Source organism: Streptomyces sp. NTD91 (assembly GCF_059510455.1).
This window is the reverse complement of the sequence record NZ_JCAJZW010000028.1, coordinates 57,131-108,150: the sequence shown is the minus strand read 5'-3', so window position 1 is coordinate 108,150 and position 51,020 is coordinate 57,131. Positions and strand designations below refer to the sequence as shown.

Genomic DNA, 51,020 nt, shown 5'->3' with positions numbered 1-51,020 from the left:
GACGTCCACCGGACCGTCGTCCGACCTCCGCTCCTTGCCGGAGTGCAGCTGGAGCAGGCCGTTGACGTCACCCCTGGTGCCCTGGCCGCCCTGGCCGTCCTTGTCCTGGCCCAGACCCTGCCGAACCGAGTCGAGGATCGTCAGGCCCTGCGACACCAGGCCGGCGGCGATCTCCCCGAGGCCGTCCGCGCCGTTGAGGACGTTGACGTTGGCCCCGGACAGACCGCCCGCGGCCTCCTTCACGATCTGCGGGAGCTGGTCGATGAGCATCCGGTCCAGCGCGACCCGGTCGTACGAGGCCGCGGCCTCCGCCTGGATCTTCATGCGCTGGGCCTCGGCGGCGGCCAGGATCCGGACCCGCTCGGCCTCGGCCTCGGCCGGCTTGACGACCTCGGCCACCAACTGCTGCTGGCGCAGCTTGGCCTGACGCTGTGCCAGTTCCGTCTGCGCGGCCAGCACCTCCTGCTGCGCGTGTGCCTGCGCCAGCGGACCGGCCTGCGCGGCCTGCGCCTGGGCGCGGTCCACCTCGGCCGAGTACTCGGCCTTGACGATCGCGGTCTGCCGGGCGTACTCGGCCTGCTTGCGGGCCGCCTCCTGCTCCGCCTCGACCGCGGCCTGCGTGGCCTGTGCCTGGGCGATCTGGGCCTGCCGCTGGATGGCCGCCTTGTGCGGGGCGGACATCGCGTCGATGTAGCCGGTGTCGCCGTCGTCGATGGACTGGATCTGCAGCGAGTCGACGATCAGGCCGATCTTCGCCATCTCCGTCTTCGAGGTGTCCAGCACCTCGGCGGCCAGCTTCTGCCGCTCGGTCACGATCTCCTCGACCGTCATCGAGCCTATGATCGCCCGCAGGTGGCCGGCGAAGATCCGCCCGGTGAGCACGGACATCTGCTCCTGGTCGGACAGGAAGCGCTGGCCGGCGTTGATGATGCTCTCGTGGTCGTTGCCGACCTTGAAGGCGATGACCGCGCGGACGTGCAGGGAGATGCCCTGCTTGGTCACACAGGTCTCGGTGACCTCGGCCTCGCACATGGACAGGGTGAGGAACCGGACCTTGCGAAAGACGGGAAGCACGAACTTTCCGTGCCCCGTCACCACTCGGAACGGCGCGCCCCCCAGTCCCCGCCGGCCCCCCGAGATCAACATCGCCTCGTCGGGAGCGGGAACGCGGTATCCGAACATGCTGTACTCCTCAGCCGGCGCCGGCGGTCCCTCCGCCGAGCGCGTCCAATGGATCCACCCACTCGATGACGCCGACCTCGCGGCATCCCCGTGATTCGATCACGAGGACCGTGGCGCCCTCGGGCAGGGGATCCTCGGACCACGCCAGAAACGTCTCGGAGCCGCCCCGGACCCGTACCAGGACCTCGCCGGGACCCGCGGATCCGCGCGTTCCGATGAGCACCTTGCCCGTGCAGCCGACCACGGCCTCGTCCTGCGGCATCACCGGCCGTCCTCCTCGTCCTGGCCCTGAGATTCCGACGATAGACCCAGCACCGCCGGGACCCAACGGGGAGGAGTCCGCGAGGCCGGCGCGCCGCTCGGCGCGCCGGGCGGGTCCCCGCCCGCGCGCACCGCTCGTGACCCACGACCGCACTGTCCTCACTCTCCGTGGCGGCCCGAACGGCACTCCGGGCCGCGTCCGCCGCGTCCGCCGCCGCAAGGGTCGCCCGGCAGTGTGAGGGGCGCGCCAAGTACACCGGGTTGCCCGTACATTGAGCGAAGGGCGTCGGGGGCTACGGAGGGGGCGGCCCAGTGGTCGAGAAGATCGTCGTCAGTGTCGCGGGGGCCTTGCTCACCGCCGTCGGGCGGATGCTGTGGCAGAACAGGCGGCACCTGACGCTGCTGCGGGTGCTGCTCATGCCGCGCACCCGGATGCGGGTGTCCGTCGCCGTCCTGCTCCGGCTGCACGAGGAGGACCACTACGTCCTGTTCGGCTCCGTCAACCGGCCGGGCGCGTTCGGGCCGCCCGGCGGCGTGGTGAAGTACCAGGACTCCGCGAAGCCGCGCCTGGAACGGCTCGGCTTCGCGCCCGAGCACCGCCCCCGCGACGTGATGCGGCACGACCTGCGCGGCTTCCTGCCCGCCTACCGGGTCCTCGGCTTCGCCCGCTGGCTGCAGCGCGGCACGGACCGGGAACCGGCGACCGAGTGCCTGCGCCGCGAGCTGGTGGAGGAGCTGGGCGAGGTCGGCCACGCATCGCTCGTGCCGGCGGCCCGGGAAGCCGGCTTCCACTTCGTGCGCCGGGTCATCGACGGCCCGCTGAAGGTGCCGGGCGAGGACTACCGGCAGATCCGCTTCTTCGAGGTGTACGACCTCGTCCTCGACGGGCCGGACGCGGCAGGGCTGCGCACCGCCCTGCTCGGACTGGCCGCCGACCCGGCCGAGGAACGGGTCATCGGAGCGAGCCGGCGGGAGATCGCCCGTGGCCGGGCCAAGACGTGCGTCGTCCTGCCGCAGTCCGCGTTCCTGATCGACGACCGGCGCCTGCGCGAGGATATCGAACCTGTGTCCTGAAACTCGGCCAGGTGTCCGAACGGACGTGATTCGTAAGGCAGTTGATCGCACCAAGTGTGGTGCTGTGCGGCTCCGCTCTGCTGGAATGGTGTTCTGCAATGCGAACGAAGCGCCGCAAGGCGCCCAAAGGCATGCCTGCTCGGCGGGCGGAGGGGACTGCCGGTGACCCACGAGGAGTTCCAGCGGGCGCTGGACATCACCAGAGCCGCGTACCAGGCCGCCGTTCAGGCCGATCCCGGCCTCGACAGGCGGTTTCCCAGGGCAGGCAGCGGCCTGGAACGGGCCCAGGAAGAGCTCACGCTCGGCAGGCTCGGCGGCCCCGCCTACATGATCGCCAACGCGGCGAAGGACATCGCCGGCGACTTCTTCCTGCGAGCCGACCCCGACCGGGCCCGCGCACTGTTCGAACTGGCCGTGCAGTTATACGAGTTCCGCAACGACGACCGACGCTACGACGAGTCGATCGACTTCTGCCGCAAGAACCTGGAGACGCTCGGTCCCGTCCCCGCCCAGCTCGCCGTCGTCGAGGCGGTGGCCGAGACGCAGATCGAGACGGCACCCCAGTCTCCGCCGCCGCCCGAGGCGTCCGCCACGCCCGCCGCCGTCACGGCCGCCCCCACGCTCCCGCTCGGCCCGTCCCCCGCCGCGCCCCCGCCGGCCCCGGCCGGCCCGCGCGATCTCCGTGGTGCCGACGCCACCGACGTACGGGAGCCGTACTCCGAGACCGCGCCCACCTGGGAGCAACTGCTCAACGACTGGCGGTCCGGGCGGGCCGGTGAGGCCGCCGTCGAGGTGTTGACCGCCGGACTCGGCGAGCTGCTCACCGAGCTGGTCGCCCGCCACGCCCCGGCCTCCGCCGACCGCCTCGCGCCCATCATCGCCGACGACCTGTGCGCGCTCGCCGAGGAACTGGCCGGCGTCACCGTCGACCTCGAGGACCACTCGGCCCTGCACCAGCGCGCGAGGAGCGCCCGTTCGGTGTCCCAGGGCGCGGCCTCCCGGTACGCCAAGGGCGGGAAGCCCGCCGAACTCCGGCAGGTGCGGGCCCAGTGGCTGACCAGCGCCCTGTGGAACCACGCCCTGCGCAGCCACTGGCCCGCCAACGGCTACCAGACCGTCGCCGACATCCTCGGCTACCTCCAGGTCATCCAGATCGAGAACCGCTACCGCCCCGACCAGCGGGAGCTGCTGCTGGCGGTCACCGAGTCGGCCGCGCAGCTCGCCATCGGGGAGCTGAAGGACACCAGGCTGAACCGAGTGCCGCAGGTGTTCGCCTGGCTCCGGCACGCCGTCGGCATCCAGCTGCACGTGGGCGGACCGGACCCGGTGGCCCCGGAGGACAGCAACTCCCACCCCCGCGTCCAGGACCCCTCCGACCCCGGCCGCTACATCTATCCCGAAAACTGGGCGGCGCACCTGCTCAACCAGTGGGTCGAGGAGGAGGAGCACTGGTACAGCGTCGCCTTCATACTGCTCAACCTGGCCGGCTGGAAGGCCGACCGGCTGGAGCGCCTGCTCGACGCGCTGTACCGCACCCCCTGGGGCACGCAGGTGGGCGACGAGGCGCGACGGGTCCGGGACTTCTGGCACGAGCTGGGCATGAAGGCGCTGGCCACCACCCGTACCGTGCGCGTGGTCAAGAACGCCTGGGAGCCCGGCGTCGCGGGCGCCTCCAGTTCGCTGTCGATGCGCGACCAGGACAACTTCGTGCAGCTGTCGAACCGGCTGCTCCAGGGCATGGCCGCCGAGCTGGCGCCCCGCGCGCACGGCACCATGGTGCAGGGCGCCCTGTTCTCCGGGCGGCCGGTGCCGACGTATCTGACCTTCAACAACTTCGGGCCCGTCGGTGTGCTGAAGATCGACGAAGCGGTGAAGGTGCAGCGGGAGAAGGAGAACTTCGACGAGTTCGGCGAACTCCTGCACCCGTTCTACCGCTCCAGCAAGTGCGTCGTCGGCACGACGGCCATCGCCAACAGCACCAACGGCCGTCGCTACCAGGCGATTCTGACCTCGTACGTCTTCCGCGACCGCGACGAGCCGACGACGCTGCGCGGCTGGCTGCGCACGGCCGGCGCGAAGCGGGACGACGCGGGGGACAAGGTGCAGGACGAGCAGGGCCGGGAGGTGGTGGACCGGGCCGCGCTGCAGGACGTCGTCAAGGAACTGTTCCTCGACGCCCTCGGGCCCTGGCTGAGCAACGCCAGCCGCAGCATGGGCGACCTGCGCGGCGAGTACCCGGCGCTGCGCCCGGCCACCTTCGAGCGGACCAGCTACGCCCCCGGCAGGGACGCCGAGTCCGAGCTGGCCCACTTCACCAGTGACGAGGTCGCCCGGACCTTCGGCGTGGACGGCGGCCTTTCCTGGGAGGCGGCCACCCTGGAACTGCTCTTCGAGGGGAGCCAGTTCGATCCCGGCGCCCTGGCCGACGAGGCCCCGGTGACCAACCCGCTGTGGCTGGTGGCGCACATCGCGGACGTCGCCAGGCCGAGCGGGGCCGAGGAGACGGCGCTCTTCGACTGGCTGCTGTACGACCGGCAGCTCGGCCTGACCACGCGCTCCTACCTCACCTGCGTCTCCCACGGCGACCTGCACGGCGAGAACGTCCTGGTCAGCGGGCCCGCCGGCCGGCCGCCCGCCCTCTACATCATCGATTTCGAGACCACGCACCGCGGCCACATCTGCAAGGACTTCGCCCGCCTCGAATCCGCCCTGTGGTCGCGGACGTTCGTCTGGAACCCCGAGCAACTGACCCAGATCCGCAATTGGTTCCGCAGCGCCCTGCACGGTGAGGCGCTGTGGGCGGAGCGCATCCCCGACGACGCCGATCCGGACGTCCAGCGCGTGCTGAGCTGCGTCACCAGGATGCGCACCATCCTCAGGGGCTGCGAACAGCGCAACTGGCCCTTCAACGACCTCGAGTACCAGTGGGCCCTGCTCGCGTCCCTGCTGCCCTTCGCCCGCTACCGCGACCACGAGGACCCGGTCAACCGCCACCTCCCCTTCCTCCTGGCCGCCGATGTCGCCGACGCGCTGGTCGGCCGGGCGAGAAGGGGGATGTGAGCGGCGAGCGGCACGCGTCGTCCGTCACGGACGACGTCACGCCCGGTGCCGGGCGTCGATCTCGGCGATCAGTGTCTCGACACGGGTCCTGATCTCGTCGCGGATCGGGCGGACGGCCTCGACGCCCTTGCCGGCCGGGTCCTCCAGGGCCCAGTCGAGGTACGTCCTGCCCGGGAAGACGGGGCAGGCGTCACCGCAGCCCATGGTGATGACGTAGTCGGACGCCTGGACGGCCTCGGTGGTGAGGATCTTCGGCTCGGCCCCGGAGAGGTCGATGCCGACCTCCCGCATGGCCTCGACCGCGGCGGGGTTGACCTGGTCGCCCGGGACCGAGCCGGCGGAGCGGACCTCGATCCGGTCGCCCGCGAGGTGGCCGAGGAAGCCGGCGGCCATCTGCGAACGGCCGGCGTTGTGGACGCAGACGAACAGCACGGAGGCGAGCGGGCTGGAGGGCATCGGTTCTTCCTTCGTGAGCGGGTCGAGCGGGGTCCGACGGATCAGCCCAGGCTGGTATCAGTCCGGAGTGATGTGACAGTATCAGTCCATGCTGACGTCGGTCGACACTGATCTGTTGCGGGTGCTCGCGGACCCGCTCCGCCTCCGGATCGTCACCCTGCTGGCCCGGGAGACGCTCTGCACCACGCACCTGATCGAGGAGACGGGGGCGAGGCAGACCAACCTCTCCAACCATCTCAAGGTGCTGCGCGAGGCGGGGGTCGTGGAGACGGAGCCCTGCGGCCGGTTCACCTACTACCGGCTCAGGCCCGGCGTCCTCGCCTCTCTCGCCGACCGGTTCGCCGACCTCGCGCAGACCGCACGCGCCACCGCGGAGAACAACGTCAAGCGGTCCTGCCCCTGATCCCCGCCCCATGGCGCCCCGAACCGAGGAGTTCCTGTTGACCGCCACCGAGGCCACCGAAGAAGGCAGAGCCGGCCGGTCCGCGGCCGTCCCCGCCGCCCGGCCGCAGCCCGCCCCGGGCGCCACCCCGCCCCAGGCTCCTCCGCTGATCGCCAAGGCCGCCGCCGAACTGGTCGGCACGGCGGCGCTCGTCGCGGTCGTGGTCGGCTCCGGCATCCAGGCCACCGAGCTGACCAGGGACGTCGGCCTCCAGTTGCTGGCCAACTCCACGGCCACGGTCTTCGGCCTCGGTGTCCTGATCGCCCTGCTCGGTCCGGTCTCCGGTGCGCACTTCAACCCCGTCGTCACGCTGGCCGAGTGGTTCGCCGCCCGCCGTGGAGGCGCGGGGGTGGGTCCGCGCGAGGCCGTCGTGTACGTCCCCGCGCAGATCGTCGGCGCGATCGCGGGCGCGATGCTGGCCGACGCGATGTTCGGCGAGCCGCTGGTGAAGTGGTCCACCCACGACCGGTCGGCGGGACACCTGCTGCTCGGCGAGGTGGTCGCCACCGCCGGTCTGATCCTGCTGATCTTCGGCCTGGCCCGCACCGACCGCCTGCGCCTCGCGCCCGTCGCGGTCGCCTCGTACATCGGTGCCGCCTACTGGTTCACCTCCTCCACGTCCTTCGCCAACCCGGCGGTGACCATCGGCCGCGCCTTCACGGACACGTTCGCGGGCATCGCGCCGCGTTCGGTCGCGGGTTTCGTCGGCATGCAACTCGTCGGCGCCGTAGTCGGGTTGGCGCTGGTGTCGCTCGTCTTCATGCCGGGCCGGCCGGCGGACGAGCGGCCTGCCGCATGACGTACACCGCGCGGTGACCCCATGGGGTCACCGTCCCGTGCGCCACTGACAACGCCCGGCCGCCGGCCCGGGGCCGGGCGTCAGACCGCGGCCGAGGCGCTGGTCAGCAGCCGGCCCATCGCGGCGAGCACGGAGGGCTCCACCCGGTAGTAGACCCAGGTGCCGCGCCGCTCGGAGGTCAGCAGGCCGGCCTCCTTGAGCTTCTTCAGGTGGTGGGAGACCGTCGGCTGGGAGACGCCGACGTCGGAGATGTCGCACACGCACGCCTCACCGCCCTCGTGCGAGGCGACCGCGGAGAACAGCCGCACCCGCACCGGGTCGCCCAGCGCCTTGAACATCCGGGCGGCCGTCCCGGCCTCCTCGGCAGTGAACGGGCGCTCGGTGAGCGGCGGGCAGCAGGGTGCCACGGCGTCGGAGGCGGGCTCGATCAACGGCAGCACCTTAGTGTTCGACATGCATCTATGTTGACACATGTCGAACCAGGCGGGCGAGGGGCCTCGGTCGGCGAGCTAGGGCAGCAGACTAGTTTCGATGAATGTCTATGTTGACGCTTGTCGAATCAGGTGCCATGCTGGCGGCGCAAGCCATCGACAAATGTCGAAGCAAAGGGGAAATCGTGAACGCGCCCGCCACTGGCCAGCTGCCCGTCGTCGTCATCGGCGCGGGCCCCGTCGGCCTCGCTGCCGCCGCCCACCTCGTCGAGCGCGGCCTCGAACCGCTGGTCCTGGAGGCTGGCCCCTCCGCCGGCACCGCCGTGCGCGACTGGGCGCACGTACGGCTGTTCTCCCCGTGGGCCGAGGTCACCGACCCGGCCGCCGAGAAGCTCCTCGCCCCCACCGGCTGGGTCCGCCCGGACGGCGCGACGTACCCCACCGGCGGTGACTGGGCCGAGCAGTATCTGCAGCCGCTCGCCGACGTCCTCGGCGACAAGATCCGCTACGGCGCCACCGTGACGGGTGTCGCGCGCGCCGGCCGCGACCGCATCGTCGACGCCGACCGCGACGAGCAGCCTTTCACCGTGCACATCGAGCTGGTGGGCGGCCGCGAGGAGCGCATCGCCGCCCGCGCCGTGATCGACGCCTCAGGCACCTGGTCCATCCCCAGTCCGATGGGCGCCGACGGGCTCCCCGCCCTCGGCGAGAAGGCGGCGGCTGACCGCATCTCCTACCGCGTCCCCGACCTGCGGGACCCGGCCATTCGCGCCCGGTACGCAAGCAAGCGCACCGCGGTCGTCGGCTCCGGGGCCTCCGCCTTCACCGCGCTGGCCTACCTCGCCGACCTGGCCAAGGAGGAGCCCGGCACACACGCGGCATGGGTCCTGCGGCGCGGCATCGGTGCGAACACCTTCGGCGGTGGCGAGGCCGACCAGCTCCCCGCCCGGGGCGCCCTGGGGCTGCGCGCCAAGGCCGCCGTCGAGGACGGCCACGCGAGCGCGGTGACCGGCTTCCGTACACAGGCCGTGGAACGGGACGGTGACCGGCTGGTCCTGGTCGCCGAGGACGGCCGCCGCCTGGACCCGGTCGACGAGGTCATCGTGCTGACCGGCTTCCGCCCCGACCTGTCCTTCCTCTCCGAGGTCCGCCTCGGCCTCGACGAACGTCTCCAGGCCCCCGTCGCGCTGGCCCCGCTGATCGACCCGAACATCCACTCCTGCGGCACGGTCTACCCTCACGGCGTCAACGAGCTCGCCCACCCCGAGCAGGACCTCTACCTGGTCGGCATGAAGTCCTACGGCCGGGCGCCCACGTTCCTCGCGCTGACCGGCTACGAGCAGGTCCGCTCCGTCGCCGCCGCGCTCGCCGGCGACCGCGAGGCCGCCGAGCGTGTCGAGCTGACCCTGCCGGAGACCGGCGTGTGCGGCGGTGCCGGCCTCTACGACGCCCCCGACACCGCATCCGAGGGCGGCGAAGGCGGTGGCTGCTGCGGCGCCCCGGCCACGCTCCACATCGGCGTCGGCATCCCGACTGCCACCTCCGGCGGCTGCTGAACTCCCCACCCACCCTAGGAGATACGCCATGTCCCGCGTACAGCTCGCCCTCCGCGTCCCCGACCTCGACGCCTCCGTCGCTTTCTACAGCAAGCTGTTCGGCACCGAACCCGCCAAACTCCGCGACGGCTACGCCAACTTCGCCATCACCGAGCCCCCGCTCAAGCTCGTCCTCATCGAAGGCACCGTGGAAGAGGCCACCCGCCTGGACCACCTCGGCGTCGAGGTCGAATCGACCGAGTCCGTTCACGCCGCCACTACCCGCCTGAGCGAGGCGGGCCTGACCACCACCGAGGAGGCTGACACCACCTGCTGTTACGCCCTCCAGGACAAGGTCTGGGTCCACGGCCCTGGCCAGGAGCCCTGGGAGGTGTACGTCGTCAAGGCCGACGCCGACACCCTGACCAAGCAGCAGGGCAGCAGCTGCTGCACCACCCCGGGAGCGTCAGAGGCAGAGGAACCTGCTGCTGCGGGCGGCTGCTGCTGATCGGACCATGATCAATCTCCACGCCAGCGGGGTCGTGACCGGTACGGGGGACCGGTCACGGCCCCGCGCCGCCATGCCGGCCCTCTGTGCCGGTCGCGTGCGATGGGCGGCGGAGCTGTTTGGCGCCGAGACCATCGATCGCCTCGTGCAGGGTCATGTCCAGTGGTGCGCTCAGTCAGTTCCAACCGTCCAGCGACACCTGAGGCCCGCCGGCCAGGTAGCGATGAAGGGCGCTGGCGGTGGTCTCCACGAACTCCTTGGGGATGGCGCCGGTGTCGACCCAGCGGACTTGGGCGTGCTTGCGCGGTTCGCGGTTCTCCGGCTCGCCGGACCATTCGTGGGCGACGAAGACGACCGTGAGGAAGCCGTTGGGGGCTTCCACGCCCCAGGCGCCGTGGATGACGTGGGCGACCTTGAGCGCTTCCGGCTTGACGGTCAGACCGGTCTCCTCGTACAGCTCGCGGACGGCCGTCGCGGTGACCGGCTCGCCGGGCTCGTTTTTGCCGACCGGGAGGTCCCACTTGCCCTTGGCGAATTTGGCCTGCTCGCTGCGCTGGAGGAGGACCACGCGGTTGTTGGCCTCGTCGTGGATGATGACGGCGGCGACCAGCAGGGTCATGGATTCCAGAGCGGGCCGGAGCCCCTCGGGCTGATCATCGGTTGTCGGCTGAGCCACGGGGGTCCCTTCCTCGCCGGGTCGGTGGGCATCTCGGCCGTACCTCTCGATCGGCTCCTCTACTTGAAGGCGAGCTCTCGGAAGCTGTTGCGGATGTCGGTCAGCGGTGCGCGGTCGCGGGTGTAGTAGAGCTTGTTGGTCAGGAGCACCGCCCAGCGGTCCTTGGTGGGGCAGATCCACATGCCCGTGCCGGTGAAGCCGTAGTGGACCCAGACGTCCTCCTCGGTGGTGGTGCCGGGAGCGGGGTGCCAGAACAGGCCGCGAGCGGGCTGGAGCTGCCCCGTCTCGATGGCCAGGGACCTGTTGATCCACTCGATGCCGAAACCAGCCCGGAGCTGCGACGCTGCGGGGGCGAGCATGTACTGGAGGAAGGTGACGAGGTCGTCGAGGACGGTGAAGACGCCGGCAATGCCGCAGACGCCGCCCAGGAGGCGGGCCGAGAAGTCGTGGGCGACTCCCTTGAGGTGGGTGTCGGTGTCCTGGTCGAGTTCGGTGGGGGCGCAGCGGGCGGCGAGGTCGGCGGGCAGGGGGCCGAAGCGGGTGCCGGTCATGCCCAGGGGGTGCCAGGTGCGGGCGGTGGCCAGCTGGTCCAAGGGGCGGCCGGAGAGGTGTTCGGCGAGGTAGCCGAGGATGAGGGCGGCCCGGTCGGTGTACTCGACGGCTTCTCCGGGTGTCCGATGAAGTTGTTCTTGGAGGACGCCTCGGCGAATCTCGTGGGGGTCGGTGCCGTAGAGGTTCTTCAGCTGCGCCCGCAGTGGGACGCCGGCGGTGTGCGTCAGCAGCTGCCGGGCGGTGACGGCTCCGAGTGGGTGCCCGGTGACCTCCCGCCAGAAGCTGCCGAGCGGCTGGTCTAGATCAAGGGTGCCGTCCTCCCACAGGGCCCCGATGGAGGACCAGACGGCCAGGATCTTGGTGAGGCTGGCGGCGTCGAAGACGGTGTCGGTGCGCATCGGCACGTCCGGCTCGTCGGGGTCGAGGACGCCGGTGGTGCCGTGGGCGAGGGTGCCGGTGGCATCGCCGACGGCCCACACGGCGCCCGGGTACACCTTGTCGCGGACTCCCTCGTCGAGGAGGGCTTCGATGCGGTCGCGGTCGTACGTCATGGTCTCCCTCTTCGCCGGGGTGTCCCGTCGGTCAGCGTAGTGACGTTCGTGGAGCGGTTCGGGTAGTGACGTGTCGGGTCGTCTGGCGGTCGGTTTAGGTGAGCTGTCGGCCGAGGTCGGTCAGGGATCGTGCGATCGCCGAGAGGGGATAGCGTGCCGCGTTGGCATAGCCCGCCTGCCGGAGGGCGGTCATTAGCCCGGGTGTCCTTCGCAGCCGGTCAAGGTCGCGCGCGAGTGCGGCGGAGTGAGTGAAGTCGGTGGCCATGCCGGAAGCGGCGAGGGCTTGGTTGAGGCCGGGGACGGGCTGGTAGAGGACGGGGAGCCCGCATGCTTGGGCTTCCAGTGCGACGAGTCCCATGGCTTCCAGGGTGGTGGACGGCACGACTAGTACGTCGTGTTCGGTGAAGGCTCTCCATAGCTGTGGGCGGCGGAGCCAGCCGAGGTAGCGGACTCGTACGCCGGCTCGTTGCAGCAGTGGCGTCAGTGCGTGGAACTGGGCTTTGGGCGCTGCGACGCTCAGCTCGACACCGGGAACGGGAGCCAGGCTCTTGATTAGGGCCTCGACACCCTTTTCGGCGGTCAGGCGTCCTGCGTACAGGATCCGCAGGTGGCTGGAGGACGTGCGTGCCGGCCGGGCGGGCGGGGCGGTAAGCAGGTGGTCGGGGATGCCCCAGGGGATGTGGGTGATCTTGCGGCGTTCGATCTGCGGGGGAGCGTCCACTGGCCGTGGAAGCCGATGTCGCCGATGGGTGCGGTGATCTCGACGAACAGGCCGAGGCGGCCGACGGAGGAGCGGCCGAACAGCAGCGGCACGAAGGTGTCGGAGCCGACCTCTTCGAGGGTGTGGCCGAGGTAGAGCTCGCCTGGCTGGAGGACGTGCCCGTCCGGGCCGATGGTGGTTTCGCGGGTGGGGTTGGGCCGGTGGGCGTCCAGGACCGCGCTCGTGTACGTGATCAAGGTGGGGCCCAGACGCACGTTGTAGCTGTTGGGGTTGACCTGGTCGGCGGCGAAGGGGGTGATGCGGAGGCGGCCGTCGTGAGCGGCTACGGTGATCTCCGGGCCGGTGAGGATCATTAACTGCCTCCTTCCGCGGTGTCGGGGGCGGTGAGGACGTGCTGGACAGCCTGGTCCAGACGCAGGCCGGCCTCGTGCGTGCGCTCGCCGAGGTAGGTGTCGGCGAGGTAGTCGGTGGTCAGCACGGTGGTGACGGCATCCGGCAAGGGATCGGGGGCGGTGACGAGCGGGCCGGTCTGGGTGGTCAGATGTGACAGCCAGCGGGGGAGGTCGCTGCGTGCCAGCTCAGGTACGTGGGCGTGCACCAGCTGGTTGGCGAACGGTTCGATGGAGAGCAGGTGGCCCTGGGTGAGGGTGTCGCCGAGTGGTACGGCGCGTAGTGCCGTCTCGTTGAGGATGACCGCGTCTACCCCGAGTGCCGTACGCAGGGGGGCGGCGAGGTCCAGGAGCAGGTTGCGCCGGTCGAGGGGCTGGTGGCGGTAGGTCGGCCTGATGGGGCCGAGGACGGCGGCCAGCTGCTGTCTGACATCCTCGATGCGTGAGCGCAGGCCCGAAAGCTCCGCGGGGACGAAGCCCGGGACTTGATCCGGGAAGGATGTAGTGCCCGCGCCCCATCCCGCGCCCACGGGCGTGGCGATCGCATAGCCTTCGGCGAGCTCCCGGCCCTTGACGACCAGGGTGCCGTCGACTCGGACCGGCCCATACTGATCGCTGTGGCAGTGCCCGGCGAAGACCACGTCGAGGAACGGACAGGCCGCCGCGAGTTTCCGGTCTTCGTCGAAGCCGGAGTGGCTGAGCAGGACCCAGCTGTCCACGTCATGGTGGTGGGCGAGAATCACCTCGCGCAGGGCCTGGAGGGGATCGGTGACGCAGTGGCCGGCTCGTTGGGCGGCCGGGATCGAGTGGAAGGCTTGTTGACCGATCACGGCGGTTACGCCGACGCGCCGTCCATCGATATCGGCGATGTGCAGGCGGCGGAAGAGAGCGTCGCCAGTGTTGGCATCGACGGCGTTGGCGCAGACAGTGCGCCGGTGAAGGTCGGGTTCGAAGTGGTGGGGCCAGCCGTGGTTGCCAGGGGCCAGCACGTCGTAGAGCCCGAGCAGGATCTCCCGCTCGATCGTGCCGCGACCGAGGCGGTAGTACCCACTGCCTTCGAAGAAGTCGCCGCAGTCCACGATGAGCGAGGTTGGGCGTAGCGCGTGGAGGTGAGGCAGGAACGGCGCGGCGTTGTCGAAAGCGGAATGCACGTCGGTCGTGGCAACGATCTGGCGGAGGACGCGGCCATCGCTGGTCATGGGGTGACCTCACAGATGTCGGCGCCCAGGATGCGCAGCTTGCCGGACAGGTCGGCGTGTCCGCGGCGCAGCTGGGCGAGGCCGCCGATGGTGGTGACGCCTCGGGCTGTGAGGCCGACGACCATGAGGGCGGACCCGGTGCGGATGTCGGTGGCTTCGACGCCCGCGCCCGTCAGCTGCTGGGGACCGGTCAGGCGGCATTCGGTGGGGGAGATCTCCTCGATGTCGGCGCCCAGGCGGGTCAGCTGCGGCAGCAGGTTGCCGTGGCGGCCGGGATTGATGGCGTCGGCGAACAGATGCGTGCCGGGCAGTCCGAGGGCGAGTGCCATGAGCGGTGGTTCGAAGTCGGCGTCGAGGCCCGCCGGGCTCAGGGAGGCGATGGCCCGCAGGGGACGAGCAGTGGGTACTGCCTCCTGGGCGCGGACAGTGAGGCCATCCGATGCTGCGTCTGCGGGGATGCCGAGCTGATGAAGGGCAGCCACGAACGGGCCTACGTCCTTGCCCTGCACGCCGTCGATACGGGCAGTACCGCGCGTCGCGGCGATCGCGCAGGCCAGCGTGGCTGCCTCGATCTTGTCTCCGGGCACGGTCCAGGCAGCGGGGGCAGTCGGCGACGAGGAGGGCGGCGAGAGAGTGAGTACATGTGTGCCGGCCCGTGTCTCCCAGCCCACCGAACTCAGGGCGTCGAGCAGGCTCAGGACTTCGGGCGAGAGATTGGGCTGACCCAGCCGTAAGGGCCGGCCGGTTGTGAGGGCGCGCAGTGTCGCGGCCACGGTCGCACCGCGAGAGCGGAAGGGCAGTGCGATGGAGACGGTGCCGGTGTGAGAGCTGAGGGCCTCGATGCCGTATCCGGAGCTGTCCTGTCGGCTCCGATCGCCGAACGCCTCGTACACCTTGAAGTGCAGCTCCATCCCGCGCGCACCGATCCGGCAGCCGCCCGGCCAGGGCAGCCGCGCCTGGCCGTAACGCTCGAGCAGGGCGGGGACGAGGTAGTACGAAGCGCGGATCTGGGCTGCCTGCGCCAGATCGGGCAATCCCCGAGATGCCTCCGTCGGCAGGATCACATACGTGGTCGGTTCGCCTACGGGCTGCGCGACATGCCACCCTGCCTGTTGCAGCAGAGTGAGCATGATCTGGACGTCCGTGCTGTCCGGGACGTTGCTCAGCCGGACCGGGCGACCGAGGGCCGCCGCGGCGGCCAGGAGCGGCAGAGCGGCGTTCTTGGAGCCGTCGACGCTCACGGTGCCAGCGAGTGGCGGCCCGGGGCGTACGGCGATCACCTCGGCGGCCACGCCGGGGGCGTGGGTGGTCGTCATCATCAACTCCTCTGGAGGGGCAGGAAACAGGCGACTTCCTGGCTGGGTTTGCTGGTCAGGTCGATTTCGGCCCAGCAGCGCTTGCCGGTCACGGTCGGTTCGGCGTGGTACCGGTCGGCGAGAGCGGCGACGAGGAACAGGCCCCGGCCGCCCTCGCTGTCCGCGTCGGGCAGAGTCGGCTGGGGAAGGACCGGGCTCGTGTCGCAGACCTCGATCCGCAGGACGGCCTCGTCGAGACAGACCGCGAGCGAGACCGATCCGGTGCCGGCGTACTGGACCGCGTTGGTGACGAGCTCGCTGACCAGCAGTTCGGCCGTGTGCACCACCTCGGTGCCCAGTCCCGCGTCCCAGCCCGCTATCGCGTCCACGGCCTGGTGCCGGGCCTTGCTTGCTGCGGCGGGCGTCGCGGGTAGGGAGAGAGCGAGCTGATGCGCTTCCATGAGCGGCCTCCCGGTGTAGGTGGGGCCACACCAAGCAACCAGTCCGTCGCCGTGGGTGGTGAGCCCTGACGCGTGCGCTGCATGGCTTATGCAGGAGCTGCATCACGGCCAACTACGGCTGATCTATGCTCGATTGAGCAGGCAGGATCAGCGACGGCGGAAGGAGCCGTGGCAGATGGCCGACGCGCATGGGGAAGCGAGACGGATCGGAGACGGGATCCGTCGGGCGCGGGTGTTACAGCGGCGTTCACAGCACGACGTGGCCGCAGCGCTCGGGTATCACCAGTCCAAGGTGAGCCGTCTGGAGAGCGGTCGCGGCGCGGAGGACATTCGCGTACTACGCGCCATCGCGCAGGAACTGAACATCCCGCCTCATGAGTTGGGCCTCGCCCCATCTCAGGACGTCTCCGCCGCCGATCAAGAAGCTGACGACATGCACCGCCGCACCTTCCTCGCCGCGAGCATCGCAGCGCTCGCGGCCCCGGCCGGCTCTTCGGCCTCGCACACCGCCCTCGTCCAGGCACTCCTGCCCGGGCCCGGCCCCGCGGGCACCGGTGGCCCACAGGACACGGCCGTCCTGTACGAACGCGTCGGATCAGCACTGAGGCTCTTCCACACCTGCCACTACACGGAGTTGGAGCGCACCCTCCCGAGCCTGATCGCCGACCTGCGACTGGCGGCCGGTGATGCGACGGACGGGGACACGGTGTCCCGGCTCCTGGCCACGGCGTACCAGACGACGACGAGCCTGCTGCTCAAGCAGCACGACCAAGGCAACGCATGGCTCGCCGTCGGCCGGGCGATGGCCGAGGCCGAACGCTCGGGCGATCCGGTGGTCCTCGCCTCCAGCGTCCGTGTCCAGGCCCACGTTCTGGTCCGTGAGAAGCACGCCACGGAGGCAGTCACGCTGGTCCGGCACACCGCTGACCAGCTCACCGGCTCCTACGACCGGCGTTCACCGAAGTACCTCGCCGCCGTGGGACTGCTGCTCCTGCGCGGTGTGACCGCGGCCAGCAGTCGTGGTGATCGCGCGGCCACGAAGGAATTCCTAACCGAGGCGAAAGAAGTCTCGCGTTACGTCACTCTCGACCGGCCCGACGCCTGGGCCACCTTCAGCCCGACCAACGTCGCCCTGCACGAGCTGAGCGCCCTGGTGGCCTTCGGCGACGCCGGCCTGGCCCTTCAGGCGGCCCGGCCCCTCATGCGTCGGCACATCCCGGTCCCCGAGCGCCGCGCCGCACTATGGGTCGAGGCGGCCCGCGCCTACAGCCAGCAGGGCCGCCTCGCCGACGGCTACCAGGCCCTGCGCATCGCCGAGACCTGTGCCGCCCAGGACATCCGCCGCCCCGACGTCCGCCACCTGGTCGCCGATATGGCCGCCCGCGACCGCCGACGTACCCTGCCGGAACTGCACCACTTCAGCCGCCAACTGGGAGTCCCCGCGTGACCGAACCGACCGCCCCGGACAAGAAGCCCTTCCTGTACGTCGTCGTGTGCGCGGCGGGCGTTGCCCGAGATGTCGGCAAGCTCATCACCGCCGCCCAGGAGGCCAACTGGGACGTCGGCGTCATCGCCACACCGCAGGGACTCGGCTTCATCGACACCAAGGCGATCGAGGCACAGACCGGCTACCCCATCCGTTCCGCCTGGCGTTCACCGGGAGACCCCCGCCCCCTGCCCCCGGCGGACGCGATCGCCGTGGCTCCCGCCACCTTCAACACGATCAACAAGTGGGCCGCCGGGATCTCCGACACCCTCGCCCTGGGCATCCTCTGCGAGGCGTACGGCATGGACATCCCGACTGTGGTGCTGCCTTACCTGAACTCCGCCCAGGCCGCCCATCCCGCCTACCAGCAGAGCCTGGACCGGCTGCGGGGCATGGGTGTTCTGATCGGCTCATGCGAACCGCACCGGCCGAGGGCTGGCGGCGCGGCGGAACGCTTCCGCTGGGACGAAGCGCTGGAGTTGCTGGAGCCTCTGGTCAGCACGGCGCGGTGACGCCCTCCGTCACTCGAAAGCTGGAAGCGGACGAGAGAGGTGTCTTTCCACCCACTGGCGGCCTCGCGGGCGTGAGGCCGCCAGTGCCGGAATTACCGGTGTCGCGCGGGGGCCGCAGGCCCAGGCTGTGACGGGCTCGGCGGCGTCTGGCCAGGCTGTGCCGGTCGTGGTGTCACATACGTGTCGGCTTGCGCGGTTCGTGCTCGGACGCTGGGGGCCTGTCGGGCGGCGAGGCGTTGGATGCGCCAGGTGAGCGTGCTGGCGGTGGAGTGGGCGTCGTCCAGGGCGCGCTGCCGTGCGGTGTGCTGGAGGAGCTGTTCGGGGTAATGGCCGGCGTGCTCGGCTTCGGTCAGGGCGGCAGCCAGTGCGGGCCAGGCGGGGTCGTCGAGGATCTGCTGGGCGTGATCGGGCAGCATCACGAGGACGCGCTGGGCGTGCCGTTCGATGGTGCGGGCCGGTGGTTGGCGCTGGGCCAGAGCGGCCAGCGGCTCGGCAGCAGCCTGTCGGTAGGCGGCATGCAGGTGGACCAGGGCTTGGTGCGCGGCGGCGACCTGCTGGTCGTGCCGGCGGACCTGGTGCCAGCGCGCTGCGGCAATGACGACGAGGACGGCGATGTCGAGGAACATCGCCAGGCCGGAGCCGTCGCCGGTGACTGGCGTGGTGCGCAGGGCGCGGACGGCGCCCCGGAGAGCGCGTGCCTGGTCCTGCTGGGCGCGGATGCGGGAGCGGGTGGCGCGTTCGAACGCGGTGGCGGCCTGCTGCAGGTGTGGCCGAAGGTGGCTGGGGGCGAGCAGCGGCAGGATGTCGATGGCTTCGCCAAGGGCCGCGATGTGGGCCTGGGCGGTTGCGTCGTCGCCGTGGTCGAGGTGGTGGGGGATACGCCCGGCCGCGGCGGTGGCCTGGTGCCAGGGATTGGGCTTGCGTCGGCAGCCCGGCTCGGTGACGGGCGCGACGTCGATGGCAGTGAGGCGTTCGCGGATCTTAGGGTAGGACAGGTCGGAGGCGAGTTTGGCGCCGGAGAACCAGACGGGTTCACCAGTGGCGTTGATATCGCCCTCCACGGCGACCTTGTACCCGCGCACGTCACCGGAGGGAAAGTGCTGCACGTCCACAAGGACGCCCTCGACGCCGTCGAGCAGAAGGAGGAACTCCTCCGGGCTGGTGGCGATGGACACTAGCTGGCGGACGGTGGTGCGCAGGCGTTCGCGGGAGGTCTGGGTCTTGCCGACGCGGCGGGCCTTCTCCGTCTCGGCGCGGGTGGGGCGCTTGGCGGCGGTGCGGTCGCCGCGCACGACCTGCTTGAGGCCGTATTCCTCCTCGATGGCGGCGAGTTCCTTGTCGGCGGTCAGATAGTCGTTCCAGTGGCGGGCGGTGCGCAGGTCGCCACGGACCTTGGTGGCGGCGATGTGGATGTGGTCGTCGGCGTGGCGGACGGCGACCCACCGGCACCCGTCCGGATCGCCTTGTGGCGCGATGCCAGTGGCCGCCACAACGCGGCGCGCGATGTCCGCCCACTCGGCGTCGGTGAGGTGCCGGTCGCCGGGGGCGGCACGTACGGAGCAGTGCCGCACGTGCCGCTCGGGTACCCGGCCCAGTCGGCGGGCTTGCTTGACGCGCAGGTCGAGGTCGGCCACGAGGCGCTTCTTTGTGGCGTCGAAGTCGTCGGCGCGGCCGGGGTCGGGAGCGAAGCCGTCCCAGGAGGCGACCAGGTGCGGGTCGGTGTGGTCCTTGACCTTCTTCGTGTCGAACAGGTACCGGATCAGGCCGGCGGTGCTCTTGCCGCTGCCGATCTTGGCGATCACCAGGCCGCCTTCACGGAGACGGCGTGGTTCATGGTCTGCGCGATGTCGCTGATGGCGGCGCGGACGGCGTCCAGGGTGCGTTCGGTCTGGGCGAGGACGGTGGCGTCCACAGGGTGTGGATCGCCTCCGGCGTTGAGGCGGTGGGCGATCTGGTTGACGTTGTTGCCGATGCGCGCGACTTCGGCCCGTAGGGCGTCGAGCTTGTCGAGGCAGTCATCGAGCTGGGCGCGCTGCCCGGCCAGGCCCACGGCGAGATCACCGTCGAGGTAGGCCGTGATCACAGCGCCGACGAGGTGGGCGCCGGCGATGCCCATCTTGCGGGCACGGGTAAGGATCCGGGCCTTCTCGTCGCTGCTGTAGCGGACATCGACACGTTGCTTGCGCTGGACGCTCTCGCGGGTACGGCGGCGAGCGATGCGACGCAGGGTGACTTCGTCGGCGGGGGCGGCGGGCGACTGCTCGGCTGCGTCGCCGGGCGTTACCTCCTCGGGCACCCCCTGGTGCCCGAGGTCCTCCGCCACCCCCGGGGCGGAGGTGCCCGCGTTGGACCGGCCCTTGGACGGTCCAACGCCATACCTTGCTGCGCTGGTGGCGGTGATCATCATCTGCGTCCGGTCAGTGGCGAGTTCGGGGTGCTGGTCGTGCATTGAGGGGTTCTCCGTCGGTGTTGGGGGGCGAGGCCGTGTCGCCTAGTGGGCCGCTCGTCCCCGCTCCGGACTGTGCGGGAACGAGCGGAGCGGGTCGATCGGGGTAGGGCGGCGGCCCTCAGCGCGCGCCCACGGGGGTCGTGTCGGGCTCGGCCTGCCGCTGGCGGGCAGCCCGGTCGAGTTCGGCCTGTACTCGGTCCTTGAGCTGGGTGAGACGGTCCTTGCCGATGCGGTACTCAGCGGCTCGGATGGCCGCCTCGATGTTGCGGCGTGAGGCACGGTCCCCGCGTCCCAGCGGTGCGGTGCGGGCGATGGCGAGGAGTTCGTCGAAGGTGACATCCCGTTCGTGGCCCTCGTCTTTGGAGAGCGGCTTCGGGGCCTGCGGCACGTTGGCGGCTGCCTCCGCCAGGTCTGGGCGCTCGGCCACGTCGGGCGAGCTCTGTGCCTCCTTCGGCAGGAGGTCATCGTCTTGCGAACGGGCAGGCCGCATGGCGCTGTGCGTGCCGTTGTGGCTGTGGCCAGAGGTGTTGTGGCCCGGTGTGGCGGCGGCCTCTTGGCGCAGGCTCGTGGTGTGGCGGCGGATGACGAGGTCGAGGTGGACCGCGCCGGCCAGGGCGAGCGGAGCTATCGCGGACAGGGCGCCGACGGTGACATCGTCCAGATGGAGCCCGGCGGTGTGTGCCTGCTGGTTGAGGCGGACGGCGTGCAGAGCGTTCGCCCAGATGCTCGTGACGGTGGCGAGGCCGACCAGTGCCCAGACGTACAGGCGAGAACGCCAGGGGGCGGTACGGAGGATGAGCAGGGCGGCGACGCCGATGGCGATGAACCCGTCGATCACGAGGGGGAAGGCGTAGGTGAGGACTCCGCGGATGTGGATGGCGACGGCCATCTGCCGCAGGGCGTCGTAGGAGAGGGCGAAGCCGATCGTGCCGACCAGGGCGCCTCCGAGGCGGATCGCTGCGGTCAGTACCGGCACGGGGGCCTGAGTGGTGCGTGAGGGCAAGCGTGGTACTCCAGGCAGAGACGGGTGCTAGAGGCACAGGGCGGGATTACCAGTGGGAAGGGCGGCGGACTCGTCGCACCCGTCGCATGCCTGGTCAGGCCAGGTACGGGAGCTCGGCGTGATACGGGAGGACCCGTCACAGTTACCGGACCCGTCGCGGGGATGACCTGCGATGCGACGTGTGCGACGGGTGTTTACGGGTGTACAGCCGACCCGTGACGCGTGGCCTCATCGCCGCCGCCGGGTAGCTGCTCCTCGGGGCAGTAGCGGGCCCAGGCATCGGTGAACTGTGTGCGGGTGAACCCCCGGGCCTGCCGTCCGCCCTCGAAGCGGAGGACGGCTGCCTGGATGCCGAAGTCCTTCAGCAGGATCCCCAGGTATCGCGGGGTCAGACCAGTGTTGCGGTACTCCACCCACGGCGCCTCCTGGTCCTTGAGCAGCTCCTCCAGCAGGTCCCGCGTGCGCACGGTGTCGGGATCGCCGTAGCACGCGAAGACGCGGCGGATGTCCTTCAGCAGGCGCGTCTTCACGTTGGACTCGTCGTCCTGGCCAACCTCGGACGCGCACATCGCCGCGCATGCTGCCCGTGCTTTCTCCGGCCAGGTGCCGCCTGCCAGTTCGGCGACTACCACCAGCGGCTCCCAGGTGTCCGCCGCCCGGTCCTGCACCGGCATCGGCGGCACCGGGTCGGCTGCGGTGTCCATCAGCGGGCGCAGCCAGGCGGTCAGCCGGTCACGCAGGGCGTGCAGGGCGGGAATGTCACGGCGAGAGCGGAACTGATCTACCCGTTCACCTGCCTTGCGCCGCTGCATACGGATCACCACAGCCCGGTCCATGACGGTGTCCGGCAGGTCCCCGATGCCGGCGAGCGCGGCCATGGCGAAGGTGGGAAACGCCTGCGGCTTGTGCTCCGGCCCCGAGATACGCAGGGCGGGCCTGTTGCGCTGGTGGCCGGCGTTGAGGAGGCCACGCAGCTCCTCGTTCTTTTCGGCGGCTTTGATGCTGCCGAAGATGGTGTCGGCCTCGTCCACCAGCAGGGTGGGCGGGTCCTCACCGATGGCGCGGAAGACCACCGCCGGGCTGGTGTTGACCGTGATCAGCGGCTCGCGCACAGTCTCGGTGAGCACGTCCAGCAGGCGGGACTTACCGCACCGCTTCGCAGGCCCGACCACGGCGAGACGAGGTGCGTGCTGGAGGGCGGGCTGGATGTGCGTGGCCGCCACCCACAGTGTGACGGCGGTCAGCGCCTCACTGCTGGGCAGGATCACGTACCGCGCGATGGCTTCCCGTAGCTCGTCCAGTAGCTGTGCGCCTTCTCCGGTCTGCCCTGGCCCGTCGTCCTCGGTGGTGGATGCGGCGGAGGAGGCGGGGGACATAGATTCGTCCATAGGCGTTCCTTCCCGGTGGGCCGGACGGGCAAGGCCCGGCCCACCGATTCGATCGTTCAAGAGCGATGGGGCGGGGACTCTGCGGCTCTCGGCCGTGGCACGCGGTGAGCCGCTTCGCTGTCCCGGCAGGGCGGCTTCAGGCCGTGAGGTCGTACGCGGACTGGGCGTTCACCCAGGCGTCCACCTCGGACCAGCGGTAGCGGAGGTGGCGGCCGACCTTGTGCACGTTGGGGCCGATGCCCCGGTACTTCCACTGGTAGAGCGTTTTCACCGGCACCCCGAGATAGGCAGCGACTTCCGCCGGGGTGGCCAACGGGCCGCGCCGGGCAGCGTCGGCGGAGGAAGGGGCGTTCGCGCTGCGGAGAGAGGTATTCGGCACAGGGCTCCTTTTCGGTCTTGGACAGCGTGCCTGGACAACACAGCCACACCGCCAGCGAAGAAGTCCAGCGTTGGTTCTAAAACTCTCCACTAATTCCCTCGGCGTGGCTGGGAGGGGTAATAACCGTAGAGGTGGATCGGCCGTTGACCAAAAAGTTGGCGACTACCTCCTCATCCCTGATCGCCCGGGGGGGGCACCGACCGGGCCCGTCTCGTCGGTTGGTGCAGGCCGGAGCCTGTCTGGGCAGGTGATCAGGTGAGCTGAAGCAAGCGGTGAGCACATCATCGGTTACCGGCTCAAAACGCCCAAAGTTCACGCGCGACGGCAAGTTAGCACGGCGACTCCTGGAATTACCCGTCCGTGCCTCGTGAATGGGCGAGATAAACGCCACGCCGCCCCATGGTCACCCTGCAACGACTTCTGTAGAGTTTTAGAGCCAACTCTTGCCATAAAGGTCGGCTGCAAGTTACAGCTACCTGTCATGGCAACTCGACCCGTCGAAATAGGCCCCGCCGGCCTCCACACCGCCCGCGCCATAGAGCGAATACGCATCGCGCGCGGCCTGACCCAGCACCAGCTGGCTGCTCGATGCACCAGGCTGGGACGCCCGATGTCCAACACCGCCCTCAGCCGCACCGAGCGTGCCCACCGCCGCTGTGACGTCGACGACCTCGTCGTGATCGCCGCCGCCCTCGGCGTCTCGCACGCAGTCCTGCTGCCTCTGGAGACCTCTCCGCTCCAGACCTGGGAGCGCATCCGGGGGGTCCTTCTTGGCTGACGTGTACGACCGCTGGCACAAGTCCCATCCCAAGCCCACCGAGGACGAGTGCGGTGAACACAAGAGCCGTACGCGGCAGATGGTCCCCACCGCCGATCACGGCGTCGGTAAGCGTTGGCAGGTCCGCTACCGCGATCTGGACGGCCGTCAGCGAAAGGAGAACTTCGACACCAAGGCCGAGGCGGACAACCGGGCCGCCGAGGTCGACGTCGAGATCCGGCGCGGCTCCTACGTCGTACCAGCCGAGACGAAGCAGACGCTCGGCGCCTACGCGCAGAAGTGGTTGGACGCGAACTCCGTCGGTCCGACGACAGCCCTCCGCTACGAGGCGACGGTCCGCAACCACATCGTCGAGCACCTCGGGCGACGCGAGCTGCGTTCCCTCAACCAGCCCTCGGTCATCCAGGGCTGGATCCGCACGCTCCAGGACGCCCGCCTGGAGGTGTCGACGATCGAGGGCATCTTCGACATCCTCTCCAGCATCCTCGGCGCGGCCGTGGAGGATGGGCTGCTGCCGAAGAACCCCTGCAAGGCGAAGTCGGTCAAGCTGCCGACCGCGACCAAGAAGAAGATCATCCCTTGGCCGCTGGCGCGCGTCCGGGCAGTCATCACCAGCCTGCCCAAGCGCTTCCAGGCCGGCGGCAAGCTCGCCTTCGGCTGCGGGCTGCGTCAGGGCGAGGTGTTCGGCTTCGCCGTCGAGGACATCGACTTCAAGGGCGGCTGGATCCACGTCAACCGCCAAGTGCGGCTCGTCGGCACGAAGCCCGTCTTCGCCCTGCCCAAGGGGAACAAGATCCGGTCCGTGCCTCTACCGGCCCAGCTTGCCGCGGCCCTCAAGGCCCACATGAAGGAGTTCCCGCCGGTCGAGGTCACCCTGCCGTGGACCAAGCCGGACGGTGAGCCGAAGACGTTCCGCCTCCTCTTCGTCGACGTGAAGGGGCGGGCCTACAACCGCAGCGTCTTCAACATGGGCGACTGGAAGCGCGCTCTGGCTGCCGCCGGCGTGATCCCTCCCCGCGAGCGCGGGGCGAGGTACCTCCAGGCGGCTCCCGAAGACGGGATGCACGCCCTCCGGCACGCCTACGCCTCCGTGCTCCTGGACGCGGGGGAGAGCATCAAGGCGCTCTCCGAGTACCTCGGCCACTCGGACCCGGGCTTCACGCTCCGGACGTACACGCACCTGCTGCCGTCCAGCGAGACGCGGACCCGCAAGGCGATAGACGACGCCTTCACCGAAGCCCCGGCAGCAGAGGCTCAGGGCACATCAGTGCCCCCAGAGAAACCCGTGTGCCCTCAATGTGCCCTGGCCGCCTGACGGCCCCTCTCCGGCACTGAAAAGGGCGAGGCCCGAAGACCCCGCCCCCTACCTATGAAACCCCAGGTCAGGGCCACACCAAGCAATACGGCTGGTGCCCCGCCTCATGCAACCGATGGCTGAAGTCCTGCCACTCGTGCAGCAGTTGGTACACGTTGAACGCGTCCCGCGGGCCACCGCGGTCCGGGACCGTCGACCAGATGAAGGCCGCCGCGCCGACCGCTTCCTCGCCGACGCCCCGCAGCGGGTCGACGACGGTCGTGGGGAGTTTGACGACCGCGTAGTCGGGGTGCAGGACGACCAGTTCGAGGGGCGGGACCTTGTGCAGGGGGACGCCCTGGATGCCGGTCAGGACCATCGCGGCCATGGTCTCCGGCTTGATCTTGGTGAACATGCCGTTCATCCCCAGCTCGTCGCCGCCGAGTTCCTCGGGGCGCATCGAGATGGGGACCCGGGCCGCCGTCGCGCCGTCCGGCGCGCCGAAGTATTTGTACGTCACCCCCACTCGACCACCATTCCCGCTCCCCGCCCTGAGGCGGTCGGCCCGGTGGTCGCGCCGGCGGTCGCCCGGCCGGTCCAGCTGGCTCTCCAGCTGCCGGTCGGTCCGCCGGTCGTACCGCTCGGGCTCACCCGGTACACCCTGTGCCTGACGCGCGTCGCTCTGCCGTGCCTCGGTCGTTTCCTCCGCCTCGCGCCGGTGCCTTCCCCGCCGGGCACGTCGAGGACCCAGGTCATCAGTCCCCTCGCCCAGTCCGCCACCGCGATGCATATCTCCACCCGACTGCTTTTCTAGGACGCGTGGCCCCCGCCGCGCAACCCGATCATCGTGTCAGTGACCTCCCCCACGGCCGCCCGCCGAAACGTGCGGTGGAACAACAGTCCACGGGTTTTCCCGGCCCCTGATCATTACGTGCGTTAGAGCTGTGTGTATCAGGTCTCAGTCTCGCAGATGGCGGATGACGGCGCTGTGCTCAGTGGCGCGGGGCAGGCCTTCGGCCCGCCGCCCGATCCCGAGGCGCGCCGCGCTCCCGCCGGGCCGCGGCCTACCCTGAGGGGGTCACCCCGCAACCGGAGTCCGAGAAGCCGGAGAAGCCGCACGTCATGAGTGCCCTGAGTGAAACGCCCTATCCCTACGACGCGCCCGTGTCCCAGGCGCTCTTCGACCGTGCCTCCGTCGTCACGCCCGGCGGTGTGAACTCCCCGGTGCGCGCCTTCCGTGCCGTCGGCGGCACGCCCCGGTTCATGGTGTCGGGGAAGGGGGCCTACCTCACCGACGCCGACGGGCGCGAGTACGTCGACCTCGTGTGCTCCTGGGGGCCCGTGATCCTCGGGCACGCGCACCCCGAGGTCATCGCCGCCGTGCAGGAGGCCGTCGCCCGCGGTACGTCCTTCGGCACGCCCGGTGAGGGCGAGGTCGCGCTCGCCGAGGAGATCGTCGACCGGGTCGAGCCCGTGGAGCAGGTGCGGCTCGTCAGCAGCGGGACCGAGGCGACCATGAGCGCCATCAGGCTCGCCCGCGGGTTCACCGGCCGGTCAAAGGTGATCAAGTTCGCCGGGTGCTACCACGGGCACGTGGACGCCCTGCTCGCCTCCGCCGGGTCCGGGGTCGCCACCTTCGCGCTGCCCGACACGCCCGGTGTCACCGGTGCGCAGGCCGGCGACACGCTCGTGCTGCCGTACAACGACCTGGAGGCCGTGCAGGAGGCGTTCCACCGGCACCCCGGCGAGATCGCGTGCGTGATCACCGAGGCGTCGCCCGGCAACATGGGCGTCGTCCCGCCGGACCCCGGGTTCAACCAGGGGCTGAAGGACGCCTGCCAGAAGAACGGCGCGCTGTACATCTCCGACGAGGTGATGACCGGCTTCCGTACCTCCCGGGCCGGCTGGTACGGCGTCGACGGGGTCAGGCCCGACCTGATGACCTTCGGGAAGGTGATGGGCGGCGGGTTCCCGGCCGCCGCGTTCGGCGGGCGGGCCGATGTCATGGCCCACCTCGCCCCTGCCGGGCCCGTGTACCAGGCCGGCACTCTCTCCGGCAACCCCGTCGCCACCGCCGCCGGACTCGCCCAGCTGCGACTGCTGGACGACGCCGCGTACGACACGGTGAACGCCGTGTCCGCGCAGATCCAGGCCCTCGTCACCGAGGCGCTGAACAAGGAGGGTGTCGCGCACCGGCTGCAGGCCGCCTCCAACATGTTCTCGGTCTTCTTCACCGACCGGCAGGTGCGCGACTACGAGGACGCCAAGCGGCAGGAGTCGTTCCGCTTCACCGCGTTCTTCCACTCGCTGCTGTCGAACGGCGTCTATCTGCCGCCGTCGTCCTTCGAGTCCTGGTTCGTGTCCACGGCCCACGACGAGCGGGCCATCCAGAAGATCGCCGACGCCCTTCCGGCGGCGGCCCGGGCGGCTGCGGAGGCCACCGCGTGAGCATCCCCACCCACAGCGAAAAGGACGTCACCGTCGTCCACCTCATGCGGCACGGGGAGGTCGAGAACCCGACCGGGATCCTGTACGGGCGGCTGCCCGGCTACCACCTGTCCGAGCTGGGCCGGCGGATGGCCGACCGGGTCGCCGAGCACCTCGCCCCCCGGGACGTGACGTACGTCTGCGCCTCGCCGCTGGAGCGGGCGCAGGAGACGGCCACCCCGATCGCCAAGGCGCACGGTCTCGACCTGGACACCGACGAACGGCTCATCGAGGCAGGCAACGTCTTCCAGGGCAAGACCTTCGGTGTCGGCGACGGCGCGCTGCAGCGGCCCGGGAACTGGAAGCACCTGGTCAACCCGTTCCGGCCGTCCTGGGGCGAGCCGTACGTCGACCAGGTCGTGCGGATGATGGGCGCGCTGAACGCGGCCAAGGACAAGGCGCGCGGGCACGAGGCCGTGCTGGTCAGTCATCAGCTGCCGATCTGGATCGTGCGTTCGTACGTGGAGCGGCGCCGGCTGTGGCACGATCCGCGCAAGCGGCAGTGCACGCTGGCCTCGCTGACGTCCTTCACGTTCCTGGGCGACCGGATCGTGTCGGTCGGCTACAGCGAGCCGGCCATCGATCTGGTCCCGGCCCATCTGCGGGCCGGTGCGAAGCCGCGCAAGGGCGAGAACACCGCTCAGGGCAAGGCTTTCGGGGCCTGAACAGCCTTTTCTGACGGCCCGTTCGGCCGAGCTTGGATCATTATTGCCGTAACTGTTGCGAAAAGCATAAGAATTATCGGAACCTCTCCGGTCGCTGTGCCCTCTCTGTGGGTGACCACCAGCAGGCGCGACGAATCGGGGATCTTCCATGCGCACCTCCCGCACCCTCTCCCGCAGGGGAATACTCGGCCTCGGCGCGGGCGCGGCGGCCGCCGCGACCCTCGCCGGCTGCGGGAGTCACAAGTCGTCCGACAACGCCGGCGGCTCGGGCGGTTCCGACGGCGGGCAGCCGGGGAAGGGCGGTGGCGCGAGCGACGCGCCGCAGGGCCGTCTCATCGGGGACGGCTCCACGTCCTTCACCGGCAAGCAGCCGCACCAGCCGGCCGCGCCCGAGCCGCTGGAGCCCGGCCAGACCCCGCCACAGTTCGTGGTCTTCTCCTGGGACGGTGCCGGCGAGGTGGGCAACGGTCTCTTCCCGCGCTTCCTGGATCTCGCCAAGGAGCACGGCGCGGGCATGACCTTCTTCCTCTCGGGGCTGTATCTGCTGCCCGAGTCGAAGAAGCGGATGTACCTGCCGCCGAACAACCGGCCCGGCGCCTCCGACATCGGCTACCTCAGCGACAAGCACATCAAGTCCACGCTGGAGAACGTCCGCCGCGCCTGGCTCGAGGGCCACGAGATCGGCACCCACTTCAACGGCCACTTCTGCGGCGACGCCCGCACCTCCGTGAAGTGGTGGACCCCGCAGCAGTGGCGCAGCGAGATCGACCAGGCCAAGTCCTTCGTGAAGAACTGGAAGACCAACACGGGCTTCCACGACATGCCGCCGCTGCCGTTCGACTACGACAAGGAACTGGTCGGCGGCCGCACGCCCTGTCTGCTCAACCAGCAGAACCTGCTGCCCACCGCCCGCGAACTGGGCTGGCGCTACGACGCCTCCTCGTCCGGCGGGGTGCAGATGTGGCCGGAGAAGAAGCAGGGGCTGTGGAACCTGCCGCTGCAGCTGGTCCCCTTCCCCGGCAAGAAGTTCCAGGTCCTGTCGATGGACTACAACATGATGTTCAACCAGTCCCAGTACTCGACCAAGGCGCCGGCCTACCACTACCCGGCCTGGCGCGAGCAGGCGGCCGGGGCGTACATCGCCGGCTTCAAGCGGGCGTACTTCACGAACCGGGCACCCTTCTTCATCGGCAACCACTTCGAGCAGTGGAACGGCGGCATCTACATGGACGCCGTCGAGCAGGCCTTCAAGCACATCGCCCACGCCAAGGAGACCGGCGCCGACGTCCGGCTCGTCTCCTTCCGGCAGTTCGTCGACTGGCTGGACGTGCAGAAGCCCGAGGTGCTGGCCAAGCTGCGCACGCTGGCACCCGGTCAGCCCCCGGCCGGCGGCTGGAAGACCTTCCTGGCCTAGGGATCTGCCCGAAATGCCCCGTGTAAATACGCCCTGAAATGGGCTTTTCCGTCCGGCAGGGGGGCGCCACAGATCGCCGGGAGGGACATGCGAAACTTTTCACATGAGTACCCGTAGCCGCGCCGTCCTGCTCAGCGCCGTGGCCGCCGCCGTAGCCGTGTCCCTGTCCGCGTGCAGCGAGGGCGGCACCTCGGGCGGCGGCGGCAACACCAACTTCGTCACCGGCAACAACGGCATCGCCACCGTGCCGAAGGGCGAGCGTGCCGCGGCCCCGGACCTGTCCGGCAGGACCATCGACGGCAAGACCCTGGACGTCGCCGGCTTCAAGGGCCAGGTCGTCGTCATCAACGTGTGGGGCTCCTGGTGCAGTCCGTGCCGGGAGGAGGCGCAGTACTTCTCCAAGGTCTCCAAGCAGTACCAGGGCAAGGGCGTGCAGTTCGTCGGCATCAACACCCGGGACACCAGCACGACGCCCGCGGTCGCCTTCGAGAAGGAGCACGGGATCACCTACCCGAGCCTGTACGACCCCACGGGCAAGCTGATGCTCCGCTTCAAGAAGGGCACCCTCAACCCGCAGCTGATCCCCTCCACGCTCGTCATCGACAAGGAGGGAAAGGTCGCCGCGCGGGCCCTTGAGGCGGTCGACGACACCACCCTGCTGAAGATGCTCAAGCCGGTCCTCGCGGAGAAGTGACGTGAGCGCGCTGGTGACGCTGGCCGTGACCGGCCAGAACGAGACGGTGCGCAGCGGCGCCCTGCTGATCGCGCTGCCGGTCGCGCTGCTCGGCGGGCTCGTCTCCTTCTTCTCGCCCTGTGTCCTGCCCCTGGTCCCCGGTTACCTCTCCTACGTCACCGGAGTCGCCGGCACCGACCTGGCCGAGGCCCGGCGGGGGCGGATGGTCGGCGGAGCCGCCCTGTTCGTACTCGGCTTCAGCGCCGTGTTCGTCTCCGGCGGAGCGCTGTTCGGCTTCTTCGGCTCCACCCTGCGCGAGTACCAGGGCACGCTGTCCAAGGTTCTCGGCGTGCTCATGATCGTCATGGGTGTCTTCTTCATGGGGCTGATGCCCTGGCTCACCCAGCGCGAGTTCCGGTTCCACAGGCGGCCGGCGGCCGGCCTGATCGGCGCGCCCGTCCTCGGCGCCCTGTTCGGCATAGGCTGGACGCCCTGCATCGGCCCGACCCTCGCGTCCGTGAACCTCCTGTCCATGAACCAGTCGAGCGCCGGACGCGGCGCGGTGCTGATGATCGCCTACTGCGTGGGACTCGGTGTGCCCTTCGTGCTCGCCGCGATCGCCTTCCGCAAGGCGCTCGGTGCCTTCGGCTGGGTCAAACGCCACTACGTCTGGGTCATGCGCATCGGCGGCACGATGATGATCGTGACCGGCGTGCTGCTGCTGACCGGTGCCTGGGACAGTCTGGTGCAGCAGATGCAGACCTGGTCCGACGGCTTCACTGTGGGGATCTGATCGATGAGCACGACCGAAACCGACAAGAGCCGGGACCCCGGCGGCCAGGACCAGGAGGACCTGGCCGCCGCCGGGTCCCAGCTGTCCACCGCCCCGCGCGAGGAACTCGCCGCCGTGCCCGGCCTCGGCGTGATCGGCTGGGTGCGCTGGTTCTGGCGGCAGCTGACCTCCATGCGGGTGGCGCTTCTGCTGCTTCTGCTGCTCTCGCTCGCCGCGATCCCCGGCTCGCTCATCCCGCAGACCGGCGCCGACCTCAACAAGGTCGACGACTTCCGCAAGGCCCACAGGACGCTCGCGCCGATCTACGACAAGCTCGGCCTGTTCCACGTCTACAGCTCGGTGTGGTTCTCCGCGATCTACATCCTGCTGTTCGTCTCCCTCATCGGCTGCATCGTCCCGCGCACCTGGCAGTTCGTCGGCCAGCTGCGCGGCCGGCCGCCGGCCGCGCCCAAACGCCTCACCCGGCTGCCCGCCCACACGACCTGGCGGACGGCCGCCGAGCCCGAGCAGGTCCGCGAGGCCGCGCTCGCCCTGCTGAAGAAGCGCCGCTTCCGCGCCCATGTCGCCGGTGACGCCGTCGCCGCCGAGAAGGGCTATGTACGCGAACTGGGCAACCTGGTCTTCCACGTCGCCCTGATCGTGCTGCTGATCGCCTTCGCCTGGGGCCAGATGTACAAGTCGGACGGCACCAAGCTGGTGGTCGAGGGCGACGGGTTCTCCAACGCCCTGTCGCAGTACGACGACTTCAAGTCCGGCAGCCTGTTCCAGAACGACGACCTGGTGCCGTTCAGCTTCGACCTGAAGAAGTTCACGGGCACCTACGAGGTCAACGGCCCGAACCGGGGCACGCCGCGCACCTACCAGGCGAGGATCGACTACAGCCAGGGCGCGTACGGCAAGGGGAAGACGACCACCATCAAGGTCAACTCCCCGCTGCACATCGGCGACGCCAAGGTCTACCTCGTCAGCCACGGCTACGCGCCGGTCATCACGGTCCGCGACGGCAAGGGCAACGTCGTCTACCACGACGCCGTACCGCTGCTGCCGCTCGACGGAAACGTCACCTCCAACGGTGTGATCAAGGTGATGGACGGCTACAGGAACGCCCAGGGCCGGAAGGAGCAGCTCGGCTTCCAGGCCTTCTTCGTGCCGACCTTCGACCCGAAGAGCGGCACGATGCTCTCCCAGTTCCCCGCGCTGGTGAACCCGCTGCTCGCGGTGAACGCCTACCACGGCGACCTGGGCGTGAACTCGGGCGTCCCGCAGAGCGTGTACCAGCTGGACAAGACGCACATGAAGGCGTTCAAGGACGGCAAGGGCCAGCTGCTGAAGAAGCTGCTGCAGCCGGGCGACACGCTCACCCTGCCGAACGGCGCCGGGTCCCTCACCTTCGAGAAGGACATCAAGCAGTGGGCCGGCTTCGAGATCGTCCAGGAGCCGGGCAGCGGCTGGGCGCTCGGCGGTGCCCTCGCCGCGATCTTCGGCCTGGCCGCGTCCCTGTTCATCCAGCGCCGCCGGGTGTGGGTGCGGGCGGTGCGGGGCGACGACGGCGTGACGATCGTCGAGATGGCCGGCCTCGGCCGCAGCGAGTCCGCCAAGGTGCCCGAGGAACTGGGCGAGCTCGCCGGAATCCTCTACGACCAGGCGCCGGGGTCCCCCGATCCCGACGACGACCCTTCCCCATCCCCCGACACCCCAGTCGCATCTGCCGAAGGGGCTGAGAAGTGACTCTCGCCGCCGCAACCAACGAACACCTGGCGAGCATCAGCAACACGCTGATCTACTCGTCGATGGCCGTCTACACCCTGGCCTTCTTCGCGTACATCGCCGAATGGCTCCTCGGCAGCCGCAGCAAGGTGGCCCGTACGGCCGCCGCGCTGACCGCCGAGAGCGCCGCGAAGGCGAGCGCGCCCGCCGTGACCGTGAAGCAGGCCGGGGGCACCGCGGTGCTGGAGCGGCCCAAGGTCGTCGTGCGCTCGGCCTCCGGCGCCCGTGATGTGCCGGACGGCCCCGGTGCGCACGGCGGGGACGCGCAGGGCGACCTGTACGGCCGTATCGCCGTCTCCCTCACCGTGCTCGCCTTCCTGGTGGAGCTGAGTGGCGTCGTCGCCCGCGCGGCCTCCGTGCAGCGGGCGCCGTGGGGCAACATGTACGAGTTCAACATCACTTTCTCCACCGTCGCCGTCGGTCTGTACCTGACGCTGCTGACGCTCAAGAAGAACGTGCGCTGGCTCGGTCTGTTCCTGATCACCACGGTCCTGCTCGACCTGGGTCTCGCGGTCACCGTCCTGTACACGGCGAGCGACCAGCTGGTCCCGGCGCTGCACTCGTACTGGCTGTACATCCACGTCTCCACCGCGATCTTCTGCGGCGCGGTGTTCTACGTCGGCGCGGTCGCCACGATCCTGTACCTGTTCAAGGACTCGTACGAGACCAAGCTGCAGACCGGCGGCAAGCCGGGTGCCTTCGCCACCTCGGTGCTGGAGCGGCTGCCCGCCTCCGCCTCGCTGGACAAGTTCGCCTACCGGGTCAACGCGGCCGTCTTCCCGCTGTGGACGTTCACGATCATCGCGGGCGCGATCTGGGCCGGTGACGCCTGGGGCCGCTACTGGAACTGGGACCCCAAGGAGACCTGGTCCTTCATCACCTGGGTCGGCTACGCCTGCTACCTGCACGCCCGCGCGACGGCCGGCTGGAAGGGCCGCAAGGCCGCCTACCTGGCGATGCTCGCCTTCGGCTGCTGGCTGTTCAACTACTACGGAGTCAACATCTTCGTCAGCGGCAAGCACTCCTACGCGGGCGTGTGACCGCCGGGTCGGTGACACTGGTGTCATGAGCGGTTCCATCGCACAGGGCACCAGTCAGACCCACGGGAACACGCACATACTCCACTTCCTGGTGCGGCTCCCGGGGCGCATGGAAGACGTCTGGCCGGCGGTGGCCACCCCCGAAGGGCTCGGGGCGTGGTGCACCGCCGTCGACGTTCTCGAGCCGCGCCTCGACGGCGCGGTCACCCTGCGGGACCTGGGCTCCGGGCGGGTCACCGCCTGGGACGTGGACCGGGTCGCGGAGTACACCGTCGGGGGCGGCGGCCGGATCCGGTTCCACCTGGAGCGGGGCGAGGACGCGGACAGCGTCCTCAGGTTCACCCACGAGTTCCAGGGCGAAGGGGCGTCGGAGGCGGACTGGCGCAGGAGATTCGAACATCTGATCGGTGTCCTGGATTCACCGCAGGGTCTTCCGGGACGCCGCCCCCCGAAACCCTCCGGGCCCGTCGAACCCCCGGAACCCGGCGAGCCTCTGGAGCTCCTTCCCGGGCAGTTCACCTAGGGCGTGTCCGCACATTCGCGTCGTTGCCCGAAGGGCGGCCGTGCGTGCATGGCGTCGCGCGGCAGGCGGGAATGGTCGGACGGGCCCTACGGCGGCGGGCACTCAGGACACTGCGCACAGGCTGCCGTGCGCCACCGAGGCGATCCGGTCGCGCAGCCGCTCCACGTACAGGCGCAGGCTCTTCGCCACCACGTCCGTGTCCGGGATGTGCGACTCCTGGATGCAGGCGGGCGGCCGGGCGTCCTGCGGGGGTTCCGTCGCCGTCGCCACGGTCGCCGGGCTCGGCGTCCACTCGACGAGCCGTTCCGGGCGGATCCCGCTGTGCTGGATGTCGGTGAGGCGCGCGCGTCTCCCATCGCACAAGGGGCCCTGGACGCGGGTGCCCCTTCAAGGCAATGCCGTGGGACGCGGCCGGGACATTCCCGTCGGGCCCATTTCCACGGAACGGGTGGTGGCCCGAACGCGGAAGTGAACAAGGACGGTGACCGGAGGGGGTCGGATTCAGTGGACGGTGATCGAGTCGAGTTTCTCGCGCAGGTACACATGGGAGTCGACGGGCGGGTACGCCACCCGGCCCACAGGCGCCGGCACCGACTCCACCCGGGTGCCCGGCGTGCACTCGCCGAAGTACACGAGTGACATCAGTTCCTCGGCGGGCGCGTCGACCGGCGGAGGAAGCACCCGGTGCCGTCCGGACCGCCACCGGTCACCGGTCCAGCGGGCGAGCAGGTCACCGACGTTGATGGTGAACGCGGACGGATCGTACGGCGCGTCCTGCCAGCCGCCGGCGTCGGTGTGGACCTGCAGCCCGCCCTTGCCGGCCTGCCGGTCGAGGACGGTCAGGGTTCCGAAGTCGGTGTGCGGCCCGATCCGGAACTGTCCCGGCAGCGGATCGCCGACGACGTCCGTGCCCGGGTACCAGTTGATGTTGAAGCCGTACGTCGGACGGTCCATGTGCCGGGAGAAGAAGCCGGGTCCGAGCCCGAGTGCGTGTCCCAGCAGCGACAGCAACTCCTTCTCCAGAGCCGCCATGTGCGCCAGGTACCTCCGGCACAGCGCGCGCAGTTCCGGCACCTCGGCCGGCCACACGTTGGGCGCGTACCACTCGGCGTTCACCACGGGGTCGTCGAAGGGCTCGTCGGTCGCGAAGGTCAGCGACTCCTTCAGGTCGGGCGGCGTCGCGGTGCCCTCCGCGTACCCGTTGGCCTCGGCGCCGGGCCCCAGCCAGCCGCGACCGCCGACCTTCGCCTCGTACCGCCGTTTGACCTCGACGGGCAGCAGGAAGAACTCCCGCGCCGTCCGCCGGATCCCCGCCCGCAGCCCGCCCGGCACCCCGTGCCCGGTGACCAGCAGGAATCCGGCGGTCTTGAGCGCGGCATCGACGGTGCGGGCGAGTGCGGCCCGGGTCTCCTCGTCGCCGTCCAGCCAGGGCCGCAGGTCGATGGTGGGAACACGCGCGTCGGTCACCTGTGTCCTCGTTCCACAGCTCGGGGGACTTCCGGTACCAGGATCCCAGCGCCGTGCCGGCTCCGCACGGGCCACGGCACTCATGCCTCCCCGGCCCCGACCACCGAATCCGTGCTGATCGAGGTCGCCGGAGAGTGGGCGAGGTCACCGAAGTCATGACCGAGCACACGTAGGGGTTTCGTCTGGACCGGGTCGGACGGGCCGCGGCGTCCGGTGCGGTGCGTCGCAGGGCGGAGGATCACTCGCGTACCGGTCGTCCTCGGGTGGTCCGACAACGCGGCGAGGTGCCGTGCCGGGCGTCGCGGACCCGACCCGACCCGACCCGGACGAGAACTCCCTAGCCGCTGATCATCGCGACGATCGCGCGCACCGCCTCGGCGACGGGCTGTCCGACCGCGCCGACGGTGCTCGCGATCCCGGCGATCGCCATCAGCGCACCGCGCCGCGCCTGTGCGGGCACGGCGGCGTCGGGGCTGAGGGCGGGCAGGGTGTCGTCCAGGAGCTGGGCGTCGGCGGCCGGCACCTGGGTGCGCAACTCCGTGATCAGCCGGTGCAGTTCGGCGAGGGCGGCGGTCAGGGCAGGGTCCTGCTGCCCGGCGCCGGCCTGGTTCTTGACGATGCCCTGGTTGTTCCGGCCGCCGTACATGTTCACGTTGTCGCCGTAGTAGTGGTTGGTGCCGCTCATCCGCTGATCCCCACGTTTCCGCTGCCGCCGTACATGTTGACGTTGTCGCCGAAGTAGTAGTTCTTCGGCGAGAAGCTGAGGCTCTCCACCGTGATCCTGAAGCTCGTGTCCGGGTGGTCGATGGCGTACGAGATCTGGCCGACGACCTGGTCCAGGTACTGCGGGTCGGGGCTGGTGACCAGCGCGGTGGACGCGCCCGAGGTCTCGATGGCGAGGACGTGGTGCGGGGAGGCGGTCAGGACGGACATCATCTCGACGAAGAAGTAGATCTCCGCGGCGACGGCGAGCAGCCAGACGAAGCCCACGTACCCACCGCCGGAGTTCCCTCCGCTCGCAGCCAGGAAGGGCAGTCCCGGCAGCATCGCGATGAACCCGACGGCCAGCGTCCCCGCGGTGTACCGCAGGAACCGCAGCACCGCCTCCTTGCGCTTGGGACGCATGACGAAGGTGTACACACGGGCGATGTTGGCCAGCGGGTACACCGCCGCCCCGATCCACAGGATCCGCTTGCTCACCCGGAGTTCGACCCTGGTGGGAGCCGGACGCGGCGGCGGCGCCGGGACGTCCGGCATGGGCGGAGCCACGGGCGGCGCGGAGGCCGGCGGCGCCGGTGCGGTGACCGGCGGCACGGAGGCGGGTGCGGGCGGCGGGTCCTGGGCCGGGCGCTCGTGCGGCTGGCCGTTCTGCATCTGTGTCTGTCCCCCAGAGGTCGTTGATCCCTCGCAACTCGGTGACGACCATTAACGACACCCGTGGTGAGGATGGCAAGTCGTTATGGGGCGTCAAGCGCGCGGGACCGGAGGAGAGTTGACGTCCGTTCAGCCGACGACTCCGATGCGCGGGGCGGACTGGCACTGGGGCTGGCTGGCGGGACTCGGCCTGATCCACACAGGGGTGATGTACGTCCTCATGTACGCCGCGTACGCCAAGCTGCCGACCGCCAAGATCGCCGTCCTGGCCTTCGTCTATCCGGCCGTGGCGATGCTGATGGACTGGCTGGTCTACGGCCACCACGTCGGGCCCGTCCAGGCGCTGGGCGTGCCGCTGATCGTGACGGCGAGCCTGAAGGTCACGCCTGCTCGGCCACGAGCCGCCGCGCCTGCTCCACGAACAGCCGCGCGTGCGCCGGAAGCCGCTTCCCGGCCCGCCACGCCAACTGCGTGCGAAGCGTGAACGGCGGCTCCCAGTCCAGCCGTACGAGGCTCCCGTCCGCGACTTCGGCGGCGACCGTCACCTCGGGCAGCAACGGGGTCCCGAGGCCGGCCGCCGCCGCGCGCTTGGTGGCCTCGGTCGTGCCGAACTCCAGGAAGTCCACGTCCCCCAGGGCCTTCGGCTCCCGCTCGAACAGGTCCCGGTAGGCGCAGCCCGGCTCGGTGGCCAGCAGGGGCTGGGTCACCAGGTCCGCGGTCGAGACGGCCGCTCCCGCCAAGGGATGCCCCGGCGCCGCGACGAGCGCCAGCGGCTCCACCGCGAGCACCGCGGTCGTCAGGCCCGGGTGCTCGGTCTGCTCCTCCATCAGGAACCCGACGTCGTGGGCGCCCTGACGCAGTGCCTGCCGGGTCTCGTCGCCGATGGTGGTGCGCAGCGCGAGCGGTACCCGGGGAGGCGGTGGTGGAAGTACTCCAGCAGCGGCGGCAGCCGGTAGGAGGTCAGGGACTCCATGGTGCCGACGGTGAGCGTGCCCGACGGCTCCTCGGTCCCGGTGACCGCCGTACGGGCCTCCTGTGTCAGCTCGATGATCTGCCGGGCGTACGGCAGCAGCCGCTCGCCCGCCTCGGTGAGCCGGATCCGGCCGCCGAGCCGGTCGAACAGCTGGACGCCGAGCGAGGACTCCAGGGCGCGGATCTGACCGGTCACACCGGACTGCGCGTACGACAGCTCGGCGGTGGCCCGGTGAAGCTCAGCGCCGTGGCGACCTTCTCGAAGGTGACGAGCAGCCGGACTTCCATCAGCTCTGCCCGGGGTCTTCCCGGTTGAGGGACCTGAGGAACTCGGGGTTGTCGTCGGGGGCGACCCACCGCCCGGCGCCGCCCGCCGGGACAGGCTGACGCGCCCTGCCGGTGATCAGCCAGGCCACCGGTCCGACCAGCACCTCGCCGAAGAGCAGGATGATGATCACCCACACCACCTTCGGCAGGTGCCGCACCTCGTCCTCCGGGGTGTTCAGACAGTCCACGAAGGCGTGGATCCACAGTGCCAGCACCAGCAGGAACGGCAGATACCTGAGCATGGCGTGCAGGGTATACGAGCGGCCCGAACCCGCACCCGGCAACGGGCCGGAACGGTCTGTCGGCGATACTTGACCGCATGGCTTACGACGATCTTCGCTCCCTGCTGCGCGCGCTGGAGCGCGAGGGCGACCTCAAGCGCATCAAGGCAGAGGTCGACCCGTATCTCGAAGTCGGGGAGATCGTCGACCGGGTGCAGAAGTCCGGCGGCCCGGCGCTGCTCTTCGAGAACGTGAAGGGCTCGGCGATGCCGCTCGCCATGAACGTCTTCGGCACCGACCGGCGGCTGCTGAAGGCGCTGGGCCTGACGTCGTACGGCGAGATCTCCGAGAAGATCGGCGGTCTGCTGCGCCCCGAGCTGCCGCACGGCTTCGTCGGCGTCCGCGAGGCCTTCGGCAAGCTCGGCGCGATGACGCACGTGCCGCCGAAGAAGGTCAGAGAAGCCCCCGTGCAGGAGGTCGTGCTGCACGGCGACGAGGTGGACCTCGACCGGCTCCCGGCGCTGTTCACCTGGCCCAAGGACGGCGGTTCCTTCTTCAACCTCGGGCTCACCCACACCAAGGACCCCGAGTCGGGCGTCCGCAACCTCGGGCTGTACCGCCTCCAGCGCCACGACCGGCGCACCATCGGCATGCACTGGCAGATCCACAAGGACAGCCGCAACCACTACCAGGTGGCCGCGCGCCGTGGCGAGCGGCTGCCGGTCGCCATCGCCTTCGGCTGCCCGCCCGCCGTGACGTACGCCTCCACCGCCCCGCTCCCCGGCGACATCGACGAGTACCTGTTCGCCGGGTTCGTCGCGGGCAAGCGGATCGAGATGGTCGACTGCAAGACGGTCCCGCTCCAGGTGCCGGCGGCCGCCGAGGTCGTCCTGGAGGGCTGGCTCGAGCCGGGCGAGATGCTGCCCGAGGGCCCCTTCGGCGACCACACCGGCTTCTACACCCCCCAAGAGCCGTTCCCGGCGCTGAAGATCGACTGTGTGACGATGCGGAGGCGACCGCTGCTCCAGTCGATCGTCGTCGGCCGCCCCCCGACGGAGGACGGACCCCTCGGCCGGGCGACCGAGCGGTTCTTCCTCCCCCTGCTCAAGATCATCGTCCCGGACATCGTGGACTATCACCTGCCCGAGGCCGGCGGCTTCCACAACTGCGCGATCGTATCGATCGACAAGAAGTACCCGAAGCACGCGCAGAAGGTCATGCACGCGGTCTGGGGGGCGCACATGATGTCGCTGACCAAGCTGATCGTGGTCGTGGACGCCGACTGTGACGTGCACGATCTGCACGAGGTCGCCTGGCGGGCCCTCGGCAACACCGACTACGCCCGTGACCTCACGGTCGTCGAAGGCCCGGTCGACCATCTCGACCACGCCTCCTACCAGCAGTTCTGGGGCGGCAAGGCGGGCATCGACGCGACGAGGAAGTGGCCCGAGGAGGGCTACACCCGGGACGGGGGCTGGCCGGACATGGTCATGTCGGACCCGGCGACGGCGGCCCTGGTGGACCGCCGCTGGAAGGAGTACGGCCTGTGACGACCGCAGTCATTCAGCCGGGCAGGACGCGGGCCTTCCTGCGCCTCGTGATGATCGAGCACTCGATCTTCGCCCTGCCCTTCGCCTACATCGCCTCCCTCACGGCGATGTACGAGTGGGACCGGAACATCCACTGGGGCCGGCTGCTGCTGGTCACCGTCTGCATGGTCGGCCTGCGCACGTTCGCGATGGCCGTCAACCGGATCATCGACCGCGAGATCGACGCCCGTAACCCCCGTACGGCCCATCGCGAGCTGGTGACGGGCGCGATGACCGTCCGGCACGCGTGGACCGGTGCGCTGATCGCGGTCGTCGTCTTCCTCGGTGCTGCGGCCCTGCTCAACCCGCTGTGCCTGGCCCTGGCCCCCGTCGCCGTGGTCCCGATGGTGGTGTATCCGTACGGCAAGCGGTTCACCAACTTCCCGCAGGCCATCCTCGGCCTCGCCCAGGCCATGGGTCCGATCGGCGGCTGGCTGGCGATCACCGGCGAGTGGTCCTGGACGGCGGTGATCCTCGGCCTCGCCGTCGGCATCTGGATCGGCGGCTTCGATCTGATCTACGCCTGCCAGGACGTCGAGACGGACCGCGAGATCGGTGTCATGTCGGTCCCGGCCCGGTTCGGCATCCCGGCGGCGATCTGGGGCGCGCGGGCCTGTCACACGATCACGACGGCCCTGTTCGTCTGGTACGCCCTCGTCACCCACGCGGGCGCCTTCTTCTGGCTGGGCCTGCTGATCGTGGCGGCCGCCTTCGTCTACGAGCACACGATCGTCCGCCCGCACGACCTGTCCCGCCTCAACCGGGCGTTCTTCTCGGTCAACGGCTTCATCGGCATTGCCCTGTTCGTGTGTGCGCTGCTTGATCTCCTGGTTCGGGGTCTGACCGTCTGAGTACGGTGCGGCCTACCATCGAGTGCAGAGAGAGGGAGGCCGACGTGACCGTCTCGGACAGCGACCGCCTGCACTCGCAGCTCGCCCGGTACGAGGACATGTTCCGCGGATACCGGATGGAGATCGTCGAGGGCAACATCGTGATGAGTCCGCTCGGGCCGTTCCACAACGAGACCATCATGAGGTTGTGGCCGCAGCTCGAACCCCAGCTGCGGCCGGAGTGGGGTCTCATCAGCGACGTGGCGATCCCGTTCAGCGACGACTTCGAGTTCTGCCCCGATCTCGCGGTCATCCCTGAAACCGAGAAGAACCGCAATCTCACCGCCTACCCTGCCGACCTGGTGGAGCTGGCGATCGAAGTGGTTTCTCCGGCCAGCGTCCGCAACGACTACGAGGTCAAGAACAAGCAGTAGGCGGCTCGCGGCATCCCGAACTACCTGATCTTCGATCCCCGCACGGGGCACCTCGTGACGCTGTGGAATCCCGGCCCGGACGGATACCTCGGCCGGGATACGCTTCCCTACGGGGACAAGCTGACGGTGGAGACGAAGCTCGGAGGCCTCACGGTGGACACCGCCCGCCTCCCCGTCGACCCGAAGGCTCCCCACCCGGCCTGAGCCCTGCCCGACCCACCGGTACGCTCAAGGTGTGAACGCAGGAGAATCGCAGCGCGTGCCTTGGATCGTGGGGGTGTCCGGTGCTTCCGGGACGCCGTATGCGGCCGCCGTGCTGCGGGCGCTGCTCGCCGCCGGTGAGAGCGTCGACCTGGTGGTCAGCCGGGCCTCGCGGCTGACCCTGCTGGACGAGACGGGCATCGCTTTCCGGGACGCCCACTGGCGGGACGACCTGCGGGAATGGCTGGCGCGGGGCGCCGACGGCAAGCCCGGGGTCTTCGACGCCGACATCAGCGCCGTCCGGTACTGGAACGCGGGCGACCTCGCGGCCGGGCCGTCCTCGGGGTCGTACCCGGCGAAGGGGATGCTCATCGTGCCCGCCTCCACCGCCTGTGTGGCCGGCGTGGCGCTCGGGCTGTCCAAGGACCTGCTCCAGCGGGTGGCGAGCGTCACGCTGAAGGAGCGCCGGACCCTGGTCGTGGCCGTACGGGAGACCCCCTTGAACGGCCAGACACTGCGGCACCTCGTCGCGCTGGACGACGCCGGCGCCCACGTCGTGCCGACCTCGCCCGCCTTCTACGCTGGCGCCACCCACATCCAGGACCTGGTGGACTTCGTCGCCGGGCGGGTGCTGGACGCGGCGGGCGTCGGGCACGGCCTGTACCGGCGCTGGAAGGGCGAACTGGGCGGCGGCACGGACCGGTAGGCACCACGCGGGCACAGCGCAACACGTCTCATCACTTCAGGAACTCTTCAGACCTCTTCAGCGGAAGGCTTCGATCGCATGGACGCGGTGGACAGGCAGCTCATCCAGGCCCTGAGGGAGAACGGCCGGGCCTCCTACGCGGAGCTGGGGCGCCTCGTCGGCCTGTCGGGCCCCAGCGTCACCGACCGGATCAACCGTCTCGAGGCGGCCGGTGTCATCACCGGATACCGCGCCACGGTGAACGCGGCCTCGCTCGGCCTCGGCGTCACCGCGCTGATCGGCATCTCGCTCTCCGACGCCGCCGACCACGAGGACGTCGCCCAGCGTCTGCGGGATCTGCCGGAGATCGAGGACTGCTGGTTCATCGCCGGCGACGACTCCTACATGCTCAAGGTGCGCGCGACCGACGTGGACGGGCTGGAGCGGATCATCCGGCGGCTCAGCGGCACCAAGGGCGTCTCCCGGACCCGTACCACCATCGTGCTCTCCACCAAGTGGGAGAACCGGGTCGGAGAGCTGCCCGAAGAGGTCTAGGGATACGGTGGGCCGTGCAGTCGGGCTGTCGTGGAAAGGTGTTGGCATGGACGTCGGGCTCAAGCGCGAGCTGGAGGAGAAGGTCCGCTCCGGTGAGCGGCTGACCCGCGAGGACGGCATCGCGCTGTACGAGTCGGACGACCTGGCGTGGCTCGGCGGCCTCGCGCACGAGGTGCGCACCCGCAAGAACGGTGACGTGGTCCACTTCAACGTCAACCGGCACCTCAACATGACCAACGTGTGCACGGCCTCCTGCGCCTACTGCTCCTTCCAGCGCAAGCCGGGGGAGAAGGACGCGTACACGATGCGCATCGAGGAGGCGGTGAAGCTCGCCAAGGCGATGGAGTCGGAGAACCTCACCGAGCTGCACATCGTCAACGGCCTGCACCCGAACCTGCCGTGGCGCTACTACCCGCGCTCGCTGCGGGAGCTGAAGGCCGCGCTGCCGGACGTGTCGCTGAAGGCGTTCACGGCGACCGAGATCCACCACTTCGAGACGATCAGCGGGCTGTCGGCGTCGGAGATCCTCGACGAGTTGATCGACGCGGGCCTGGAGTCGCTCACCGGCGGCGGCGCGGAGATCTTCGACTGGGAGGTCCGGCAGCACATCGTGGACCACAGGACCCACTGGGAGGACTGGTCCCGCATCCACCGCCTGGCGCACGAGAAGGGCCTGAAGACCCCGTGCACCATGCTGTACGGCCACATCGAGGAGCCCCGCCACCGGGTCGACCACGTCCTGCGCCTGCGTGAACTCCAGGACGAGACCGGCGGTTTCCAGGTCTTCATCCCGCTGCGCTACCAGCACGACTTCGTGGACGTGAAGGACGGCAAGATCCGCAACCGTCTTCAGGCCCGTACGACGATGGCGACCGGCGCCGAGGCGCTGAAGACGTTCGCGGTGTCGCGGCTGCTGTTCGACAACGTGCCGCACGTGAAGGTCTTCTGGGTGATGCACGGCGTGCAGACCGCCCAGCTGGCCCTCCAGCACGGGGCGGACGACATGGACGGCTCGGTCGTCGAATACAAGATCACGCACGACGCGGACAACTTCGGCACGCCGAACAGGCTGACCCGGGAGGACCTGCTGGAGCTGATCCGCGACGCGGGGTTCCGGCCGGTGGAGCGCAACACCCGGTACGAGATCATCCGCGAGTACGACGGCCCGGACCCGGCGCGCCGCGACTCGCCTCAGCCGATGCGGGTGTGAAGAGTGGCATGAGTGCCGTACGGGTACTCGTCGGCCGTGACACCACGTACAGCCGCCCCCGAGGACGCCTACACCGCGGAGCCCTTCGTCCCCGAGGGCGCTGACCTGGACGGCCTGCGCCGCGCGGCGCAGGGCTGTCGTGGCTGCCCCCTGCACGAGCACGCCACCCGGACGGTGTTCGGCGCCGGAAACGCCCACGCGCGCGTGATGCTCGTCGGGGAGCAGCCCGGCGACCAGGAGGACCGCCGGGGCACACCCTTCGTCGGCCCCGCCGGCAAGCTGCTCGACAGGGTGCTCGCCGAGGCCGGCATCGACCCGGGGGACGCCTATGTGACCAACGCGGTCAAGCACTTCAAGTTCAGCCGGGCCGAGCCCCGTAAGCGCCGGATCCACAAGACGCCGAGCCTGCGGGAGATGACGGCCTGCGGCCCGTGGCTCGCGGCGGAGCTGGCGCTGGTCGAGCCGGAGCTGATCGTGGTGCTCGGCGCGACGGCCGGGAAGGCGCTGCTGGGGTCGTCCTTCCGGGTGGGCGAGGTGCGCGGCACCGTACTGGAGCGGGAGATCCACGGGCGGCCCGAGCGGCTGGTGCCCACCGTGCATCCCTCTTCCGTGCTGCGGGCCCAGGACGACGAGGACAGGAAGGCCGCCTACCAGGGGCTGGTCGCTGATCTGAAAGTGGCTGCACACGCTCTCGGGTAATAGGTACAGTGGTCATATGCCACTTACGTTCACGCTCGACCCCGCCATCACCCCGGCCCTGCGCGACGGCGTCCTCGACCTGTGGACGGACGTCTCCAACGCGGGCGGCGCCGTCGGCTTCGTCCCGCCGGTGAGCCGGGAGGACGTCCGGCCGGAGCTGGTGAAGCACCTCGTGGCCATGGCGGAGGGCAGGCACCGGCTGCTCGTCGGGTGCGACGAGACGGGCGCGCCGGCCGCGACCGCGTTCTTCGCCTTCAACACGCACCGGCTCCAGACGCACTGGGTGTGGCTCTACACGGTGATGGTCCACCCGAAGCACCAGGGCAAGGGGTACGGTCGTGACCTGCTCGCCGCCGCTGCGGACGCGGCCCGCGCCTTCGACGGCGTACACGCGATACGGCTCACCTGCCGGGGCGGCCTCGGCCTCGAGCGGTTCTACGGCTCCTGCGGCTACAAGGAGGTCGGCCGTGTCCCCGGCGCCATCCGGGTCGCGCCCGGCGACGACCGCGACGACGTGATCATGCTCCTGCCGCTGCACTGACGCCCCGCTGCCGACCCCCCTGCAAGATCTCGAGTCTGTCATGGTTCACTGGACGATGACCCTTTTTGGAATCGGACGACTGGATTGAGATGCTCCGCTACACGCTGATGCGCCTCGGCATCTTCGCCGGCTGCCTCGTCGTCGTCTGGGGAGCCGTCTACTCCGGCATCTTCCCGCGCGGCTTCGGCAGCTCCAACGGCCTGTGGGTGCTGCTGCTCGCCCTGGTCCTCTCGGCGCCGATCAGCTGGGTGGTGCTGCGCAAGGAGCGGGACCGGGCCTCGGTGCAGATCGTGAACAAGGTCGACCGGATGAAGGCCAACCTGGACGCCAACCGCAGCCAGGAGGACATCGCCGACGACGCCGCGCGAGCGCAGGGCGAGGCAGCCGCGTCCAACTAGTGCCGCAACAGGCGACGTTCGCCCCGTCGCGACGCCTGGCACGCTCCCCCACTGCCTCAAGGGCGTGGGAGGTGCCCCCACTCGCCGCACCGGGCACAAACCCACGTACATCCAGTACGGGGGCTTGCACCCGGCACGCCGAGAGCACGCACCGGACGCCGCTCCTCGACGGGCGAACGTTGCCTGCCGCGGCACTAGTCTTGTCCCCATGGGTGGGGCGAAGACCAGACGGATGCCGCGGGCCGTGCGCGAGCAGCAGATGCTCGACGCCGCGGTACGCATTTTCGGCCAACGTGGCTACATGGCCGCCTCCATGGACGAGATAGCCGAACTCGCCGGTGTCTCCAAGCCGTTGGTCTACCTCTACCTGAACTCCAAGGAAGACCTCTTCACCGCCTGCATCCGGCGTGCGGCCGCCGCCCTGACGGATGCCGTCCGCGCCGGGATCCGTACGGACCTGCCCGCCGACCGCCGGCTCTGGGACGGCCTCCAGGCGTTCTTCGCGCACACCGCCGAGCACCCCGACGCCTGGTCCGTGCTGCACCTCCAGGCCCGTACGCACGGGGAGCCCTTCACGGCCGAGGTCGCCGCGATGCGCGAGGAGATCGTCGCGTTCGTGACCCGCCTGTTCGCGGCCGCCGCACGGGAGGCCCACCGTGCTCCCGACCTGCCCGAGCACCAGGTCGCGGGGCTGGCCGAGGCGCTGATGGGCGCGGCGGAGTCGCTGGCCGCGTGGGCCAACGCGACGCCCGGAGTCACCGCGAGCCAGGCGGCGACCACCCTGATGAACTTCGCGTGGTCGGGGCTGGGCAATCTTCTGGGCGGCAACCGGTGGACTCCGGCGCCCGAAGAAGACGGAGGGGCGCGGCGAACTGTGCGACACGCCGCGGCGGACCCGCACCCGGCGACGGCGAAGCACCCCGACGACAGCTAGTGCCCCGGCGGGCGACGTTCGCCGCGCCGCCGCCCTTCGGCAACGACGCGAATTGTCACACAGGCCTAGGGCGTGTTTCGAAAGTAGCGTCGTCCGCCCGGAGGGCGGGGTCCGCGGCGTCTGGTGCGGTGCATCGCAGGGCGGAGGGTCGTCCTCGTACCGGGCGTACGTGGACGATCCCGACAATGCGGCGAGGTGCCCTGTCAGGCGTCGCGGACCAGACGGGACTTTCGAAACACGCCCTAGTGCCGCAACAGGCGACGTTCGCCCCGTCGCGACGCCCGGCACGCGCTCTCGCCGCACCGGGCAGCCCCGTACCGCCGCCCGATGTCCCCGCCCAGCCGCCACGCGGCGACGACGGGCAGTGCGGCATCCTGTCCCTTCCGCGCCTTCCCGTCCGCTTCCCCGGTCGATCCGCGGGAGGCCCCCGCGCGGTGCCGTGCGAGATAGGTGCTGCGCGACTCCCATACGACCTTCCCGGCGGCCCGCATCCCGGTGGTCACCGTGGCCTCGGTGCCACGCCGGTGCGGGGTCAGCCCCTCGATGTGGACGGCGAGTTCGTACTCCCCGGCCGCCGGTAGGGGGGTGTACCGGGAGATCTCGATCGGCGTGTGGACGAGGCCGAGCAGGGGCAGCGGAAAGGCCCGGTCGGTCATCAGCTGCATGGCCAGGGGGAAGCCGAGGACGTGTGGGTAGGTGACCGGCAGGTCGCCGTCGTCGGTGGCGAAACCGCAGACGCGCTCGTAGCGGCCAGCCGGCCCGGTTCGACCCGCACGCCGGGCCGCACCACTCGGATGCGCGGGAAGTCGGCCTCGGGGGAGGGCCGTTTGAACGGGGATCGCAGCGCGCCACGTACCAGTAGCGAGCCGAGACCGTGGTCTGTCATGTCCTGCCCCCACCGCTTGCTCTGGAGTAAGTTACCGTCGGTAATCCTATGTCACCCCGGAGTCGCCGCTCAAACATGAGCCTCCCTCGCATAAACCCCAACGCTGCACATCCCCGGCCCCGGACCACCCCCGAACCCGCACGATCTCCTCACGGCCGACCCGTACCATCGCCTCCCTAACCTGCGGTAACCCTTTCCGCCCAGGCGCCGCAGGTGCACGCACGCCACAGGAGCCGCCCGTGTCCAGCCCGTTCCAGAACGCCCCCGTCTCCTCCGGCACCGCCGTCTCCGCCACCGACTACGACGGCCGGCCGGTCCTCGTGGAGCCCTGGGTCCAGCGGCTGGACGGCGCCGTGCGGGAGGTGTCCGTGCCGCCGTTCGCATCCCCGGTGAAGCACGGCTCGCTGGCGGACCTGCCGTTCGACAACGCGGACGCCGCCCCCGCCGCCGTGGTGCTCAGCCGCAGGCTCCAGGACGGCCGCTGGAGGGACGTCACGGCCGCCCACTTCGCCGAGCAGGTCCTGGCCGTGGCCAAGGGACTGATCGCCGAGGGACTGGTGCCGGGCGACCGGATCGCCGTCATGGCGCGTACGACGTACGAGTGGACGCTGCTCGACTTCGCCGCCTGGGCCGCCGGTCTGGTCACCGTGCCGATCTACCCCACCTCCTCGGTGTTCCAGGCCCGGTGGATCCTGCACGACTCCGGCGCGGTCGCCCTGATCGCCGAGACCGCCGCCCAGGCCTCCGCCATCGGCCCCGAACTCCAGCACCTGCCCGACCTGCGCCATCTGTGGGTGATGGAGAAGGACCACGTGACCCGGCTCGCCGAGGCCGGTGTGCAGGTGCCGGACGCGGAAGTCGCCGTACGTCGCGGCATGCTGGGCCCCGACACCCTCGCCACGCTCATCTACACCTCCGGCACCACCGGCCGCCCCAAGGGCTGCGCGCTCTCGCACGGCAACTTCTTCGCCGAGGTCGACAACGCGATCGAGCTGCTCTACCCGGTCTTCAAGGCCAAGGACGAGATCCCGTCGGTACTCCTCTTCCTGCCGATGTCCCATGTCTTCGGGCGCATGGTGGCCATCGCCTGCGTCCGCGCCCGGGTCCGCCTCGGCCACGCGCCGAGCCTTGCCGCCGAGGACCTGCTGCCGGACCTCGCCGCCTTCAGGCCGACCTGCCTGCTGACCATCCCCTACATGCTGGAGAAGATCTACAACTCGGCCCGCGCGAAAGCCGAGTCGGGCGGCCGGGGTGCGGTCTTCGACCGGGGTGCGGCGGTCGCCGTCCGCTTCGGCGAGGCGCTGGAGGCCCGGCAGACCGGCGCCGGCAGCGGCCCGGGCCGCTCTCTGAAGACGGCCCGCACCTTCTACGACCCACTGGTCTACCGCAAGATCCGAACCGCCATGGGCGGCCGCGTGCGGCACGTCATCTGCGGCGGCTCCCCGCTCGGCAGGCGCCTCGCCGCGTTCTACGCCGGTGCCGGCATCGAGATCTTCGAGGGCTACGGCCTGACCGAGACCACGGCGGCCACGACCGTCACCCCGCCCCTCAAACCCCGTCTGGGCACGGTCGGCTGGCCGCTGCCCGGCACCCGCATCCGCATCGCGGCCGACGGCGAGATCCTCGTCTCCGGCGACCATGTCCTGCGCGGCTACTGGGAGCCGCAGGCCGGCGGCGTCGTCCCCGCGACCCGGGACGGCTGGCTGGCGACCGGCGACATCGGCGAGCTGGACGACGAGGGCTATCTGACCATCACCGGCCGCAAGAAGGAGCTGCTGATCACGTCGGGCGGCAAGTCGGTGGCCCCGGCGCCGCTGGAGAACTGGCTGCGCCAGCACCCGCTGATCTCCCAGGTGATGCTGGTCGGCGACGGCCGCCCGTACGTCGCGGCTCTCATCACCCTCGACCCCGACGGCATCGGGCACTGGCGCCAGATGATCGGCAAGCACCCCGTGCCGCCCGAACTGCTCGTCGGCGACCCCGAACTGGAGGCCGTCCTGCAGCGCGCGATCGACGAGGCCAACAAGCTGGTGTCGCGGCCCGAGTCCGTCCGCCGTTTCACCGTCCTGCCGACGGACTTCACCGAGGAGGCCGGCCACCTCACCCCGTCGATGAAACTGCGCCGCGAGCAGATCATGACCGACTTCGCGGCCGAGGTGGAGGCCCTGTACGGCCCGGTCACCGGCCCATGAGGGTCGGCACCCGCTCCTCGCGCGCGGAGCGGGTTGCCGCCCGGGTCGGCCGTGTCCCGTCAGTGATCCTCGTACGCCCCTGATATTCCAGTCAATCCTTGGGTTTGCTGGCCAGATCCAAGGTATAGCTTGGGTGTTGTGACGCTCGACGACCTCCGTGTGTTCGTGGCCGTGTGCCGTGCCGGCAGCCTCAGTTCCGTCGCCAGGGACCTCGGCTGCACCCAGTCCGCCGTCAGCCAGCACATCAAGCGCCTGGAGCGGGAGACGGGGGTCGCGCTGCTGGAGCGGCTGCCCAGGGGCGTTCTGCCGACCCAGGCCGGTCGGATACTGGAAGCCGCCGCCGCGGAGGGCATCTCCGGGCTCGACATCGCCGTACGGCGACTGCGCGACCTGGTCGACGGCCACAGCGGGTACGTCCGCGTCGCCACCGGCGCCACCACCGTCCGGCACTTCATGTCCGAGGCCGTGGTCGCCTTCCGCCGTCGCCACCCCAGGGTCAACCTCGAGTTCCGCACGGTCAGTTCGGGACGCGGCACCTTCGACGCCCTGGCCGACGGCAGCCTGGACCTGGCCTGGATCACCGTCGGCCCCCCGGTGCGCGGCATCGAGCAGCGGACGGTCGCCGAACTGCCCTGGGTGCTCGCCGTCGCCGCCGACGACCCCCTCGCCGGGCGCACCCGTCTCGACGCGGCCGACCTCACCGGCGTACGGCTCATCCGGCTGCCCCCGAACTCCACCTCCGCCGCCCACCTCGACGAGGCCTGCACCGAGCTGGGCGTCCGTTTCACCTACGACACGAGCGTCGCCGACTGGGACACGGCCCTGCTGCTCGCCGAGCTGGGCGTGGGCCGGGCGGTCGTCCCCGCCGTACCGGGCCTGCCGGTGCCCGGCGAGGGCGAACTGCGGCTCGTCCCGCTGCCCGGCCTGCGCCCCCTGCCCGTCGGCTGGGCCGTCCGCCGCTGGGACGCCCTCAGCCCTCCGGCGCGGGCGTTCGCCGACACGGTCGTCGCCGCCGCGGGCTGAGCGGGAGTTCCGCCCAGACCGTCTTGCCGACGGTGCGCTCGGTGACGCCCCAGCGGGCGGAGAGGACGAGGACGAGGACGATCACGAGCCCGCGCCCGTGCTCGTCCTCCGGCCCGGCCTCCAGGAACCGCGGCGCCCTGTCCCCTCGGGCGCCGCTCACCTCGATACGCAAAGTGTCCTTCTCCCGCAGCAGCCGCAGCCGCAGCTCGAAGTCCGGCCCGGCACGCGACCGTGGGTGA

The 51,020-nt window shown here is 70.2% G+C and carries 55 protein-coding genes and 3 pseudogenes (1 of these 58 cut by a window edge); 32 read left to right on the top strand and 26 right to left on the bottom strand.

The window, feature by feature from the left end; genetic code table 11:
• Together AC5WRT_RS26040 and AC5WRT_RS26035 are read right to left on the bottom strand one after the other, a co-directional pair.
• The coding region (locus AC5WRT_RS26040) for an SPFH domain-containing protein (RefSeq protein WP_496100644.1) at positions 1-1,182 on the bottom strand (1,182 nt) is incomplete at its 3' end.
• Positions 1,183-1,192: 10 nt separating this feature from the next.
• On the bottom strand, positions 1,193-1,444 hold the full coding sequence (locus tag AC5WRT_RS26035) for an NfeD C-terminal domain-containing protein (RefSeq protein ID WP_496096434.1): 252 nt from the start codon (positions 1,442-1,444) through the stop codon (positions 1,193-1,195).
• A gap of 311 nt (positions 1,445-1,755) precedes the next feature.
• Between AC5WRT_RS26035 and AC5WRT_RS26030 the strand changes: the two genes are divergently transcribed.
• On the top strand, positions 1,756-2,517 hold the full coding sequence (locus AC5WRT_RS26030; protein ID WP_496096435.1) for an SMODS-associated NUDIX domain-containing protein: 762 nt from the start codon (positions 1,756-1,758) through the stop codon (positions 2,515-2,517).
• 162 nt (positions 2,518-2,679) lie between these two features.
• A complete protein-coding gene (locus tag AC5WRT_RS26025) occupies positions 2,680-5,577 on the top strand; it encodes an aminoglycoside phosphotransferase family protein (protein WP_496096436.1) in 2,898 nt (965 codons plus the stop codon).
• A 36-nt stretch (positions 5,578-5,613) separates the two neighbouring features.
• Here AC5WRT_RS26025 and AC5WRT_RS26020 read toward each other — a convergent pair whose 3' ends face one another.
• Positions 5,614-6,033 carry an arsenate reductase ArsC gene (locus AC5WRT_RS26020; protein WP_496096437.1) on the bottom strand — a complete coding sequence of 140 codons (420 nt, stop codon included), beginning with the start codon at positions 6,031-6,033 and terminating at the stop codon, positions 5,614-5,616.
• Between the two features lie 88 nt (positions 6,034-6,121).
• On the opposite strand from AC5WRT_RS26020, the gene AC5WRT_RS26015 reads away from it, so the two are divergent.
• Together AC5WRT_RS26015 and AC5WRT_RS26010 are read left to right on the top strand one after the other, a co-directional pair.
• Positions 6,122-6,436, top strand: a complete 315-nt coding sequence (locus AC5WRT_RS26015; RefSeq protein WP_496096438.1) for an ArsR/SmtB family transcription factor — start codon at positions 6,122-6,124, stop codon at positions 6,434-6,436.
• A 37-nt stretch (positions 6,437-6,473) separates the two neighbouring features.
• Positions 6,474-7,274: an aquaporin gene (locus AC5WRT_RS26010; protein ID WP_496096517.1), complete on the top strand. Its 801-nt coding sequence runs from the start codon at positions 6,474-6,476 to the stop codon at positions 7,272-7,274.
• An 80-nt stretch (positions 7,275-7,354) separates the two neighbouring features.
• On the opposite strand, the gene AC5WRT_RS26005 is transcribed toward AC5WRT_RS26010, so the two are convergent.
• The gene (locus AC5WRT_RS26005) at positions 7,355-7,729 is read right to left on the bottom strand and encodes an ArsR/SmtB family transcription factor (RefSeq protein ID WP_496096439.1); all 375 of its coding nucleotides are present in this window, start codon (positions 7,727-7,729) and stop codon (positions 7,355-7,357) included.
• A gap of 161 nt (positions 7,730-7,890) precedes the next feature.
• Between AC5WRT_RS26005 and AC5WRT_RS26000 the strand changes: the two genes are divergently transcribed.
• A complete protein-coding gene (locus AC5WRT_RS26000) occupies positions 7,891-9,261 on the top strand; it encodes an FAD-dependent oxidoreductase (RefSeq protein WP_496096440.1) in 1,371 nt (456 codons plus the stop codon).
• Positions 9,262-9,289: 28 nt separating this feature from the next.
• Positions 9,290-9,748, top strand: coding sequence for an ArsI/CadI family heavy metal resistance metalloenzyme (locus tag AC5WRT_RS25995; protein WP_103780372.1), 459 nt, complete (start codon positions 9,290-9,292; stop codon positions 9,746-9,748).
• A gap of 175 nt (positions 9,749-9,923) precedes the next feature.
• Here the strand turns inward: AC5WRT_RS25995 and AC5WRT_RS25990 are convergent, their stop codons facing one another.
• The 7 genes from AC5WRT_RS25990 to AC5WRT_RS25960 form a co-directional block, all read right to left on the bottom strand.
• Positions 9,924-10,424, bottom strand: coding sequence for an NUDIX domain-containing protein (locus tag AC5WRT_RS25990; protein WP_181139499.1), 501 nt, complete (start codon positions 10,422-10,424; stop codon positions 9,924-9,926).
• A 59-nt stretch (positions 10,425-10,483) separates the two neighbouring features.
• A complete protein-coding gene (locus AC5WRT_RS25985) occupies positions 10,484-11,527 on the bottom strand; it encodes a serine hydrolase domain-containing protein (RefSeq protein ID WP_496100643.1) in 1,044 nt (347 codons plus the stop codon).
• A gap of 94 nt (positions 11,528-11,621) precedes the next feature.
• A complete protein-coding gene (locus AC5WRT_RS25980) occupies positions 11,622-12,071 on the bottom strand; it encodes a glycosyltransferase (protein WP_496100646.1) in 450 nt (149 codons plus the stop codon).
• 35 nt (positions 12,072-12,106) lie between these two features.
• Entirely contained in the window at positions 12,107-12,601 is a 495-nt protein-coding gene (locus AC5WRT_RS25975) for a dCTP deaminase (RefSeq protein WP_496096442.1), read from the bottom strand.
• A complete protein-coding gene (locus AC5WRT_RS25970; protein ID WP_496096443.1) occupies positions 12,601-13,836 on the bottom strand; it encodes a bifunctional UDP-sugar hydrolase/5'-nucleotidase in 1,236 nt (411 codons plus the stop codon). Before AC5WRT_RS25970 ends, AC5WRT_RS25975 begins: the two co-directional genes overlap by 1 nt.
• A complete protein-coding gene (locus AC5WRT_RS25965; protein ID WP_496096519.1) occupies positions 13,833-15,152 on the bottom strand; it encodes a carboxyvinyltransferase in 1,320 nt (439 codons plus the stop codon). Before AC5WRT_RS25965 ends, AC5WRT_RS25970 begins: the two co-directional genes overlap by 4 nt.
• A 2-nt stretch (positions 15,153-15,154) precedes the next feature.
• Positions 15,155-15,592 carry an ATP-binding protein gene (locus AC5WRT_RS25960; RefSeq protein WP_496096444.1) on the bottom strand — a complete coding sequence of 146 codons (438 nt, stop codon included), beginning with the start codon at positions 15,590-15,592 and terminating at the stop codon, positions 15,155-15,157.
• Positions 15,593-15,767: 175 nt separating this feature from the next.
• Here AC5WRT_RS25960 and AC5WRT_RS25955 point away from each other — a divergent pair, with 175 nt between their 5' ends.
• Both AC5WRT_RS25955 and AC5WRT_RS25950 read left to right on the top strand, forming a co-directional pair.
• The gene (locus tag AC5WRT_RS25955) at positions 15,768-17,039 is read left to right on the top strand and encodes a helix-turn-helix domain-containing protein (protein ID WP_496096445.1); all 1,272 of its coding nucleotides are present in this window, start codon (positions 15,768-15,770) and stop codon (positions 17,037-17,039) included.
• A complete protein-coding gene (locus AC5WRT_RS25950; protein WP_344016007.1) occupies positions 17,036-17,590 on the top strand; it encodes a flavoprotein in 555 nt (184 codons plus the stop codon). Before AC5WRT_RS25955 ends, AC5WRT_RS25950 begins: the two co-directional genes overlap by 4 nt.
• Before the next feature lie 92 nt (positions 17,591-17,682).
• Here AC5WRT_RS25950 and AC5WRT_RS25945 read toward each other — a convergent pair whose 3' ends face one another.
• From AC5WRT_RS25945 to AC5WRT_RS25925, 5 genes are all read right to left on the bottom strand, one after another.
• Positions 17,683-19,392, bottom strand: a complete 1,710-nt coding sequence (locus AC5WRT_RS25945; protein ID WP_496096446.1) for a relaxase/mobilization nuclease domain-containing protein — start codon at positions 19,390-19,392, stop codon at positions 17,683-17,685.
• A complete protein-coding gene (locus AC5WRT_RS25940; protein WP_496096447.1) occupies positions 19,389-20,039 on the bottom strand; it encodes a MobC family plasmid mobilization relaxosome protein in 651 nt (216 codons plus the stop codon). The genes AC5WRT_RS25945 and AC5WRT_RS25940 overlap by 4 nt, the downstream gene beginning before the upstream one ends.
• A 118-nt stretch (positions 20,040-20,157) precedes the next feature.
• Positions 20,158-21,015 (bottom strand): DUF2637 domain-containing protein, encoded by an 858-nt coding sequence (locus AC5WRT_RS25935; protein ID WP_496096448.1) that lies wholly within the window; start codon positions 21,013-21,015, stop codon positions 20,158-20,160.
• 221 nt (positions 21,016-21,236) lie between these two features.
• Positions 21,237-22,430 carry a DUF3631 domain-containing protein gene (locus AC5WRT_RS25930; protein WP_496096449.1) on the bottom strand — a complete coding sequence of 398 codons (1,194 nt, stop codon included), beginning with the start codon at positions 22,428-22,430 and terminating at the stop codon, positions 21,237-21,239.
• Positions 22,431-22,566: 136 nt separating this feature from the next.
• The gene (locus AC5WRT_RS25925) at positions 22,567-22,809 is read right to left on the bottom strand and encodes a helix-turn-helix transcriptional regulator (protein WP_079088060.1); all 243 of its coding nucleotides are present in this window, start codon (positions 22,807-22,809) and stop codon (positions 22,567-22,569) included.
• 481 nt (positions 22,810-23,290) lie between these two features.
• Between AC5WRT_RS25925 and AC5WRT_RS25920 the strand changes: the two genes are divergently transcribed.
• Both AC5WRT_RS25920 and AC5WRT_RS25915 read left to right on the top strand, forming a co-directional pair.
• Positions 23,291-23,587, top strand: a complete 297-nt coding sequence (locus tag AC5WRT_RS25920) for a helix-turn-helix domain-containing protein (protein ID WP_496100642.1) — start codon at positions 23,291-23,293, stop codon at positions 23,585-23,587.
• Between the two features lies 1 nt (position 23,588).
• On the top strand, positions 23,589-24,902 hold the full coding sequence (locus AC5WRT_RS25915; protein ID WP_496096520.1) for a tyrosine-type recombinase/integrase: 1,314 nt from the start codon (positions 23,589-23,591) through the stop codon (positions 24,900-24,902).
• A 67-nt stretch (positions 24,903-24,969) separates the two neighbouring features.
• On the opposite strand, the gene AC5WRT_RS25910 is transcribed toward AC5WRT_RS25915, so the two are convergent.
• A complete protein-coding gene (locus AC5WRT_RS25910; RefSeq protein WP_496096451.1) occupies positions 24,970-25,407 on the bottom strand; it encodes a hypothetical protein in 438 nt (145 codons plus the stop codon).
• A gap of 605 nt (positions 25,408-26,012) precedes the next feature.
• Between AC5WRT_RS25910 and hemL the strand changes: the two genes are divergently transcribed.
• From hemL to AC5WRT_RS25870, 8 genes are all read left to right on the top strand, one after another.
• Complete coding sequence (hemL, locus tag AC5WRT_RS25905) at positions 26,013-27,329, top strand: glutamate-1-semialdehyde 2,1-aminomutase (RefSeq protein WP_496096521.1); 1,317 nt, start codon at positions 26,013-26,015, stop codon at positions 27,327-27,329.
• 44 nt (positions 27,330-27,373) lie between these two features.
• Positions 27,374-28,033, top strand: coding sequence for a histidine phosphatase family protein (locus AC5WRT_RS25900; protein ID WP_496096522.1), 660 nt, complete (start codon positions 27,374-27,376; stop codon positions 28,031-28,033).
• Positions 28,034-28,181: 148 nt separating this feature from the next.
• Positions 28,182-29,447: a polysaccharide deacetylase family protein gene (locus tag AC5WRT_RS25895; RefSeq protein ID WP_496096452.1), complete on the top strand. Its 1,266-nt coding sequence runs from the start codon at positions 28,182-28,184 to the stop codon at positions 29,445-29,447.
• Positions 29,448-29,550: 103 nt separating this feature from the next.
• A complete protein-coding gene (locus AC5WRT_RS25890) occupies positions 29,551-30,141 on the top strand; it encodes a TlpA family protein disulfide reductase (RefSeq protein WP_496096453.1) in 591 nt (196 codons plus the stop codon).
• Position 30,142: 1 nt separating this feature from the next.
• A complete protein-coding gene (locus tag AC5WRT_RS25885) occupies positions 30,143-30,913 on the top strand; it encodes a cytochrome c biogenesis CcdA family protein (protein ID WP_496096454.1) in 771 nt (256 codons plus the stop codon).
• Positions 30,914-30,916: 3 nt separating this feature from the next.
• Positions 30,917-32,641, top strand: coding sequence for a cytochrome c biogenesis protein ResB (resB, locus tag AC5WRT_RS25880; RefSeq protein ID WP_496096455.1), 1,725 nt, complete (start codon positions 30,917-30,919; stop codon positions 32,639-32,641).
• Positions 32,638-33,720, top strand: coding sequence for a c-type cytochrome biogenesis protein CcsB (gene ccsB / locus AC5WRT_RS25875; protein WP_496096456.1), 1,083 nt, complete (start codon positions 32,638-32,640; stop codon positions 33,718-33,720). Before resB ends, ccsB begins: the two co-directional genes overlap by 4 nt.
• Before the next feature lie 25 nt (positions 33,721-33,745).
• A complete protein-coding gene (locus AC5WRT_RS25870; protein WP_496096457.1) occupies positions 33,746-34,243 on the top strand; it encodes an SRPBCC family protein in 498 nt (165 codons plus the stop codon).
• 102 nt (positions 34,244-34,345) lie between these two features.
• Here the strand turns inward: AC5WRT_RS25870 and AC5WRT_RS25865 are convergent, their stop codons facing one another.
• The 4 genes from AC5WRT_RS25865 to AC5WRT_RS25850 all read right to left on the bottom strand — a co-directional run bounded on the left by AC5WRT_RS25865 (position 34,346) and on the right by AC5WRT_RS25850 (position 37,084).
• Complete coding sequence (locus AC5WRT_RS25865) at positions 34,346-34,606, bottom strand: hypothetical protein (RefSeq protein WP_496096526.1); 261 nt, start codon at positions 34,604-34,606, stop codon at positions 34,346-34,348.
• 138 nt (positions 34,607-34,744) lie between these two features.
• Complete coding sequence (locus AC5WRT_RS25860) at positions 34,745-35,710, bottom strand: isopenicillin N synthase family dioxygenase (protein ID WP_496096458.1); 966 nt, start codon at positions 35,708-35,710, stop codon at positions 34,745-34,747.
• Positions 35,711-36,047: 337 nt separating this feature from the next.
• Positions 36,048-36,395, bottom strand: coding sequence for a hypothetical protein (locus tag AC5WRT_RS25855; RefSeq protein WP_496096459.1), 348 nt, complete (start codon positions 36,393-36,395; stop codon positions 36,048-36,050).
• Positions 36,392-37,084 (bottom strand): DUF6232 family protein, encoded by a 693-nt coding sequence (locus AC5WRT_RS25850; protein WP_496096460.1) that lies wholly within the window; start codon positions 37,082-37,084, stop codon positions 36,392-36,394. Before AC5WRT_RS25850 ends, AC5WRT_RS25855 begins: the two co-directional genes overlap by 4 nt.
• Positions 37,085-37,250: 166 nt before the next feature.
• Between AC5WRT_RS25850 and AC5WRT_RS25845 the strand changes: the two are divergent.
• Positions 37,251-37,568, top strand: a pseudogene (locus AC5WRT_RS25845) (EamA family transporter); the annotation flags it as partial.
• On the opposite strand, the gene AC5WRT_RS25840 reads toward AC5WRT_RS25845, so the two are convergent.
• The 3 genes from AC5WRT_RS25840 to AC5WRT_RS25830 all read right to left on the bottom strand — a co-directional run bounded on the left by AC5WRT_RS25840 (position 37,465) and on the right by AC5WRT_RS25830 (position 38,625).
• Positions 37,465-37,944, bottom strand: a complete 480-nt coding sequence (locus AC5WRT_RS25840; RefSeq protein WP_496100645.1) for a substrate-binding domain-containing protein — start codon at positions 37,942-37,944, stop codon at positions 37,465-37,467. The pseudogene AC5WRT_RS25845 and the gene AC5WRT_RS25840 overlap by 104 nt on opposite strands.
• Positions 37,911-38,252 (bottom strand): LysR family transcriptional regulator, encoded by a 342-nt coding sequence (locus AC5WRT_RS25835; protein WP_496096461.1) that lies wholly within the window; start codon positions 38,250-38,252, stop codon positions 37,911-37,913. The genes AC5WRT_RS25840 and AC5WRT_RS25835 overlap by 34 nt, the downstream gene beginning before the upstream one ends.
• 91 nt (positions 38,253-38,343) lie before the next feature.
• Positions 38,344-38,625 (bottom strand): PLD nuclease N-terminal domain-containing protein, encoded by a 282-nt coding sequence (locus AC5WRT_RS25830; RefSeq protein WP_496096462.1) that lies wholly within the window; start codon positions 38,623-38,625, stop codon positions 38,344-38,346.
• A gap of 77 nt (positions 38,626-38,702) precedes the next feature.
• On the opposite strand from AC5WRT_RS25830, the gene AC5WRT_RS25825 reads away from it, so the two are divergent.
• The 11 genes from AC5WRT_RS25825 (at position 38,703) to AC5WRT_RS25775 (ending at position 46,680) form a co-directional block, all read left to right on the top strand.
• Complete coding sequence (locus tag AC5WRT_RS25825) at positions 38,703-40,154, top strand: menaquinone biosynthesis decarboxylase (protein ID WP_496100641.1); 1,452 nt, start codon at positions 38,703-38,705, stop codon at positions 40,152-40,154.
• Positions 40,151-41,044: a menaquinone biosynthesis prenyltransferase MqnP gene (mqnP, locus tag AC5WRT_RS25820; RefSeq protein WP_496096464.1), complete on the top strand. Its 894-nt coding sequence runs from the start codon at positions 40,151-40,153 to the stop codon at positions 41,042-41,044. The genes AC5WRT_RS25825 and mqnP overlap by 4 nt, the downstream gene beginning before the upstream one ends.
• A gap of 44 nt (positions 41,045-41,088) precedes the next feature.
• Complete coding sequence (locus AC5WRT_RS25815) at positions 41,089-41,457, top strand: Uma2 family endonuclease (protein WP_496096465.1); 369 nt, start codon at positions 41,089-41,091, stop codon at positions 41,455-41,457.
• A gap of 54 nt (positions 41,458-41,511) precedes the next feature.
• Positions 41,512-41,661 carry a hypothetical protein gene (locus AC5WRT_RS25810; protein WP_496096466.1) on the top strand — a complete coding sequence of 50 codons (150 nt, stop codon included), beginning with the start codon at positions 41,512-41,514 and terminating at the stop codon, positions 41,659-41,661.
• Between the two features lie 55 nt (positions 41,662-41,716).
• On the top strand, positions 41,717-42,364 hold the full coding sequence (locus tag AC5WRT_RS25805; protein WP_496096467.1) for a UbiX family flavin prenyltransferase: 648 nt from the start codon (positions 41,717-41,719) through the stop codon (positions 42,362-42,364).
• Positions 42,365-42,442: 78 nt separating this feature from the next.
• Complete coding sequence (locus AC5WRT_RS25800; protein ID WP_059251851.1) at positions 42,443-42,898, top strand: Lrp/AsnC family transcriptional regulator; 456 nt, start codon at positions 42,443-42,445, stop codon at positions 42,896-42,898.
• A gap of 46 nt (positions 42,899-42,944) precedes the next feature.
• Complete coding sequence (gene mqnE / locus AC5WRT_RS25795; protein ID WP_496096468.1) at positions 42,945-44,108, top strand: aminofutalosine synthase MqnE; 1,164 nt, start codon at positions 42,945-42,947, stop codon at positions 44,106-44,108.
• Between the two features lie 36 nt (positions 44,109-44,144).
• On the top strand, positions 44,145-44,807 hold the full coding sequence (locus AC5WRT_RS25790; protein ID WP_496096469.1) for a UdgX family uracil-DNA binding protein: 663 nt from the start codon (positions 44,145-44,147) through the stop codon (positions 44,805-44,807).
• A gap of 16 nt (positions 44,808-44,823) precedes the next feature.
• Positions 44,824-45,348: a GNAT family N-acetyltransferase gene (locus AC5WRT_RS25785; protein WP_496096470.1), complete on the top strand. Its 525-nt coding sequence runs from the start codon at positions 44,824-44,826 to the stop codon at positions 45,346-45,348.
• Positions 45,349-45,437: 89 nt separating this feature from the next.
• Positions 45,438-45,746 (top strand): DUF4229 domain-containing protein, encoded by a 309-nt coding sequence (locus tag AC5WRT_RS25780; RefSeq protein ID WP_496096524.1) that lies wholly within the window; start codon positions 45,438-45,440, stop codon positions 45,744-45,746.
• 208 nt (positions 45,747-45,954) lie between these two features.
• Positions 45,955-46,680 (top strand): TetR/AcrR family transcriptional regulator, encoded by a 726-nt coding sequence (locus tag AC5WRT_RS25775; protein ID WP_496096471.1) that lies wholly within the window; start codon positions 45,955-45,957, stop codon positions 46,678-46,680.
• A gap of 305 nt (positions 46,681-46,985) precedes the next feature.
• Here AC5WRT_RS25775 and AC5WRT_RS25770 read toward each other — a convergent pair.
• Positions 46,986-47,566 (bottom strand): annotated as a pseudogene (locus AC5WRT_RS25770) (hypothetical protein); the annotation flags it as partial.
• A 239-nt stretch (positions 47,567-47,805) separates the two neighbouring features.
• Between AC5WRT_RS25770 and AC5WRT_RS25765 the strand changes: the two are divergent.
• Both AC5WRT_RS25765 and AC5WRT_RS25760 read left to right on the top strand, forming a co-directional pair.
• Positions 47,806-49,758, top strand: coding sequence for an AMP-dependent synthetase/ligase (locus AC5WRT_RS25765; RefSeq protein WP_496096472.1), 1,953 nt, complete (start codon positions 47,806-47,808; stop codon positions 49,756-49,758).
• A 138-nt stretch (positions 49,759-49,896) separates the two neighbouring features.
• Positions 49,897-50,781 (top strand): LysR family transcriptional regulator, encoded by an 885-nt coding sequence (locus AC5WRT_RS25760; protein ID WP_496096473.1) that lies wholly within the window; start codon positions 49,897-49,899, stop codon positions 50,779-50,781.
• On the opposite strand, the pseudogene AC5WRT_RS25755 reads toward AC5WRT_RS25760, so the two are convergent.
• Positions 50,729-51,020 (bottom strand): annotated as a pseudogene (locus AC5WRT_RS25755) (ATP-binding protein) (it continues 182 nt past the right edge of the window). The gene AC5WRT_RS25760 and the pseudogene AC5WRT_RS25755 sit on opposite strands and share 53 nt — an antisense overlap.

Bases quoted from the DNA above. Each gene is read 5' to 3' on its own strand.
- AC5WRT_RS26035 (WP_496096434.1), bottom strand. From the start codon at position 1,444: ATGCCGCAGGACGAGGCCGTGGTCGGCTGCACGGGCAAGGTGCTCATC.
- AC5WRT_RS26020 (WP_496096437.1), bottom strand. From the start codon at position 6,033: ATGCCCTCCAGCCCGCTCGCCTCCGTGCTGTTCGTCTGCGTCCACAAC.
- AC5WRT_RS26015 (WP_496096438.1), top strand. From the start codon at position 6,122: ATGCTGACGTCGGTCGACACTGATCTGTTGCGGGTGCTCGCGGACCCG.
- AC5WRT_RS26005 (WP_496096439.1), bottom strand. From the start codon at position 7,729: ATGTCGAACACTAAGGTGCTGCCGTTGATCGAGCCCGCCTCCGACGCC.
- AC5WRT_RS25995 (WP_103780372.1), top strand. From the start codon at position 9,290: ATGTCCCGCGTACAGCTCGCCCTCCGCGTCCCCGACCTCGACGCCTCC.
- AC5WRT_RS25985 (WP_496100643.1), bottom strand. From the start codon at position 11,527: ATGACGTACGACCGCGACCGCATCGAAGCCCTCCTCGACGAGGGAGTC.
- AC5WRT_RS25975 (WP_496096442.1), bottom strand. From the start codon at position 12,601: ATGATCCTCACCGGCCCGGAGATCACCGTAGCCGCTCACGACGGCCGC.
- AC5WRT_RS25970 (WP_496096443.1), bottom strand. From the start codon at position 13,836: ATGACCAGCGATGGCCGCGTCCTCCGCCAGATCGTTGCCACGACCGAC.
- AC5WRT_RS25965 (WP_496096519.1), bottom strand. From the start codon at position 15,152: ATGACGACCACCCACGCCCCCGGCGTGGCCGCCGAGGTGATCGCCGTA.
- AC5WRT_RS25960 (WP_496096444.1), bottom strand. From the start codon at position 15,592: ATGGAAGCGCATCAGCTCGCTCTCTCCCTACCCGCGACGCCCGCCGCA.
- AC5WRT_RS25955 (WP_496096445.1), top strand. From the start codon at position 15,768: ATGGCCGACGCGCATGGGGAAGCGAGACGGATCGGAGACGGGATCCGT.
- AC5WRT_RS25940 (WP_496096447.1), bottom strand. From the start codon at position 20,039: ATGCACGACCAGCACCCCGAACTCGCCACTGACCGGACGCAGATGATG.
- AC5WRT_RS25930 (WP_496096449.1), bottom strand. From the start codon at position 22,430: ATGGACGAATCTATGTCCCCCGCCTCCTCCGCCGCATCCACCACCGAG.
- AC5WRT_RS25920 (WP_496100642.1), top strand. From the start codon at position 23,291: ATGGCAACTCGACCCGTCGAAATAGGCCCCGCCGGCCTCCACACCGCC.
- AC5WRT_RS25900 (WP_496096522.1), top strand. From the start codon at position 27,374: ATGCGGCACGGGGAGGTCGAGAACCCGACCGGGATCCTGTACGGGCGG.
- AC5WRT_RS25895 (WP_496096452.1), top strand. From the start codon at position 28,182: ATGCGCACCTCCCGCACCCTCTCCCGCAGGGGAATACTCGGCCTCGGC.
- AC5WRT_RS25890 (WP_496096453.1), top strand. From the start codon at position 29,551: ATGAGTACCCGTAGCCGCGCCGTCCTGCTCAGCGCCGTGGCCGCCGCC.
- resB (WP_496096455.1), top strand. From the start codon at position 30,917: ATGAGCACGACCGAAACCGACAAGAGCCGGGACCCCGGCGGCCAGGAC.
- AC5WRT_RS25870 (WP_496096457.1), top strand. From the start codon at position 33,746: ATGAGCGGTTCCATCGCACAGGGCACCAGTCAGACCCACGGGAACACG.
- AC5WRT_RS25855 (WP_496096459.1), bottom strand. From the start codon at position 36,395: ATGAGCGGCACCAACCACTACTACGGCGACAACGTGAACATGTACGGC.
- AC5WRT_RS25850 (WP_496096460.1), bottom strand. From the start codon at position 37,084: ATGCAGAACGGCCAGCCGCACGAGCGCCCGGCCCAGGACCCGCCGCCC.
- AC5WRT_RS25830 (WP_496096462.1), bottom strand. From the start codon at position 38,625: ATGCTCAGGTATCTGCCGTTCCTGCTGGTGCTGGCACTGTGGATCCAC.
- AC5WRT_RS25825 (WP_496100641.1), top strand. From the start codon at position 38,703: ATGGCTTACGACGATCTTCGCTCCCTGCTGCGCGCGCTGGAGCGCGAG.
- AC5WRT_RS25800 (WP_059251851.1), top strand. From the start codon at position 42,443: ATGGACGCGGTGGACAGGCAGCTCATCCAGGCCCTGAGGGAGAACGGC.
- mqnE (WP_496096468.1), top strand. From the start codon at position 42,945: ATGGACGTCGGGCTCAAGCGCGAGCTGGAGGAGAAGGTCCGCTCCGGT.
- AC5WRT_RS25785 (WP_496096470.1), top strand. From the start codon at position 44,824: ATGCCACTTACGTTCACGCTCGACCCCGCCATCACCCCGGCCCTGCGC.
- AC5WRT_RS25780 (WP_496096524.1), top strand. From the start codon at position 45,438: ATGCTCCGCTACACGCTGATGCGCCTCGGCATCTTCGCCGGCTGCCTC.
- AC5WRT_RS25775 (WP_496096471.1), top strand. From the start codon at position 45,955: ATGGGTGGGGCGAAGACCAGACGGATGCCGCGGGCCGTGCGCGAGCAG.